The sequence below is a fragment of the Roseomonas haemaphysalidis genome (assembly GCF_017355405.1).
GTDB lineage: Bacteria > Pseudomonadota > Alphaproteobacteria > Acetobacterales > Acetobacteraceae > Pseudoroseomonas > Pseudoroseomonas haemaphysalidis.
The window spans coordinates 1,135,001-1,191,543 of sequence record NZ_CP061177.1; the positions used below are offsets into that span (position 1 = coordinate 1,135,001).

At 72.1% G+C, this 56,543-nt stretch carries 43 protein-coding genes, 1 tRNA gene and 2 rRNA genes (2 of these 46 running past the window's edge); 24 read left to right on the forward strand and 22 right to left on the reverse strand.

Going from position 1 to position 56,543, the window contains the following annotated elements:
- The 3 genes from IAI59_RS05205 to IAI59_RS05215 all read left to right on the forward strand — a co-directional run.
- Positions 1-2,515 (forward strand): 23S ribosomal RNA (locus IAI59_RS05205); it begins 221 nt to the left of the window's first position.
- 134 nt (positions 2,516-2,649) lie between these two features.
- Positions 2,650-2,764, forward strand: a 5S ribosomal RNA gene (rrf, locus tag IAI59_RS05210).
- Positions 2,765-2,818: 54 nt separating this feature from the next.
- Positions 2,819-2,892 (forward strand) — tRNA-Met (locus IAI59_RS05215).
- 48 nt (positions 2,893-2,940) lie between these two features.
- Here IAI59_RS05215 and IAI59_RS05220 read toward each other — a convergent pair.
- Positions 2,941-3,663 (reverse strand): gamma-glutamylcyclotransferase, encoded by a 723-nt coding sequence (locus IAI59_RS05220; protein ID WP_237181199.1) that lies wholly within the window; start codon positions 3,661-3,663, stop codon positions 2,941-2,943.
- Between the two features lie 105 nt (positions 3,664-3,768).
- On the opposite strand from IAI59_RS05220, the gene addA reads away from it, so the two are divergent.
- The gene (gene addA, locus IAI59_RS05225; RefSeq protein ID WP_207419211.1) at positions 3,769-7,215 is read left to right on the forward strand and encodes a double-strand break repair helicase AddA; all 3,447 of its coding nucleotides are present in this window, start codon (positions 3,769-3,771) and stop codon (positions 7,213-7,215) included.
- A 139-nt stretch (positions 7,216-7,354) separates the two neighbouring features.
- The gene (locus tag IAI59_RS05230) at positions 7,355-8,134 is read left to right on the forward strand and encodes an SH3 domain-containing protein (RefSeq protein ID WP_207419212.1); all 780 of its coding nucleotides are present in this window, start codon (positions 7,355-7,357) and stop codon (positions 8,132-8,134) included.
- A gap of 210 nt (positions 8,135-8,344) precedes the next feature.
- On the opposite strand, the gene IAI59_RS05235 is transcribed toward IAI59_RS05230, so the two are convergent.
- Together IAI59_RS05235 and aspS are read right to left on the reverse strand one after the other, a co-directional pair.
- A complete protein-coding gene (locus tag IAI59_RS05235) occupies positions 8,345-9,214 on the reverse strand; it encodes an EipB family protein (protein WP_207419213.1) in 870 nt (289 codons plus the stop codon).
- A gap of 36 nt (positions 9,215-9,250) precedes the next feature.
- Complete coding sequence (aspS, locus tag IAI59_RS05240) at positions 9,251-11,053, reverse strand: aspartate--tRNA ligase (protein WP_207419214.1); 1,803 nt, start codon at positions 11,051-11,053, stop codon at positions 9,251-9,253.
- Between the two features lie 153 nt (positions 11,054-11,206).
- Here aspS and rnd point away from each other — a divergent pair, with 153 nt between their 5' ends.
- Positions 11,207-12,391, forward strand: a complete 1,185-nt coding sequence (gene rnd / locus IAI59_RS05245; protein WP_207419215.1) for a ribonuclease D — start codon at positions 11,207-11,209, stop codon at positions 12,389-12,391.
- A gap of 279 nt (positions 12,392-12,670) precedes the next feature.
- Here rnd and IAI59_RS05250 read toward each other — a convergent pair whose 3' ends face one another.
- Positions 12,671-14,989, reverse strand: coding sequence for a xanthine dehydrogenase family protein molybdopterin-binding subunit (locus IAI59_RS05250; protein WP_207419324.1), 2,319 nt, complete (start codon positions 14,987-14,989; stop codon positions 12,671-12,673).
- Positions 14,990-15,097: 108 nt separating this feature from the next.
- Here IAI59_RS05250 and IAI59_RS05255 point away from each other — a divergent pair, with 108 nt between their 5' ends.
- The 5 genes from IAI59_RS05255 (at position 15,098) to IAI59_RS05275 (ending at position 20,099) form a co-directional block, all read left to right on the forward strand.
- Entirely contained in the window at positions 15,098-15,988 is an 891-nt protein-coding gene (locus IAI59_RS05255; RefSeq protein ID WP_207419216.1) for an SMP-30/gluconolactonase/LRE family protein, read from the forward strand.
- Between the two features lie 178 nt (positions 15,989-16,166).
- Positions 16,167-17,315 carry a DUF808 domain-containing protein gene (locus IAI59_RS05260; protein ID WP_207419217.1) on the forward strand — a complete coding sequence of 383 codons (1,149 nt, stop codon included), beginning with the start codon at positions 16,167-16,169 and terminating at the stop codon, positions 17,313-17,315.
- 103 nt (positions 17,316-17,418) lie between these two features.
- Positions 17,419-18,066, forward strand: a complete 648-nt coding sequence (locus IAI59_RS05265; protein ID WP_207419218.1) for a DedA family protein — start codon at positions 17,419-17,421, stop codon at positions 18,064-18,066.
- 35 nt (positions 18,067-18,101) lie between these two features.
- Positions 18,102-19,661: a TerC family protein gene (locus IAI59_RS05270; protein WP_207419219.1), complete on the forward strand. Its 1,560-nt coding sequence runs from the start codon at positions 18,102-18,104 to the stop codon at positions 19,659-19,661.
- Positions 19,662-20,099 carry a YqaA family protein gene (locus tag IAI59_RS05275; protein WP_207419220.1) on the forward strand — a complete coding sequence of 146 codons (438 nt, stop codon included), beginning with the start codon at positions 19,662-19,664 and terminating at the stop codon, positions 20,097-20,099.
- 270 nt (positions 20,100-20,369) lie between these two features.
- Here the strand turns inward: IAI59_RS05275 and IAI59_RS05280 are convergent, their stop codons facing one another.
- The 5 genes from IAI59_RS05280 to IAI59_RS05300 form a co-directional block, all read right to left on the reverse strand.
- Positions 20,370-21,875, reverse strand: coding sequence for a Ppx/GppA phosphatase family protein (locus IAI59_RS05280; protein ID WP_237180946.1), 1,506 nt, complete (start codon positions 21,873-21,875; stop codon positions 20,370-20,372).
- Between the two features lie 220 nt (positions 21,876-22,095).
- The gene (locus IAI59_RS05285; protein WP_237180947.1) at positions 22,096-24,333 is read right to left on the reverse strand and encodes an RNA degradosome polyphosphate kinase; all 2,238 of its coding nucleotides are present in this window, start codon (positions 24,331-24,333) and stop codon (positions 22,096-22,098) included.
- Positions 24,334-24,342: 9 nt separating this feature from the next.
- On the reverse strand, positions 24,343-25,098 hold the full coding sequence (locus IAI59_RS05290) for an HdaA/DnaA family protein (RefSeq protein WP_207419222.1): 756 nt from the start codon (positions 25,096-25,098) through the stop codon (positions 24,343-24,345).
- Positions 25,099-25,100: 2 nt separating this feature from the next.
- Positions 25,101-26,303: an AI-2E family transporter gene (locus IAI59_RS05295; RefSeq protein ID WP_237180948.1), complete on the reverse strand. Its 1,203-nt coding sequence runs from the start codon at positions 26,301-26,303 to the stop codon at positions 25,101-25,103.
- A gap of 79 nt (positions 26,304-26,382) precedes the next feature.
- Entirely contained in the window at positions 26,383-27,132 is a 750-nt protein-coding gene (locus IAI59_RS05300) for a hypothetical protein (RefSeq protein ID WP_207419223.1), read from the reverse strand.
- A 137-nt stretch (positions 27,133-27,269) separates the two neighbouring features.
- On the opposite strand from IAI59_RS05300, the gene purM reads away from it, so the two are divergent.
- Together purM and purN are read left to right on the forward strand one after the other, a co-directional pair.
- The gene (gene purM / locus IAI59_RS05305; protein WP_207419224.1) at positions 27,270-28,340 is read left to right on the forward strand and encodes a phosphoribosylformylglycinamidine cyclo-ligase; all 1,071 of its coding nucleotides are present in this window, start codon (positions 27,270-27,272) and stop codon (positions 28,338-28,340) included.
- Complete coding sequence (gene purN, locus IAI59_RS05310; RefSeq protein WP_207419225.1) at positions 28,337-28,996, forward strand: phosphoribosylglycinamide formyltransferase; 660 nt, start codon at positions 28,337-28,339, stop codon at positions 28,994-28,996. Before purM ends, purN begins: the two co-directional genes overlap by 4 nt.
- On the opposite strand, the gene IAI59_RS05315 is transcribed toward purN, so the two are convergent.
- Together IAI59_RS05315 and trxA are read right to left on the reverse strand one after the other, a co-directional pair.
- Entirely contained in the window at positions 28,993-30,153 is a 1,161-nt protein-coding gene (locus IAI59_RS05315; RefSeq protein ID WP_207419226.1) for a PQQ-dependent sugar dehydrogenase, read from the reverse strand. The genes purN and IAI59_RS05315 overlap by 4 nt on opposite strands.
- Positions 30,154-30,162: 9 nt before the next feature.
- Complete coding sequence (gene trxA / locus IAI59_RS05320) at positions 30,163-30,495, reverse strand: thioredoxin TrxA (RefSeq protein ID WP_207419227.1); 333 nt, start codon at positions 30,493-30,495, stop codon at positions 30,163-30,165.
- A 234-nt stretch (positions 30,496-30,729) separates the two neighbouring features.
- Between trxA and rpe the strand changes: the two genes are divergently transcribed.
- From rpe to IAI59_RS05340, 4 genes are all read left to right on the forward strand, one after another.
- On the forward strand, positions 30,730-31,404 hold the full coding sequence (gene rpe, locus IAI59_RS05325; RefSeq protein ID WP_237181200.1) for a ribulose-phosphate 3-epimerase: 675 nt from the start codon (positions 30,730-30,732) through the stop codon (positions 31,402-31,404).
- A complete protein-coding gene (locus IAI59_RS05330; RefSeq protein WP_207419229.1) occupies positions 31,404-33,050 on the forward strand; it encodes a heparinase II/III family protein in 1,647 nt (548 codons plus the stop codon). The genes rpe and IAI59_RS05330 overlap by 1 nt, the downstream gene beginning before the upstream one ends.
- A 171-nt stretch (positions 33,051-33,221) precedes the next feature.
- A complete protein-coding gene (locus IAI59_RS05335) occupies positions 33,222-34,331 on the forward strand; it encodes a glycosyltransferase family 4 protein (protein ID WP_207419230.1) in 1,110 nt (369 codons plus the stop codon).
- A gap of 140 nt (positions 34,332-34,471) precedes the next feature.
- Entirely contained in the window at positions 34,472-34,867 is a 396-nt protein-coding gene (locus IAI59_RS05340) for a pore-forming ESAT-6 family protein (RefSeq protein ID WP_207419231.1), read from the forward strand.
- 52 nt (positions 34,868-34,919) lie between these two features.
- Here the strand turns inward: IAI59_RS05340 and IAI59_RS05345 are convergent, their stop codons facing one another.
- Positions 34,920-35,951, reverse strand: coding sequence for an AI-2E family transporter (locus IAI59_RS05345; protein ID WP_207419232.1), 1,032 nt, complete (start codon positions 35,949-35,951; stop codon positions 34,920-34,922).
- Between the two features lie 188 nt (positions 35,952-36,139).
- Between IAI59_RS05345 and ndk the strand changes: the two genes are divergently transcribed.
- Positions 36,140-36,559 carry a nucleoside-diphosphate kinase gene (ndk, locus tag IAI59_RS05350; protein ID WP_207419233.1) on the forward strand — a complete coding sequence of 140 codons (420 nt, stop codon included), beginning with the start codon at positions 36,140-36,142 and terminating at the stop codon, positions 36,557-36,559.
- An 88-nt stretch (positions 36,560-36,647) separates the two neighbouring features.
- On the opposite strand, the gene IAI59_RS05355 is transcribed toward ndk, so the two are convergent.
- The 5 genes from IAI59_RS05355 to IAI59_RS05375 form a co-directional block, all read right to left on the reverse strand.
- A complete protein-coding gene (locus IAI59_RS05355) occupies positions 36,648-36,806 on the reverse strand; it encodes a preprotein translocase subunit SecE (protein ID WP_207419234.1) in 159 nt (52 codons plus the stop codon).
- A gap of 79 nt (positions 36,807-36,885) precedes the next feature.
- Entirely contained in the window at positions 36,886-37,845 is a 960-nt protein-coding gene (locus IAI59_RS05360) for a Bug family tripartite tricarboxylate transporter substrate binding protein (RefSeq protein ID WP_207419235.1), read from the reverse strand.
- Positions 37,846-38,098: 253 nt separating this feature from the next.
- Positions 38,099-38,743, reverse strand: coding sequence for an MrcB family domain-containing protein (locus IAI59_RS05365; RefSeq protein ID WP_207419236.1), 645 nt, complete (start codon positions 38,741-38,743; stop codon positions 38,099-38,101).
- Positions 38,740-39,447 (reverse strand): RraA family protein, encoded by a 708-nt coding sequence (locus IAI59_RS05370; RefSeq protein ID WP_207419237.1) that lies wholly within the window; start codon positions 39,445-39,447, stop codon positions 38,740-38,742. Before IAI59_RS05370 ends, IAI59_RS05365 begins: the two co-directional genes overlap by 4 nt.
- Positions 39,448-39,707: 260 nt before the next feature.
- Positions 39,708-40,136 carry a hypothetical protein gene (locus IAI59_RS05375; RefSeq protein WP_207419238.1) on the reverse strand — a complete coding sequence of 143 codons (429 nt, stop codon included), beginning with the start codon at positions 40,134-40,136 and terminating at the stop codon, positions 39,708-39,710.
- Between the two features lie 200 nt (positions 40,137-40,336).
- On the opposite strand from IAI59_RS05375, the gene lepA reads away from it, so the two are divergent.
- The 4 genes from lepA (at position 40,337) to IAI59_RS05395 (ending at position 47,227) form a co-directional block, all read left to right on the forward strand.
- Entirely contained in the window at positions 40,337-42,142 is a 1,806-nt protein-coding gene (gene lepA, locus IAI59_RS05380; protein WP_207419239.1) for a translation elongation factor 4, read from the forward strand.
- Positions 42,143-42,332: 190 nt separating this feature from the next.
- Complete coding sequence (locus IAI59_RS05385) at positions 42,333-43,319, forward strand: tripartite tricarboxylate transporter substrate-binding protein (RefSeq protein ID WP_207419240.1); 987 nt, start codon at positions 42,333-42,335, stop codon at positions 43,317-43,319.
- 169 nt (positions 43,320-43,488) lie between these two features.
- Positions 43,489-46,848, forward strand: a complete 3,360-nt coding sequence (locus tag IAI59_RS05390; RefSeq protein WP_207419241.1) for a PAS domain-containing protein — start codon at positions 43,489-43,491, stop codon at positions 46,846-46,848.
- 25 nt (positions 46,849-46,873) lie between these two features.
- Positions 46,874-47,227 carry a response regulator gene (locus IAI59_RS05395; RefSeq protein WP_207419242.1) on the forward strand — a complete coding sequence of 118 codons (354 nt, stop codon included), beginning with the start codon at positions 46,874-46,876 and terminating at the stop codon, positions 47,225-47,227.
- 132 nt (positions 47,228-47,359) lie between these two features.
- Here IAI59_RS05395 and xdhB read toward each other — a convergent pair whose 3' ends face one another.
- The 4 genes from xdhB to IAI59_RS05410 form a co-directional block, all read right to left on the reverse strand.
- Complete coding sequence (xdhB, locus tag IAI59_RS05400; RefSeq protein ID WP_207419243.1) at positions 47,360-49,684, reverse strand: xanthine dehydrogenase molybdopterin binding subunit; 2,325 nt, start codon at positions 49,682-49,684, stop codon at positions 47,360-47,362.
- Entirely contained in the window at positions 49,681-51,072 is a 1,392-nt protein-coding gene (locus tag IAI59_RS05405; protein WP_207419244.1) for a xanthine dehydrogenase small subunit, read from the reverse strand. Before IAI59_RS05405 ends, xdhB begins: the two co-directional genes overlap by 4 nt.
- A gap of 43 nt (positions 51,073-51,115) precedes the next feature.
- Positions 51,116-51,238, reverse strand: a complete 123-nt coding sequence (locus IAI59_RS23315; protein ID WP_272874678.1) for a hypothetical protein — start codon at positions 51,236-51,238, stop codon at positions 51,116-51,118.
- A gap of 268 nt (positions 51,239-51,506) precedes the next feature.
- Positions 51,507-52,412 (reverse strand): polysaccharide deacetylase family protein, encoded by a 906-nt coding sequence (locus IAI59_RS05410; RefSeq protein ID WP_207419245.1) that lies wholly within the window; start codon positions 52,410-52,412, stop codon positions 51,507-51,509.
- A gap of 82 nt (positions 52,413-52,494) precedes the next feature.
- On the opposite strand from IAI59_RS05410, the gene cydD reads away from it, so the two are divergent.
- Both cydD and cydC read left to right on the forward strand, forming a co-directional pair.
- Positions 52,495-54,177 (forward strand): thiol reductant ABC exporter subunit CydD, encoded by a 1,683-nt coding sequence (gene cydD, locus IAI59_RS05415; RefSeq protein ID WP_207419246.1) that lies wholly within the window; start codon positions 52,495-52,497, stop codon positions 54,175-54,177.
- Between the two features lie 4 nt (positions 54,178-54,181).
- The gene (gene cydC, locus IAI59_RS05420) at positions 54,182-55,837 is read left to right on the forward strand and encodes a thiol reductant ABC exporter subunit CydC (protein ID WP_207419247.1); all 1,656 of its coding nucleotides are present in this window, start codon (positions 54,182-54,184) and stop codon (positions 55,835-55,837) included.
- 238 nt (positions 55,838-56,075) lie between these two features.
- Here cydC and IAI59_RS05425 read toward each other — a convergent pair whose 3' ends face one another.
- Positions 56,076-56,543, reverse strand: partial view of an MOSC domain-containing protein gene (locus IAI59_RS05425; RefSeq protein WP_207419248.1) — the 3' portion only. Its footprint extends 21 nt past the window's final position; only the last 468 of its 489 coding nucleotides appear in the window; the start codon falls outside the window, past its right edge; it ends in the stop codon at positions 56,076-56,078.

Sequence of the window (56,543 nt, forward strand, 5' to 3'; positions counted from 1 at the left end):
CAGAGATTCCGCGAGTAGTGGCGAGCGAAAGCGGAGTAGGCCAGTGGCCTGCATCAGTTAAGCCAAAGAACCTGGAAAGGTTTGCCAGAGTGGGTGATAGCCCCGTAGGCGTATGGCTGGTGTAGGTCCTTGAGTAGGGCGGGGCACGTGAAACCCTGTCTGAACGTAGGGGGACCACCCTCTAAGCCTAAATACTCCTTGGCGACCGATAGTGCACAAGTACCGTGAGGGAAAGGTGAAAAGCACCCCGACAAGGGGAGTGAAAGAGACCTGAAACCGAGCGCCTACAAGCAGTCGGAGCCCGCAAGGGTGACGGCGTACCTTTTGTATAATGGGTCCGCGAGTTTCTGTTTGCAGCAAGCTTAAGCCGTTAGGTGTAGGCGCAGCGAAAGCGAGTCCGAACAGGGCGCTGAGTTGCTGGCAGAAGACCCGAAACCGAGTGATCTAGCCATGGCCAGGCTGAAGGTGGGGTAACACCTACTGGAGGGCCGAACCCACGCCTGTTGAAAAAGTCGGGGATGAGCTGTGGCTAGGGGTGAAAGGCCAATCAAACTCGGAAATAGCTGGTTCTCCGCGAAATCTATTGAGGTAGATCGTCGTTCGATTACCGCCGGAGGTAGAGCACCGGAAGGGCTAGGGGGACCCAAAGTCCTACCAAACCCTACCGAACTCCGAATGCCGGCGAGTACAGGGCGGCAGACAGACAGTGGGTGCTAAGGTCCATTGTCGAGAGGGAAACAGCCCAGACCACCAGCTAAGGCCCCCAATTCGTGGCTAAGTGGGAAAGCATGTGAGACGGCCAAAACAACCAGGAGGTTGGCTTAGAAGCAGCCATCCTTTAAAGAAAGCGTAATAGCTCACTGGTCTAATAGCTGTTTTGCGGCGAAAATGTAACGGGGCTCAAGCCACGAGCCGAAGCTGTGGGTGCATCGTAAGATGCGCGGTAGCGGAGCGTTCCGTAAGCCTGCGAAGGGATATCCGTGAGGGGTCCTGGAGGTATCGGAAGTGCGAATGCGGACATGAGTAGCGACAAAGAGGGTGAGAACCCCTCTCGCCGAAAGTCCAAGGGTTCCTGCGCAAGGCCAATCCGCGCAGGGTGAGCCGGTCCCTAAGGCGAGGGCGACAGCCGTAGCCGATGGAAATCAGGTGAATATTCCTGAGCCCGCTAGAAGTGACGACCGTGAACCGTTGTTCCTCCTTATCGGATTGGAGGGGCTGCCGGATCGGTCCAGGAAATAGCTCTAGCATATGGTCCGTACCCGAAACCGACACAGGTGGACTGGTTGAGTATACCGAGGCGCTTGAGAGAACCATGCTGAAGGAACTAGGCAAATTACTCGCGTAACTTCGGGATAAGCGAGACCCCTTTGCGGGCAACCGTGATGGGGTGGCACAGACCAGGGGGTGGCGACTGTTTAGTAAAAACACAGGGCTCTGCGAAATCGAGAGATGACGTATAGGGTCTGACGCCTGCCCGGTGCCGGAAGGTTAAGGGGAGATGTGCAAGCATCGAACCGAAGCCCCGGTAAACGGCGGCCGTAACTATAACGGTCCTAAGGTAGCGAAATTCCTTGTCGGGTAAGTTCCGACCTGCACGAATGGCGTAACGACCTCCCCACTGTCTCCAGCATGGGCTCAGCGAAATTGAATTCCCCGTGAAGATGCGGGGTACCCGTGGTCAGACGGAAAGACCCTATGAACCTTTACTGCAACTTCGCAGTGGTGCCAGGACAGAGCTGTGTAGGATAGGTGGGAGCCATTGAACCCCGGGCGCTAGCTTGGGCGGAGGCAACCTTGAAATACCACCCTGAGCTTTTCTGGCATCTAACCGAACCCCGTTATCCGGGGTCGGGACCCTGCGTGGTGGGCAGTTTGACTGGGGCGGTCGCCTCCCAAATGGTAACGGAGGCGCGCGATGGTGGGCTCAAGCCGGTCGGACATCGGCTGTTGAGTGCAAAGGCATAAGCCCGCCTGACTGTGAGCGCGACAGCGCGAACAGAGACGAAAGTCGGCCTTAGTGATCCGGTGGTCCCGCGTGGAAGGGCCATCGCTCAACGGATAAAAGGTACTCTAGGGATAACAGGCTGATCTCCCCCAAGAGTCCACATCGACGGGGAGGTTTGGCACCTCGATGTCGGCTCATCGCATCCCGGGGCTGGAGCAGGTCCCAAGGGTTCGGCTGTTCGCCGATTAAAGCGGTACGTGAGCTGGGTTTAGAACGTCGTGAGACAGTTCGGTCCCTATCTGCCATGGGTGTAGGAGATTTGCGAGGATCTGTCCCTAGTACGAGAGGACCGGGATGGACGTACCTCTGGTGTACCAGTTGTGCCGCCAGGCGCATCGCTGGGTAGCTAAGTGCGGAACGGATAACCGCTGAAGGCATCTAAGCGGGAAACCAGCCTCTAAACGAGATCTCCCTAAGGGCCGTGATAGACCATCACGTCGATAGGCCGCAGGTGGAAGTCTGGTAACAGACGCAGCCGAGCGGTCCTAATAGCCCGATCGATCTCAACTCTATCAACGCGGTCCATCTCACGATGAACACCGCACGCAGCATCCATCCGCGACACACTCACAACACTTCCACCCGATATCACCATCCTCATCACCTCACATCTGTGCACCATCAACTTCGATCCGGCTCGGTGGCCCGGTGGCCATCGCGAGGCTGCCACACCCGATCCCATCCCGAACTCGGCCGTGAAACGCCTCAGCGCCCATGGTACTGTGTCTCAAGGCACGGGAGAGTAGGTCGCCGCCGGGCCACCCAGCCGGATCGTACCGTTGATCACCGCACAGATCCCAACACATACACCCACGCGGGGTGGAGCAGCCCGGTAGCTCGTCAGGCTCATAACCTGAAGGTCACAGGTTCAAATCCTGTCCCCGCATCCCTTTCAGAACGGCCCTTCGCTTCATCGCGAAGGGCCGTTCTGCGTTTCACCCCGCCTTCTGCGCAGCCGCGACCCGCAATGCCAGATGATCCAGAAACGGGTCCTGGATGCCCAGGCGGCGCAGCCCAGCATGGGTTTCGAACAGGTATTGCGCGGCACTCCCCAGCTGGCCCTGCGCCGTGGCCAGACGCTGCACCACGGCATCCTCCGGCAGGTCGGCGTATTGCGGTCCCGCGCGATTCACCGTGAAGGCGATGCCGTGGCCGTAGGCCTGGCCTTCGGCGTCCAGAAGCGGCAACCAGCGCGGGATATAGGCGCCGGTCAGCATTTCCCGCCGCCAGATCAACGATAATTCCTCCGCCAGCACCTCCTCGGCGATGCGGAAGGCGACCCCCTCGCAGGCGCCGCCAGCATCCAGCGCCAGCACCAGCCCGGGCTGCTCCGGCGTGCCGCGGCCGACAGGCGTGGACAGGCAGAAGGCACGCTGCCAGCCCTCCACCCGGGCCACGCGGCTTTCGGCATAATGGATGGTCGGGTTCCAGATCAGCGAGCCATAGCCGAACAGCCAGACTGGCCCTTCCGGCCGTAGGTGCAGGGTTTCGGCCAGCGAGGCCTCGCGCTGCTCGGCCGTCAGCAGCTGCGGCCCGAAGGCATCGCCCACCATCTTGTCCAGCGAGTTATCCAGCAGCCTCTCGCGCGTCAGCGCATGGGGCAGCACCGGGCCCTCGGCCTCGACACGGTCTTCGGCGGGGATGGGGTCGGGGGTCACTGTCTGCTCCTCGGCGCGAAGCGGGTGCAATGCGGCAGCCGTGCTTCCGTGTCCACCGCAAGGGCGCTGGACCCGGCGTCCCGGACCCGCGATCATAGGCGCATCATGTCCGCCAACCTGCTGTCCCCCCGCGCTGAAGCCGAGGCCGCGCAGCGCCGCGCCTCCGACCCCGGGGCCTCGGCCTGGGTGGGGGCCTCCGCCGGCTCCGGCAAGACCAAGGTGCTGACCGACCGGGTGCTGCGCCTCTTGCTGCGGCCCGGCACCCGGCCCGGCCGCATCCTGTGCCTGACCTTCACCAAGGCCGCCGCGGCCGAGATGAGCACCCGCCTGGCCCGCCGCCTGGGCGAATGGGCCGTGGCCCCGGACGCGCCACTGGCAGAAAGCCTGCAGGCCCTGACCGGCCAGACGCCGGACGCCGCCGCCCTGTCCCGCGCCCGGGCGCTGTTCGCCGAGGTGCTGGACCAGCCCGGCGGCATGCGCATCGCCACCATCCACGCCTTTTGCCAGTCGGTTTTGCGCTCCTTCCCCCTGGAAGCCGGGCTGCCGCCGCAGTTCACCCTGATCGAGGACACCGATGCCAGCGCCATGCTGGCCGAGGCACGGGAAGCCGTCCTGTCCTCCGGCCGGCTGCCGGAGGCGGCGGTGGAGGCAATGGCCGGGCTCGGCAGCCCGGATGACTTCGCGCAGACGGTCGCGGCTCTGGTGAAGCACCGCGACCGGCTGGCGCAGGCGATCGCGGAAGCCGGCGGCGTGGCGGGGTGCGATGCCGTGCTGCGCCGCCGCCTGGGCCTGCCCGCCACGGGCGACGAGGCCGGCGCGGTGGCCGAGGCGGTGCGGGTGCCGCCCGCGCTGGACCGCGCGGCCGCCCTGCTGGCCACCAGCGGCAACGACAACGACCGCCGCCGCGGCGCCGCGCTGAAGGCCTGGCTGGCTTTGCCAGCGGAGGCCCGCCCCGCGCGCTGGGAGGAATGGACCCGCCTGTTCCTGACCGCCGACGGCAAGCCCTATGCCGATCGCAGCCTGGCCACCAAGGGCGGGCTGAAGGATGCCTTTCCCGAGGCGATCGGCATTCTGCGCGCGGAGGCCGAGCGGGTCTTCGCGCTGGAGGAAAGCCGCCGCGCCTGGAAGCTGCATGCCGCGACGCTGGCGCTGCTGGCGCTGGCCCAGCCGGTGCTGGCCGCCTATGCCCAGCGCAAGGCGCGCGCGGGTGCGGTGGACTTCGATGACCTGATCACCGCCGCCGAGCGGCTGCTCACCGATCCGGGCAGCGCCTGGGTGTTGTACAAGCTGGATGGCGGCCTGGACCACCTGCTGCTGGACGAGGCGCAGGACAGCAACAAGGCGCAGTGGGAGATCGCCTCCAAGCTCGCCGCCGAGTTCTTCGCGGGCGAGGGCACGCGGGCCGAGCCCACGGCCCGCTCCATCTTCGCGGTGGGTGACGAGAAGCAGTCGATCTACGGCTTCCAGGGCGCGGACGCCGCCGGCTTCGCGCAATGGCAGGGGCACTTCGCCAAGCTGGTGCCGGACGCCGGCGCGCGGTTCGAGGCCGTGCCGCTGCAGGTCTCCTTCCGTTCCACCGCCCCCGTGCTGGCGCTGGTCGATGCCGTCTTCGCCGAGGGGCCCGCGCGGCGTGGCGTGGTGGCGGAAGGCGCCACCCTGACCCACCGCGCCGACCGGGTGGGGGAAGCTGGCCTGGTGGAGATCTGGCCGCCGCTGGCCGACCCCCCGCGCGACAGCGCGACGCCCTGGGAAGTGCCGGAGGAGCCGGTCGACCAGTCCAACGCCGCCGCCCTGCTGGCCGACAGCGTCGCCGCCCGCATCGCCGACATGATCGCCCATGACCGCCTGCCGTCGCAGGGCGACCGGCCGATCCGTCCCGGCGACATCCTGGTGCTGCTGCGCCGTCGCACCGCCTTTTCCGACCTCCTGGTGGCGGCGCTGAAGAAGCGCGAGGTGCCGGTGGGCGGCGTGGACCGGCTGAGGCTGATCGACCAGATCGCGGTGCAGGACGTGCTGGCGCTGTGCGACGTGCTGCTGTTGCCGGAAGACGACCTGCAGCTCGCCGCCGTGCTGAAAAGCCCGCTGGTCGGGCTGTCGGAGGAGGAGCTGTTCGCGATCGCCCACGGCCGCGTGCAGCCGCTGTGGTGGCGCGTGCTGCAGGAGCGCGGCAAGGACAGCCTGCTGGGCCGCGCCGCCGACTGGATGGCGGAGCTGGCCGACCAGGCCGACCTGCACACGCCGCACACGCTGCTGGCCGAGATCCTGGGCATCCATGGCGGCCGCGCCCGGCTGCTGGCGCGCCTTGGCCCCGACGCCGCCGACCCGCTGGACGAGGTGCTGAACGCCGCTCTGACCTACGAGTCGCGCCATCCCCCCAGCCTGCAGGGCTTTCTGCAATGGCTGCGGCGCGGCGGCGCGCTGGTGAAGCGCGAGGCGGAAAGCGGCGCGGACGCGGTGCGGCTGCTGACCGCCCATGGCGCCAAGGGATTGCAGGCGCCGGTGGTCATCATCCCCGACCTCGGCAACGGCCAGGGGCGGGAAACCCTGCGCTGGCATGAATCCTCGCCGCCGCTGCCCTTCTGGGCGCCGCGGCGCGAGATGCACGCCCCCGCCTGGGCCGAGCTGGCCGAGGCTGAAACTCTGGCGCGCGAGGCGGAAGAAAACCGCCTGCTCTACGTCGCCCTGACCCGCGCCGAGGACCGGCTGCTGTTGTGCACCCCCGGCGCGCCCAAGGAGGGCGGCTGGTACGCCCTGGCCGCCGCCGGCGCCGCCCGGATGGCCGGCCTGGAGGAGCAGCCCTTCCGCCCGCAGGACTTCGGCGCCCCGGCCGCCGCCGTGTTCAGCGGCCCGCTGCTGCGGCTGGCCAGCGCGCAGACCGCCGCGCCCCGCGCCGCGCCGCGCCATGCCGGGGCCGCCGCCCTGGCGCCGCTGCCGGCTTGGGCCACGGCGCCGGCATTGAGCGAAAGCGCCGCCCCCATCTGGTCGCCTTCCGCCCTGCCGGGCGAGGAGGACACCCCCGCCGCCGCGCCGCACGGCGCCGCCGACCCGGCGGGCCGCCGCTTCCGCCGCGGCAAGATGATCCACGCCATGATGCAGCACCTGCCGGACTACGCGGAAGCCGACCGCCCCGCCGCCGCCCGTGCCTTTCTGGCCCGCCCCGGCCATGCCCTGTCGCGCGAGGAGCAGGCGGCGACGCTGGAGGAGGTGCTGGGGCTGATCCAGCACCCCGCGCTGCTGGCCGCCTTCGGCCCTGGCTCCATGGCCGAGGCGCCGCTGGCCGGCACGGTGGGACACCTGCGCTTGGCCGGGCAGGTGGACCGGCTGGCCGTGCTGCCGGACCGCGTGATGGTGCTGGACTACAAGACCAACCGCCCGCCGCCGGACACGCTGGAAGGCGTGCAGCCGCTCTACATCCGCCAGATGGCGGCCTATCGCGCGCTGCTGCGGCAGATCTGGCCGGACCGCCCGGTGGAATGCTGGCTGGTCTGGACCTGGACCGCGCAGGCCATGCGGCTGCCCGATGGCCTGCTGGACCGGCACACGGCGGAATAAGGCCATCCGCCGCCGCCCCGCCGCCCGGTCATGCCAGCCGCGCGGCGCTGTGATCGTCCGATCCTGTAACTATCGCCCGCATAGGCGGTTGGACCGCCAGCCTGGCAACGATGCCCGGCACCGTGCAGGGAGGCGTTCCATGATGTTCAAGCCGATGATCCGGTTCGCCCCCATGGCGGTGCTGGGCCTGCTGGCGGCCGCGCCGTTGCTGGCCGGCTGCGACGATGCCGCCGCCGGCAAGGCCGAGGCCGCGCAGGCCGACCTGGCGGCGCGGACGGCGGAAGCGCGCAAGGCTGTCGAGGACCGGTTGCGCAACGACCTGCGCGGCGCGCTGGCGTTTCGCGATGTCACCGGCCACACCCAGGCCGTGGCCGACACCATGGCGATCTGTGGCCAGCTGACGCTCAACGGCGGCCCCGCCACGCCCTTCGTGGCGCTGGTGTCGCGGCAGGCGGACGGTGCCATGGCGGTGGAGCCGCACGTGGCCATCGACGACGTGTCCGCCACCCGCGTGTTCGTGGAAACCCAGAGCCGTTGCGTGGCCGATGCCGCGGCGATGCCCGCCCAACGCCGCGGCGCCCCGCCGCCGCTGCCCGTCATTCCGGCGCGCCTGAACACCATCACCCCCGATGCGCCCCCGGCTGTGAAGCGCATGGAAGCGGAGGCCGCTCAGGCCCAGCAGAACTTTGGCGGCGTGACGCTGCGGCAGAACGGCAACATGCGCGAAAATCCCCATGGCGGCGGCGCGGTGATCCGCGTGCTGGCGCGGGGCACCGCCATGCGCGTCTTCGCCGAGGCGCCGGGCGGTTGGCTGCAGGTTGGCCAGCAACAGGCCGAAGGCTGGGTGCACAACAGCATGGTGATCCGGGGCGTGGCCCCGGCGGATGACGCGCAAAGGCTCGCGACCGCGTCGCGCTGACGGTCGGCGCCGCCTTCGGGCCTTATTGACCGGGCCGCGCCATATGTCCTGATGGTCCGCGGTGGCGAAACGGGCGCACCGGACCGTTGCCGGGACAGCGCCTGTTCCTCGCAGGGCACCGAGATCTCTGCCTTCGGAAGCGGAACACCTGCTGTCGCCCGGGCGGTCAGGCCACCCGGGCATTGATGCTGGCTGGAGCGGTGTCGCCGTTCAGCAGTCGTGCGGCAGCGGCGCCAGTTCTTCCACCTTGCCGTCCAGGGTGAAGTCGCCGAAGTCCATCTTCATCTCATCCGCCACGCCGTTGGCGAAGTAGCGCAGCCCGACCTCGTATTCCGGCGTGCCGGCCCCGGCGGCGGCGGCACCCCGGTCGAAAAAGGCGATGCGCATGCGGGCGCTGGGCTGCGCCAGCAGCGGAAAGCGCGCCTGGCCCGGGGCCGGGGTCCAGTTCTGCAGCAGGGTGGTGCTGTCCTGCGCGCCGTCGGCGCTGGTGCCGTCGAACAGCGGCGTCACCAGCATCTTCTCGCCGGCACGGGCCATGGCCAGGGTGCGGATGGTGTGCGCCATGGGCAGGATGGTGCCGGGCGGCAGGGTGACCTGCTGCGCCTCGGGCTGCTCGTAGGTCGCGGTGCCACCCTTGTCGCCGTTCAGCGTCGCCTCGCCGGAGATGCGCTGGGTCACGGCACCCTGGGCGGATTGCGTCAGGGTGAAGCGCAGGCGCTGGCCGTCCTTGCTTTCCCAGGTGGAATAGTCGGACGACGTTTCCACCGTGTCGCCGGCACGGTCCAGGATGCGCAGGCTCAGCCGCTGGCGGGTGGTCCAGCCGTCGCAGGCGTCGCGCACCTCGAACAGCATGGCGCCGGAGGCGGAGCTGACCTGGCCGTCCGGCCGCGCGCGGTCCAGCGTCAGGCGATAGGCGGCGCGGTGCGGGGCCATGGCGGCGGCACCCTCGGCCGCCGGAGGCGTGGCCTGGGGGGCGGGGGCATTTCCCTGGCTATTCCCCTGGGCCCCGGCCGGGGCGGCGAGCCCCAGCACCAGCGTGGCCGCCACGGCGGTGGAACCCAGCACATCGCGCAGCCGCATGGCCCTTCGCTCCTTCAGTCCGGTCATCCCCGTCAGTTAGGGAGCCTTGGGGGTGGGCGCACCCTTGGCGGGCGGCAAATCGAGCTTGATGGAGAGTTCTTTAAGCCGGGCGGTGTCCACCGGGGCGGGCGCCAGCATCATCAGGTCCTGGCCCTGCTGGTTCAGCGGGAACAGGATGACCTCGCGGATGTTGGGCTCGTCGGCCAGCAGCATCACCATGCGGTCGATGCCCGGCGCCGAGCCGCCGTGCGGCGGCGCGCCGTAGCGGAAGGCGGCCAGCATGCCGCCGAAGCGCTCCTCGACCGTCTGCTCGGTGTAGCCGGCGATCTCAAAGGCGCGGATCATGATGTCCGGGCGGTGGTTGCGGATGGCGCCCGAGGACAGCTCGATGCCGTTGCACACGATGTCGTACTGGAAGGCCTTGATCTCCAGCGGGTCCATGGTGTTCAGCGCTTCCAGCCCGCCCTGCGGCATGCTGAAGGGGTTGTGGCTGAAGTCGACCTGCTTGGTTTCCTCGTTCATCTCGTACATCGGGAAGTCGACGATCCAGCAGAAGCGGAACTCGCCCTGCTCGATCAGCCCCAGCTCCTCGCCGAGCTTGGTGCGGACCTTGCCGGCGAATTTTGGCGTCTCGTCCGGCTTGCCGGCCGCGAAGAACACGGCGTCGCCGGGGTTCAGCCCGCAGGCCGCGCGGATGGCCTCCACGCGCTCGGCTTCCAGGTTCTTGGCGATCGGGCCGCGGGCAGCCTCGGCCGCGAACTGGATGTAGCCCAGGCCCCCGGCGCCCTCGGCGCGCGCCCACTCGTTCAGCTTGTCGAAGAAGCCGCGCGGCTTGTCCGCCGCGCCCGGCGCGGGAATGGCACGCACGATGCCGCCGCCGGCGACCACCTTGGCAAACAGCCCGAAGCCCGAGTCGCGGAAGCTCTCCGTGACGTCGGTGATCTTGATCGGGTTGCGCAGGTCCGGCTTGTCCGAGCCGTAGTCCAGCATCGCCGTGTCGTAGGGGATGCGGGGGAAGGGCGCGGGCGTCACCTTCCGCCCACCGCCGAATTCGTTGAAGATGCCCTCCATCACCGGCTCGATGGCGGCGAAGACGTCTTCCTGGGTGACGAAGCTCATCTCGAAGTCGAGCTGGTAGAACTCGCCCGGAGAGCGGTCGGCACGGCTCGCCTCGTCGCGGAAGCAGGGGGCGATCTGGAAGTAGCGGTCGAAGCCCGCCACCATGGCCAGCTGCTTGAACTGCTGCGGCGCCTGCGGCAGCGCGTAGAAGGAGCCCGGGTGGTTGCGGCTCGGCACCAGGAAGTCGCGCGCGCCTTCCGGCGAGGACGCCGTCAGGATCGGCGTCTGGAACTCGGTGAAGCCCTGCTCGATCATGCGGCGGCGGATGGAGGCGATGACGCCCGCGCGCAGCATGATGTTGCGGTGCTGCTTTTCGCGCCGCAGGTCGAGGAAGCGGTAGCGCAGGCGCAGCTCCTCGGGGAACTCCTGCTCGCCGGCCACCTGGATGGGCAGCACGTCGGCGTGGCTTTGCACCTCCAGCGCCTGCACCCGCAGCTCGATGGCGCCCGTCGGCAGCTTGTCGTTCACCGTGCCGCCTTCGCGCGCCACGACCTCGCCGGTGACGGTGATGACGCTTTCGGCGCGCAGCTGATCCGCCTGCTCGAACACCGCGGAGCCGGAGGGGATGACGCATTGCGTCAGCCCGTAGTGGTCGCGCAGGTCGATGAACAGCAGCCCGCCGTGGTCGCGCTTGCGGTGCACCCAGCCGGAAAGGCGGGCGGTCTGGCCCGCGTCACTGGCGCGCAGCGCGCCGCAGGTATGGGTCCGGTAGGCGTGCATCGTCACATAAATCCCAGGGCCGCGGAAAACGGGCGAACAAGGAGGGCGGGGGGGCGATGAAGTCAAGGCTGGTCTGCCCCGTGCCCCGACTTAGCCGGTCCCCCTCCCCCCCGAGTTTGCGTCCGGCGCAGGCTTCGCTAGAACAGAGGGAGAATGAGCCGACGCACGCAGGCCCAGGACGCCGCCCCTGTCCTGATCTCCACCACCGAGGCGCTGTCCGCGCTCTGCGCGCGGTTGCGCCAGGAACCCTTCGTCACCGTCGACACCGAGTTCATGCGGGAACGGACCTATTGGCCCGAGCTCTGCGTGGTGCAGCTCGGCGGGGCCGAGGATGTGGCGGTGATCGACGCCATGGCCGAGGGCCTGGACCTCGCCCCGCTGGGCGAGCTGCTGGCCGATCCCAAGGTGATCAAGGTGTTCCACGCCGCGCGGCAGGACGTGGAGATCTGCATCCTGCGCTTTGGCGCGCCGCCGCGCCCGCTGTTCGACACGCAGGTGGCCGCCATGGTGGCCGGCTTCGGCGACCAGGCCAGCTACGACAGCTTGGTGCGCGGCCTGGCCGGGGCTTCCATCGACAAGGCGCACCGGTTCTCCGACTGGGCGGCGCGGCCGTTGTCCGCGGCCCAGGTGGCTTATGCGGCGGCCGACGTCACGCATCTGCGCCGCGTCTACGTCGCGCTGCTGGAGCGGCTGACCCAGGACAGCCGCCTGTCCTGGGTGGCCGAGGAGATGGCGGAGCTGTGCGACCCCGCCACCTACCGCCAGGACCCCGAGACGGCGTGGGAGCGGCTGAAGCCGCGCAGCACCAACCGCCGCTTTCTGGCCGCCATCCGCGCCGCCGCCGCCTGGCGGGAGCGCGAGGCGCAGCGCGTCAACATCCCCCGCCAGCGGCTGGTGCGCGACGAGACGCTGCTGGAGATCGCCGCCACCCAGCCCACCAACGCCAACGACCTGTCCCGCGCCCGGGGCATCAGCAAGGGCTTCGCGGACGGCAAGACCGGCGCCGGGCTGCTGGCCGCGCTGGCCGCCGCCAAGGCGCTGCCGGAGTCCGAGCTGCCTGAGCCGCCGCGCGAGCCCCGGCAGGGCCCGCCGGCTTCCCCCGCGCTGGTGGCGCTGCTCAAGGTGCTGCTGGCCGCCAAGGCGGAGGAGCACGACGTGGCGCCCAAGCTGATCGCGTCGTCCGACGAGCTGGAACGCCTGGCCGCCGAGGCGGAGCCGGAAGTGCCCGCGCTGCACGGCTGGCGGCGGCTGGTGTTCGGCCAGGCGGCCATGGCGTTGAAGACCGGCAAGCTGGCGCTGGGCGTGGACGGGCGCAAGGTGAAGCTGATCCAGGGGTGACAGGCGGGCGCCAAAGGGGCTCCGCCCTTTCGGGACTTCCCCGCCGGGGTGGCTGAGCCACCCTGGAACCCCGGCATCGGAAGAGATTTTGGCACCTGCCATGGCGGTCGTGAGCCGCAGGCGGGTGATGTTCAAAAGAAACCACGCGCGCTGAACTCTCAGCCGCCGGGGGTTATCGACCCCCGGCGCGCCACGCGGCCACGGCCGTGCATGGCGGGGTCCGGGGTGGCACCGCCACCCCGGCGGGGGTCCAGGGGGCAGCGCCCCCTGGCCAGGGCTTCAGGCCGCCCGCAGCGCCTTCCACACCACTTCCGGCGTCGCCGGCATGTCGATATGCGTTACGCCGTCGTCGGCCAGGGCGTCCACCAGGGCGTTGATCATCGCGGGCGGCGAGCCGACGGCGCCGGCCTCGCCCGCGCCCTTGACCCCCAGCGGGTTGGTTTCGCAGGGGATCTCCACCAGTTCCACCTCGATGTCCGGGATGTCGGCGGCGCGCGGCAGGGCGTAGTCGTTGAGGCTGGCCGAGATCAACTGGCCGGTTTCGGGGTCGTAGGCGGTGCGCTCCATCACCGCCTGGCCGATGCCCTGCACCACGCCGCCATGCACCTGGCCGCGCACGATCATCGGGTTCAGTGCGTGGCCCACGTCGTCCACCACGATGTAGCGGGCGATGGTGACGTGGCCGGTCTCGGGGTCCACCTCCACCTCGGCGATGTGGCAGCCGTTCGGGTAGGTGCCGTGTGGCACCTGCGCCACCTCGGCCGCGTCCAGCGTCGTGGCGCTCTCGCCCTTCGCGGCGCGGGCGCGCTGCGTGGCCGCGAGTTCCATGATGCCGATGCCGCGGTCGGTGCCGGCGATGGCGAAGCGCCCCGCCTCGAACTCGATGTCGGCGCTGCTGGCCTCCAGCACCTCGCCGGCCGCCTGCTTGCCCTTCTCGATCACCGTGGTGGCGGTGGCGAGCAGCGCGGTGCCCTCGGAATACAGGCTGCGCGCGCCGCCGGTGCCGCCGCCGACCGGGATGTCGTCCGAGTCGCCCTGCAGCACGCGGATCTTGTCGATCGGCACGCCCAGCTGGTGGCTGGTGATCATGGCATAGGCCGTCTCGTGGCCCTGGCCGGAAGACTGGGTGCCGACCAGCACGTCCACGAAGCCGTCGTCCTTGAAGCGGAACTCGGCGCGCTCGCTGGGGTCGCCGCCGGTGGCTTCCAGGTAATAGGCCATGCCGATGCCGCGGCGCTTGCCGCGGGAAGCCGACTCGGCCTTGCGGGCGGCGAAGCCGGCCCAGTCGGACTTCTCCAGCGCCTTGTCCAGCACCTGCACGAAGTCGCCCGAGTCGTAGTTCTGGCCGACCGGCGTGCGGTGCGGCATGGCGCTCATCGGCACCATGTTGCGCCGACGCAGCTCGATGCGGTCGATCCCCGTTTCGCGCGCCGCGGCGTCGATCAGCCGCTCCACCAGGTAGTTGCTCTCAGGCCGGCCGGCGCCGCGATAGGCGTCCACCGGCACGGTGTTGGTCAGGATGCCCAGCACGTTGGCGTAGATCGCCTGGAAGCCGTAGACGCTGGCCAGCACCTTGGTGCCCGCGCCGCTGGGGATGAAGGGCGCGAAGGTGGAAAGATACCCGCCCATGTCGGCGCGGTTCAGCGTGCGCAGCGCCAGGAACTTGCCGTCCTTGTCCAGCGCCAGCTCGCCCACCGTCAGGTTGGCGCGGCCCTGGGTGTCGGACTGGAAGGCCTCCATCCGCTCGGCCGCCCACTTCACCGGCCGGCCCAGCTTGCGCGCGGCCCAGCAGCACAGCGCGTATTCGGCGTAAAGAAACAGCTTCATGCCGAAGCCGCCGCCGACATCGGGCGTGACCACGCGGAACTTTTCCGGCGGCAGGTGGAACACCGACTTGGCGAGCAGGTCCTTGACCACCCAGGAGCCCTGGGTGCCGGCATGCAGGGTGAACTTCTGCGCGGCCGCGTCGTACTCGGCCAGCGCCGCCCGGCCTTCCATACTGTTCACGACGATGCGGTTGTTCACCACCGTCAGCTTGGTGACGTGCGCGGCGCCGGCGAACAGCGCGTCCGTCTGCTCCTTGTCGCCGGCCGACCAGTCGAAGCAGGTGTTGTTGGGCGCTTCCGGCCAAAGCTGCGGCTGGCCCGGCTGGTGCGCGGTGGCCAGCTCGTTGACGCTGGGCAGCACCTCGTAATCCACCATCACCGCCTCGGCCGCGTCGCGCGCCGCCTGCACGGTGTCGGCGACGATAAAGGCCACCGGGTCGCCCACGTGGCGCACGGTGCCGACGGCCAGGCCGTAGCGCGGCGTGTTGGCGCGCGGGCTGCCGTCGCGGTTCTTGAGCGGGATGGCGCAGGGCAGCTCGCCCAGCCCCTCGTCCATCCAGTCCTGGCCGGTCAGCACCGCGTGCACGCCGGGCAGGGCGCGCGCGTCGGCGGTGTCGATCGTGCTGATGCGCGCATGCGCGTGCGGGCTGCGCAGCAGGATGCCGTGCAGTTGCCCGGGTACGGAGATGTCGTCCGTGTAGCGCCCGGCGCCTTTGAGCAACCGGGGGTCCTCCACACGCCGCATGGGCTGGCTGAGGCCGAACTTCGCCATGGTCACGTTCCCCACATTCTTCTCTGCCGCCATCATCGGCTCACCGGGTGGCAAAAGGGAAGGGGGTCCGCTTGCGGCGCGCCCGGCGGCGGGGCAGCTTCCGCCGCCATGTGGTTTCCCCAGCCCCGCGCCCTCACCCCCCGCCTGCTGTCCCGCCTGCCGGACCGGCTTCGCAACCCCCGCCGCACCCCCTGGGCGGATGCCAACAAGGGGGGGCAGGAGATCGACAGCTTCCTGGAAGCACCCTGCTTCGACAGCGCCGGCAACCTGCACGTGGTGGACATCCCCTTTGGCCGCATCTTCCGCGTCGGCCCCACCCAGTGGCCGGTGGTCGCGGAATACGAGGGCTGGCCCAACGGGTTGGCCACCGGCACCGCCGACAGCCTGCTGGTGGCCGACCACCGCCACGGGCTGCTGAGCCTGGACCCCGCCAGCGGCGCCATCGCCCCGTTGCTGGAAACCGTGAACGGCGAGGGCTTCCGCGGCCTGAACGACGTTGCCACCGGCCCCGGCGGGCAGATCCTGGTGACCGACCAGGGCCAGACCGGGCTGCAGGACCCCACCGGCCGCGTGTGGCGCCTGTGGCCGGACGGGCGGGTGGACAGGCTGCTCGGCAACGGTCCCAGCCCCAACGGCATCGTGCTGAACCGCGCGGCCACGCATTGCTACGTGGCCATGACACGCTCCTGCGAGGTCTGGCGCTTCGCGCTGCGCCAGGATGCCTTGGTGGCCAAGGCCGGCGTGTTCTTTCGCACGCCCGCCGGCATCTCGGGGCCGGACGGCTTGGCGGTGGACGCGCACGACCGCCTGTTCGTCGCCAACCCCGGCCATGGCATGGTCTGGGGGGTTGACCCCTTCGGCGTGCCGGTGCTGGCGATCGACTGCCGCGACTTCGGCCACACGCCCACCAACCTGTGCCTGGCGCCGGACGGCACCACCCTGCTGATCACCGAAGCCGACAGTGCCAGCGTGCTGAGCGTGGAACTGCCGGGGGCGTAGGGAAAAGGCCGGGGGAGGGAATTCCCCCGGCCCCCGTCTTCCTGCCGCTTGCTTTCCCGCTCGCAGCCGTGGCGGACATGAAATTTCGTGGCCGGCCTGCAACGCTGCCGCTCATGGCGCTTTCCCGCTGGCGGATGACGGCCCTGTCATCTTGGCCGCCATCCGAAGGATAAACCCCGTGAGCGTTGGGCTGATCGCATTGCTGGACGACGTCGCCGCCCTGGCCAAGGTGGCGGCGGCCTCGCTGGATGACGTGGTGGCGCAGTCGGCGCGGGCCGGCACCAAGGCACTGGGCGTGGTGATCGACGATGCGGCGGTGACGCCACGCTACGTGGTGGGCTTCGCGGCGCAGCGGGAGCTGCCGATCGTCGGCCGCATCGCGCTCGGCTCGCTGAAGAACAAGCTGCTGTTCCTGCTGCCGGGCGCGCTGGCGCTGAGCTGGCTGGCGCCCTGGAGCATCACGCCGCTGCTGATGCTGGGCGGCGCCTTTCTTTGCTACGAGGGCGCCGAGAAGCTGCTGCACGCCCTCCGCCCCCACGCGGCCGAGGCGCACGAGGCCGCCACGGCCGCCGCGCCACAGGACCTGACGCTGCTGGAGGAGCAACGGGTCAGCGGCGCCATCAAGACCGACTTCATTCTGTCCGCCGAGATCATGGCGCTGACCCTGGCGGGCCTGGAAGGGCAGTCCACCCTGGCGCAGGCGGTGATCCTGGCGGTGGTGGGCATCGGCGTCACGCTGCTGGTCTACGGCGCGGTGGCGCTGATCGTGAAGGCGGACGACGTGGGCGTCGCCCTGGCGGTGAACGAGCGGCCGGCCTCCACCCTGCTGGGCCTGCGGGGGGGCGGCGGCACGGTGCGGCCGGAAGCCGCGGCGCCGGCGCCCCACGCCGCCACGCGCCGCGCCGCCGTGCCGGCCGCCATCCCGGTGGTGGCGCCGCCCGCCGCCGCGCCGGGCGGCGCCGACCGCGCGCTGGCGCCGGTGACCCGGGCGATCGGCCGCGGGCTGGTGGTGGGCATGCCGGTGTTCCTGAAGATCCTGGGCATCGTCGGCACCGCCGCCATGCTGTGGGTGGGCGGTGGCATCGTCCTGCACGGTCTGGAGGAATTCGGCGTCACCGCGCCGGGCCACGTGGTGCATGACATCGCGGCCGCCGCCGCCGGGTTTGTTCCGGCGGCCTCGGGCGCCGTGAACTGGGTGGTGACGGCGGCGCTGTCCGGCGTGCTGGGCGTGGTGGTGGGCGCGCTGGCCATCCCGGTCGCGCAATACGTGCTGGCCCCGGTCGCCCGGGCGGTGACGGGGCTGCTGCGCCGCCGCCGGGCGGCGTGACGCCGGGGCGGCACCGCGGCGCGCCCCCCGGGGGCGGATGACATTTCGTGCAGACGGGCAGCGCGCCCTGGCAAGCGGCCCGCCGACCTGTTACCGGATGTCCATGTTGCAAGACTGGACGACCTGGTTCGAGGCCTGGGTGCAGGCGAATGCCGCCTGGGCGGCGCCCGTGACCTTTGTGATCGCCTTTCTGGAATCCTTCCCCATCGTCAGCATCCTGGTGCCCTCCACGGCGCTGTTGCTGGGGCTTGGCGCGTTGATCGGCGCCGGGCTGGTGGAGCCCTGGCCGGTGCTGCTGGCCTGCATGATCGGCGGCGTGGGCGGCGATGCGGCGGGTTACTGGCTGGCGCGCTGGATCGGTCCCTACCGCGCCCGCTGCTGGCTGCCGCGCGCCTGCCGCCGCCCCTATGCCTGGTCGGTGGTGGTGTTCCGCCGCTGGGGCTGGTGGGCGGTGTTCGTCGGCCGCTTTCTCGGGCCCATGCGCGCGGTGACGCCGCTGGCCGCCGGCGTCACCGGCATGAGGAACGCCGCCTTCCAAAGCGCCAACATCCTGTCCGCCATCCTGTGGGCGCCGGTGGTGCTGATGCCCGGTTCCATCGGCGGCTGGCTGGCGCGCCAGATGGGCGAAAAGCCGGACCCCGTGATGATCGGCGCCGTGCTGGCCGCCGCCGTGCTGCTGTGGCTGGGCTGGCAACGGCTGCGCCCGGCGGTCTCGGCCGCCCTGCGCGCGCGGCTCAGCCGCCCGTCCTGACCCCGCACCCTTCTTCCGCACGGAGCCGTTAGACGATGGAATGGATCGCCGACCCCACCGCCTGGCTGGGGCTGGGGACGCTGATCGTGCTGGAGCTGGTGCTCGGCATCGACAACCTCATCTTCATCGCCATCCTGGCCGACAAGCTGCCGCCCGAGCAACGCAACAAGGCGCGCATCATCGGCCTGTCGCTGGCGCTGGTCATGCGCCTCGGCCTGCTGGCCGCCATCTCCTGGATCGTCGGCCTGACGGCGCCGCTGTTCAGCGTCGCCGGGCTCACCGTCACCGGGCGCGGGCTGATCCTGGTGCTGGGCGGGCTGTTCCTGCTGTTCAAGGCGACCATGGAGCTGCACGAGCGGCTGGAAGGTGGCCACGAGGCCAAGGAAGGGCCGCGCGTCTGGGCTTCCTTCTGGCAGGTGGTGGCGCAGATCGTGGTGCTGGACGCGGTGTTCTCGCTCGACAGCGTGATCACCGCCGTCGGCATGGTGCAGCACCTGTCCATCATGTACATCGCCGTGGTGCTCGCGATGATCGTGATGATCGCGGCGTCCCGCCCGCTGATGCGCTTCGTGTCCGCGCATCCGACGGTGGTGATCCTGTGCCTCGGCTTTCTGCTGATGATCGGCTTTTCGCTGATCGTCGAGGGCCTCGGCTTCCACTTCCCCAAGGGCTACCTCTACGCCGCCATCGGCTTTTCCATCGTCATCGAGGGCTTCAACCAGCTTGCCCGCCGTGGCCACGCCAAGCGCATGACCACCGGCGACCTGCGCGACCGCACGGCGCTGGCCGTGCTGCGCCTGCTTGGCGGCCCGCAGCGCGGCGACGCGGCGCCCGAGCCCGGCGCGCCCGAGCCGGAGCCGCCGGCCTTTGGCCCGCAGGAACGCTCCATGGTGCAGGGCGTGATGGCGCTGGGCGAGCGGCCGGTACGCTCCATCATGACGCCGCGCAACGAGGTGGTGTGGCTGGACATCGGCGGCACGCCCGAGGAACACCAGCGCAGCATGCTGGAAAGCGGCCATTCGCGCTTTCTGGTGTGCCGCGGGCGGATCGAGGAGATCGTCGGCGTGGCGCTGGCCAAGGACCTGCTGCGCGACCTGATCGAGCAGGGCGCCATCGACCCCGCGCGCTCCATCCGCCCGGCGCTGCTGGTGCATGACCGGCTGGACGTGCTGCGGCTCATGGAGCGGCTGCGCGGCAGCGCGGTGCAGATGGCCGTGGTGGTGGACGAATACGGCACGCTGGACGGCATCGCCACGCCCACCGACATCTTCGAGGCCATCGCCGGCGAGTTCCAGGAAGGCGAGGCCAGCCAGCCCCGCCTGGAACGCGAGGCCGACGGCGCCTGGCTGGTGGATGCCCACCTGGACCTGCACAGCCTGGACCAGCAGCTCGGCACCCGCCTGGCGGAAGACGCGGGCGACTATTCCACCGTGGCCGGGCTGATGATGGGACGGCTCGACCGCCTGCCCGCCTTGGGCGACGCGGTGCAGGTGAACAGCGAGCCGCCGCTGGTCTTCGAGGTCATCGCCATGCAGGGCTTCCGCCCCGAGCGCGTGCGCGTCCGCCCCGTGCCGCCGCCCGAGCCGCAAAGCTGAATGGGCGCGGCGCTGGCGGCCTATGGCGGGCTGGCGCTCGCCGCCTTTGTCGCCGCCACGCTGCTGCCGGCGCAGTCCGAGGCGCTGCTGGCCGGGCTGGTGATCGGCACCGACCACCCCGCCTGGGCGCTGGTGCTGGCGGCGGGCACCGGCAATGTCGCCGGCTCCCTGGTCAACTACGCACTGGGGCGCGGGCTGGAACGCCTGCGCGGCAAGCCTTGGTTCCCGGTGCCGGAAGCCGCCCTGGCCCGCGCGCAGCGCTGGTACGCCAAGGGCGGCCGCTGGACGCTGCTGCTGGCCTGGCTGCCGGTGGTGGGCGACCCGCTGACGGCGGTGGCGGGCGTGATGCGGGAACGGCTGGTGGTGTTCGTGCCGCTGGTCGCCATCGGCAAGTTCGGGCGCTACGCGGCGGTGGCCTGGGCGGCGGCGCAATACTGAGGGGACAGGCCAGGGGGCGCCGCCCCCTGGACCCCCGCTGGGGTGGCGGGGCCACCCCAGACCCCGCCGACAGAAAGCGATCGGGACTTTCTGGATTGGCACGGCGCCAGCCGTGGGCGGAGGATTCTTATAAAAAAATTAGCAGGAACATGATTCCCAGTCGCCGGGGGGGGGGTACCCCCGGCGCGCTGGTCCACCAAAAGCCGGAAATGCCGGGGTCCGGGGTGGCTCAGCCACCCCGGCGGGGTCAAGGGGCGGCGCCCCTGGCCTTCACCCCGGATCGACGATCCCTTCCAGCCCCAGCGTCGCCGCCAGCGCCTCCACCCGGCGCTGCACGCTGTCGCCGGCGAAGACGCCACCGCCCGCCAGGCGCAGGGTCAGCGTCGCGCCCGAAACGGAGAGCGAGGTACGGGACAGCAGGGTGGGGGTGCCGCCGGACAGGGTATAGGCCAGCCGCAGCACCGCCCCCAGCATCTCGGCCCGGCGCATGGCGGCCGAATCCAGCAGCATCCGGGCGCTGGCCAGCCAGGGCGCGTCGGCTTCCGGCTCGTAGCGCAGCGCCACGGCCAGGGCGAGAAAGGCGCGCTCATGGTGGTCCAGGCCGATGCCGGGCTGGCGCAGCACGCGCAGAAAGGACTGTTCGGCGCGGTAGTCGGGGTGGTCGTGGCTGCCGATGTCGGACAGCCAGCAGGCGGCCTCGCGCAGCGCGGTGGCGGCGGGGTTTTCCTGGCCCCACAGGGGGGCGGTCCAGTCCACCAGGGCCTGGGGCATGGCGGTGTCGCGGCCATAGCGCTCGGCCATCTCGCGGCCGGCGGCCAGCAGGGGGTCCTGCTCGCGCACCGCGGGGGGCAGCAGGCGGGCGTACCAGCCTTCGCGCAGGCCGTTGGCGCTGAACACCACGCGGCGCGCGCCGGTGGCGCGCAGCAGGCGGCGCAGCGCCACGGCCGCGAAGGGCAGGTCCTGAAGGCGCTTGGAAGGTGCGCCGGGAATGCGTTCCAGCGTGCGGCGGGTAGCGGCCATCACCAGCCCGCACAGGTCGCGCGCTTCTTCCCGCCGCAGCACGTAGTGGTGCACGATGGACAGCGGGTAGGCGGTCTGGGCGATGTGGATCTTGGCCAGGGCCCGCCAAGCGCCGCCGACCAAATAGAGGTCACGGTCCTTTCCGTTGGGCAACCAGGGCACGCCGGCCAGCTCGGCTTCCGCGATGCCGCGCGCCCGGGTCACGTCGCCGCCCGCGCGGTCGGACAGCCGGATGGCGCCCAGCGGCAGCGAGGTCATGCGCCCCGGCGCGCCCTGGTTCAGCTCCACCAGCTCCAGCGAGCCGCCGCCGAGGTCGCCCAGGATGCCGTCGGCGCTGGGAAAGCCCATCAGCACGCCCTCGGCCGACAGCCGCGCCTCCTGCTCGCCTTCCAGGATGGTGATGGGCACGCCGGGCATGGCATCGCGCAGCGCTTGCGCGAAGGCGGGGCCGTTGGAGGCGTCGCGCACGGCGGCGGTGGCCAGCACCTCGATCGGGTCGGCGCCCATGGCGCGCGCCACGGCGTGGTAGCGCGCCATGACGGTGACGGCCTGGGGCAGCGCTTCCTCGTTCAGCCGGCCGGTGGTTTGCAGCCCGCGCCCCAGGCCGAGCACCGCCTTTTCGTTGAAGATGGCCAGCGGATTGCGCCCGCGCCCTTCGAACACCACCAGCCGCACCGAGTTGGAGCCGAGATCGACCACGCCGCAGCGCGGGATCGGGCCGGGAGGGGGCGGAGTGGCGGCGTCCGGCAGGGTCAAGCGCGAAATCCTTGCAACGTGAGAAGCGGCGGCGGCACGCATGAAGCATGCGGCCGCCGGCAGGGCCAGACCAGGGCTTGGCCTTGCGGGTAACGGGCAAGGCCGGGGAAAGAATTCCCCGGACCGCATCTTTTTTCTGATTCCCATCCGGGGCCGGCCGTGGCGCCGGAAAGAAGCTGGGCGGTCGGGGGGATTCCTGTCCCCGACCGTTTGCCCGCCTTCAGTCCTGCGCCACCCGGTCCTGCCGCCGCCGCGCCGGCCCCCGGCGGGGCGCGCGGTGCAGCGCGCTGCCGCGCCCGGACAGCGAGGGGTTGGTCATGAAGTAGTCATGCGCCGAGATCGGCGTGTCCCCCGCCTTCAGCCGGCGCCAGGAGCCGTCGGCGCGCAGCTGCCAGGACTGCGCGGTGTCCTTGAGGTTGACCACCATGATCTGGTCCAGAATCTGCGCGTGCACGGTGGGGTTCTCCACCGGCACCAGCGTTTCTACGCGCCAGTCCATGTTGCGCGCCATCCAGTCGGCGGAGCTGATGTAGACCCGGGCGCGGCGGGACGGCAGGCGGTGGCCGTTGCCGAAGACCAGGATGCGGCTGTGTTCCAGAAAGCGGCCGATGATGGTCTTGACCCGGATGTTCTCCGACAGCCCGGGCACCCCCGGCCGCAGGCAGCAGATGCCGCGGATGATGCACTCCACCTTCACGCCCGCGGCGCTGGCGCGGTACAGCGCGTCGATCAGCGCCTCGTCCACCAGCGAGTTCATCTTCAGCCAGATGCCGGCCGGCTTGCCTTCGGCGGCGAAGGCGATCTCCTGCTCGATCATCGCCATCAGCGAGGCACGGATGGTCAGCGGCGCGAAGGCGAGGCCTTCCATGGTTTCCGGCCGGGCATAGCCGGTCATGTAGTTGAACAGCTTCTGCGCGTCCCGCGTCAGCGCCGGGTCGGTCGTGAAGAAGCTGATGTCGGTGTACACGCGCGCCGTGATGGGGTGGTAGTTGCCCGTGCCGAAATGCGCGTAGGAGCGCAGCCCCTGGCCTTCGCGCCGCACCACCAGCGACATCTTGGCGTGGGTCTTCAGGTCCACGAAGCCATAGACCACCTGCACGCCGGCCGCTTCCAGCTCACGCGACAGCGCGATGTTGCGCTCTTCGTCGAAGCGGGCCTTCAGCTCCACCATGGCGGTGACGGACTTGCCCATGTCGGCCGCCTCGATCAGCGCGCGGGTGATCGGGCTGTCGCGGGAGGTGCGGTACAGCGTCTGCTTGATGGCCACCACGCTGGGGTCGCGCGCCGCCTGGCGCAGGAACTGCACCACCACGTCGAAGGATTCATAGGGGTGGTGGACCACGATGTCCTTGGCGCGGATGGCGGCGAAGCAGTCGCCGCCGAAATCCAGGATGCGCTCGGGGAAGCGTGGCGTGTAGGGCGTGAACAAGAGGTCCGGCCGGTCGTCGACGATGAGCTGCCGCAGGTCGGCCATGCCCAAAAGGCCATCGACCATGAACAGCTCGGCGCGCGGCGCGTCCAGCTCCTCGGCCACGAAGTCCACCAGGTCGGCGGTCATGCGGGCATCCACGGCGAGCTGGATGGCGCGGCCGCGCCGGCGGCGCTTCAGCGCGGTCTCGTAGGAGCGGACGAGGTCCTCGGCTTCTTCCTCGAACTCCACGCCGGTGTCGCGGATGATGCGGAACAGGCCCTGCTCGGCATTGATGTAGCCGGGGAACAGCCGGTGCAGGAACAGGCTGATCAGGTCTTCCAGCAGCACAAAGCGGATCGGCCCCGTGCCGACGGTGAAGCCGGGGCTGCCGGGCTGCGCCGTGTCCTCGGCCGCCGGCAGGCGGATAAAGCGCTCGATCTGCGGCGGCACGGGCAGCAGGGCGCGCATGGTGCCGCCATCCTCCTCGCGCACCAGCTTCAGCACCATGCACAGCGCCAGGTTGGCGATGAACGGGAAGGGGTGCGCCGGGTCCACCGCCAGCGGCGTCAGCACGGGAAACACCCGCTCCAGGAACCACACCTCCAGCCAGCGGCGGTCGGCTTCCGACAGCTCCTCCACGGCGGCGACGCTGACGCCGGCCTCGCGCAGGTCGCCGCGCAGCTGCCGCCAGGCGGCGTGCTGCTCCTCGATCAGGGCGGCGGCGCGGGCATGGATGGCCACCAGCTGCTGCCCCGGCGTCAGCCCGTCCGGCGAGGAGGGCGCGATGCCCGCGCGCTCCTGCCCCACCAGCCCCGCGACGCGCACGGAATAGAACTCGTCCAGGTTGGAGGCCGAGATGGCGACAAAGCGCAGCCGCTCCAGCAGCGGGTGCTTGGGGTTTTCCGCCTCCTCCAGCACGCGGGCGTTGAAGTCCAGCCAGGACAGCTCGCGGTTGATGAAGCGGGCGGGGCTGTCGGGGGCGATGCCAGGCTCGCGCGGGGCGGCGGCTTCGGCGGTGTCGGTGGGCAGGCTGGGTGCGGCGTCCATCCGCCCAGCCTACAGCAAGGCGGGCAGCGGGGGGGAGGGTGCCAGGCCCGCCCCGGACGAAACATCATGGATCGTTAACGCTTCGCCCTCGGCCAGCAGGGCGTCGCCCGGCGGGCCGAAGCCCGGCCAGTCGGCCAGCGCCGCCCGCGCCAGGGGGCGGGTCACGGCGCCGCCGGCGGCCAGCGCCGCGCGGTCCAGCCGTGCCGCCGCCTCGGCGATCGCCGCCGCCTCGCGCGGCAGGCGGGCCAGCAGCCAGTCGCGCACCGCTTCCGGCACCAGGAGCTGGCGTTCCGCGAAGTCGCGCGCCAGCAGCGTGGCCAGCAGCGGGTCGGAGGGTTCCGCGATGCCCACGGCGGCGGTGGCGCGCAGCCGGCTGGCAAGGTCGGGCAGCAGCACCGGCCAGCGGGCGGGGGGCGCGCGGCCGACCAGCAGCAGCGGCAGGCCGGCGCTGGCGCAGGCGTTGATCAGGTGAAACAGCGCCGCCTCGTCCATCACGCCGTCGGCGTCGTCCAGCGCGGTGGGCGCGGGCTCGGGCACGCCCAGCAGCGCCGGGCCGTGCAGCACCCGCCAGCCCCGCGCGCCCGCCGCCTGGCGCAGCAGGTGCGACTTGCCCACGCCCGCCGGGCCGAACAGCGCCAGCCGGTGGGCGGGCCAGGATTCCACGCGGCCGAGCCAGGCCATCGCCTCGGCATTGGAGGCATCCGGCAGGACCTCGCCGGCGAAGCTTTGCGGCAGGTCCAGCGGCAGGGCGAGCTGGCGTGGCACCGTCAGAGCCCGGTGCGGGGCGGGTCGAGGTAGAGCGGGCTTTCCAGGTAGCGGCGCAGCCAGTAGCGGGCCAGCACGCCGATCACGGCGGCCATGGGCACCGCCAGCAGCACGCCCAGGAACCCGAAGGCGACGCCGCCCGCGAACAGCGCGAAGATCACCCACACCGCGTGCAGCTCCACCCGGTCGCCCAGCAGGCGGGGGTAGATGATGTAGCCTTCCACGATCTGCCCGGTGACGAACACGGCGGCGACCATGCCGACGCCTTCCCAGGTGCCGAACTGCCCCAGCGCCAGGAGCAGCGCCGTGCCGAGCCCGGTCATGGAGCCGACATAGGGGATGAAGGACAGCACGCCCGAGGCGATGCCCAGGATCAGCCCCAGCTCCAGCCCCACCGCCGACAGGCCAATGGCGTAGTAGACGCACAGCAGCGCGCAGCACAGCAACTGCCCGCGCAGCCAGGCGGACAGCACCCGGTCCGTGTCGTGCGCCAGTTGCCGCAGCGTGCCGGCGTAGCGGCGCGGCAGCCAGCTTTCCACCCGCCGCAGGATGCGCGGCCAGTCGCGCAACAGGTAGAAGCCCACCACCGGCGTCACCACCACCAGCGTGAACACCGACAGCAGCGCGTAGCCGCCGCCGATCAGCCGCGTCGCGGCGGTGCCCAGAAAGGCCAGGATGGCGCCCACCTGGCTGACGGCCAGGTCGCGCAGCCGCGTGTCCATGACCTCGGGGCCGAGCCGTTCCTCCAGCGCCGCCAGCCCGTCCTGCACGGCGGTGCCGATGCTGGCCACGTAGCTGGGCAGCCGGGCCAGCAGGGTGCCCACCTGGGCAATCAGCAGCGGGTACAGCAGCAGCACCACCAGCAGCGCCGCCGCCATCATGCCGCCCAGCAGCAGCAGGGCGGCCAGCCCGCGCGGCATGCCCATGCGGGTCAGCCGCGTGGCCACCGGGTCCAGGAAATAGGCGATGCAGCCGGCCAGCACGAAGGGGGTCAGGATGGCCGAGAACAGCCACAGCAGCAGCAGCGTGGTCGCCGCCAGCCCCAGCACCAGCCCGATGCGCTGCCCCCGCGTGGCCGTGCGCGGCCCGGGCGACAGCGGCCCGGGTGCCAGCGGCGGCAGGCGCGGCTCGCCCCGCGCGGCGCGCGGCGGGGGGGCGGCGGTGCCGGGCCTCAAGGCCGGTGGCGGGGCGGTTTCGGACGGCATGCGGTGCAACATAGCCTTTTCCGCGTCGTGGCCGAAACCTTCGCCGTGGCGGCGGAAGGGAATGTCCCCCCCCCGCCGGTCAGACGCGCCCGGCCAGCCCCAGCAGCCACGGCGCGTTGGCCGCGGCCACCGGCGTGGCCACGCCCGGGGTGCCGCCAAAGCGCACCGGGGCCGCCAGCCCGCCGCCGCTGGCGGGGGCGATGCCGCCGGTCTGCTGCAAAACGATGCCCTCGCTGGCCAGCACCTGCGCTGCCTCGGCCGGCGCGCCGCGCAGGCCGAGGCGCAGGCGCGCGCCGTCCACCGCGATGGCCAGGATGTCCACGGATGCGACGGCCGGGCTGCTCAGCAGGCGGCGCCGCAGGTCCAGCCATTCGGCCAGCCCGCCGAACTGCGTCACGCTTTCCACAAAGGCGCTGGCCGGGTTGAAGGCCCCGCCGTTGGTGCGCGCGGCGAGGCCGGGCGGCACGATGGGCGGCGCGGCGTCGTTGACCGGGCCGGATGGCGCGGCGCCGGCCTGGGCGGTGCCCGCCGTGCCCGCGCTGATGCCGGCGAAGCTGGCCACCCGGCGCGGGTTGAAGTTGACCGTGAGCCGCCCGGTGTAGCCGCTGCGGGTGGAGCGTTCCTGCTCCACGATGATGCTGTCCACCATGCTCTCGATCTGGGAGTCGGAGGCACTGCGGCTGAAGCCCAGCTCGCTCGCCATCTTGCCGTAGGCCTGGCGCTGGGCGGCGGTGAGCGCCTGGGTGCGGGCCACCACGGCGTTCTCCGCCGTGGTTTCCACCGTCACGCCGCGCTGGGTGAATCCGCTGTCCTGCGCCCCGGCTGCCATGGGCAGTCCGAGCAGCCCTGTGATGACAGCAGTTGCGGCCAGCCGCCGAAAATGTTGCATTCCGCCCCCTTGGAAGACCTGGCCAGGACGGGGCGGTTGCCCCCTGGGTCTTTGCGCATAGCTTATCGGGCCCCTGCATGACCAGTCTGACCTATCGCGACGCCGGCGTGGACATCGAAACGGGGGATGCCCTGGTGGATGCCATCAAGCCGCTGGCCAAGGCCACCCACCGCCCCGGCGTGATGGGCGGCCTCGGCGGCTTCGGCGCGTTGTTCGACCTCAAGGCGGCGGGCTACACCGACCCGGTGCTGGTGTCGGCCACCGATGGCGTCGGCACCAAGCTGCGGCTGGCGATCGACACCGGGCTGCACGACAAGGTGGGCATCGATCTGGTGGCCATGTGCGTCAACGACCTGGTGGTGCAGGGCGCCGAGCCGCTGTTCTTTCTGGATTACTTCGCCACCGGCAAGCTGGAGCTGGCGCAGGCGCGCGCCGTGATCTCCGGCATCGCCGAGGGCTGCCGCCTGGCCGGCTCCGCCCTGGTGGGCGGCGAAACGGCCGAGATGCCGGGCATGTATGCCAAGGACGACTACGACCTCGCCGGCTTCTCGGTGGGCGCCGCCGAGCGCGACCGGCTCTTGCCGCGGGACGACGTGCGGCCGGGCGACGTGCTGCTGGGCCTCGCCTCCTCCGGCGTGCATTCCAACGGCTTCTCGCTGGTGCGCCGCATCCTGGCGGCGACCAACCAGGGGCACGACACCCCCGCGCCCTTCGCCACCGGGCTGAGCCTCGGCCACGCGCTGCTGGAGCCCACGCGGATCTACGTGAAGTCCGTGCTGGCGCTGCACAAGGCGCGCATCCTCAAGGCCGCCGCGCACATCACGGGCGGCGGCATCGTCGGCAACCTGCCGCGCGTGCTGCCCCAGGGCACCGTCGGCGTGGTGGACGCGGCGAGCTGGCACCCCGCCCCCGTCTTCGGCTGGCTGGCCCAGGCCGGCGGCGTGAAGCCGGACGAGATGCTGCGCGTGTTCAACTGCGGCATCGGCATGATCCTGGTGGTGGCGCCGGACGAGGTGGAAACCGCCATCGCCCTGCTGACCGGCGAAGGCGAGGAGGTCAGCCGCATCGGCCACATCGCCGCCGGCACCGAGGGCGCCGAGCCGGTGGTGGACGTGCAGAACCTGTCCCCCCGCTGGCCGGTGGCATGAGCCTGCCGCGCCGCCGCTGCGCGGTCCTGATCTCGGGCCGCGGCAGCAACATGGCGGCGCTGCTGGCCGCCGCCGCCAACCCGGCCTACCCGGCGGAGATCGTGCTGGTGCTGGCCAACAAGGCGGGCGCCGGCGGGCTGGCCCGCGCTGCCGAGGCCGGCATCCCCACCGCCATCGTGGAAAGCCGCCCCTTCGGCCGCGACCGCGCGGCGTTCGAGGCGGCGATGGAGGCGGAGCTCGCCCAGCACGGCGTGGAGCTGATCGCGCTGGCCGGCTTCATGCGGGTGCTGACGGAAGGCTTCGTGTCCCGCTGGGCCGGGCGGATGGTCAACATCCACCCCTCCCTGCTGCCGTCCTTTCCCGGCGTGGACACCCATGCCCGCGCGCTGGCCGCCGGCGTGCGGCTGCATGGCTGCACCGTGCATCTGGTGACGCCCGGCGTGGACGAGGGGCCGATCATCGCCCAGGCCGCCGTGCCCGTGCTGGCGGGGGATGACGAGCACAGCCTCGGCGCCCGCGTGCTGGAGCAGGAACACGCGCTCTACCCCGCCGCCCTGGCGCTGGTGGCACAGGGGCGGGTGCGGGTGGAGGGGGCGCGGGCGGTGGTCGCGGACCAGCCGGGGCCGGACGCGGCGGCGCTGCGCAACCCGGCCTAGCGGGCGGCCGCCGGCTCCAGCCGCAGCACGCGCCCGCGCGTTTCGTCGGTCAGCAGGTAGATCAGGCCGTCCGGCCCCTGCAGCACGTGGCGGAAGCGCAGCTCGCCCCACAGCAGCCGCTCCTCGCCGGTGATGCGGTCGCCCTCCGTGGACAGGCGGACCAAGCCGGGGGTGTTCAGGCTGGCCATGAACAGGCTGCCCTTCCAGGCGGGAAAGGCGTCGCCGTCATAGAAGTTGATGCCGGACGGGCTGACCGCCGGCTCCCAGTGCCGCAGCGGCTCCTCCATGTCGGGGCGGGAAGCGCCTTCGCCGATGCGGCTGCCGTCGTAGTCGGTGCCGTGCGTCACCACCGGCCAGCCGTAGTTCAGGCCGGGCTTCAGCAGATTCACCTCGTCGCCGCCGCGGGCGCCGAACTCGGCTTCCCACATCGCCCCGGTCCAGGGGTTGCGGGCCAGCCCCTGCGGGTTGCGGTGGCCGAAGGTGAAGATTTCCGGCCGCACCCCGGCGCGGCCCAGGAACGGGTTGCCCGCCGCCGGGCGCCCGTCGCGCTCCAACCGCAGCACCTTGCCGGCCAGATCGTCCAGCCGCTGCGCGCGGGGCTTGTCCTGCCGCTCGCCGGTGGACAGAAACAGCTTGCCGTCCGTGTCAAAGGCGATGCGGCAGCCATAGTGGTTGCGGCTGCCGCCGCGGTCCACCGGCAGGGCATCCAGGATGGGCTGCGCGAAGTCCAGCCGGGAAGCGTCCTCGGCCAGCCGGGCGCGCACCAGCCGGGTGGCGGTGCCCCGCGCGGGGGCGGCCAGCAGCACGGCCTGGCACAGGTAGAGCTCGCGCGTCGTGGCGAAGTCCGGTGCCGGCTGCACGTCCAGCAGCCCGCCCTGGCCGGCGGCCAGCACCTCCGGCACGTTGCCCAGCGGCGCCGACACCGTGCCGTCCCGCGCCACGAGGCGCAGGCGGCCCGGGCGCTCGGTCACCAGCAGGCGGCCATCGGGCAGAAAGGCGGCGCCCCAGGGCCGTTCCAGCCCGCCGGCGAAGGTGGACACGCGGAACGGCACGCTGGCCTGGCGCACCACCTCGCCCGTGCCGGCGACGCGCTGCGCCTGCGCCAGCGGGGCGCAGGCGGCCAGTGCCACCATGGCGAGCAGGGCGGCACGGCGCATGCGGCGCTGCTACTTCGCCAGCGCGCTGGCGATCCAGTCCTTGAGCTGGCTCTTGGGCAGCGCGCCGACCTTGGTCTCGACCGGCTTGCCGTCCTTGAACAGGATCATGGTCGGGATGCCGCGCACGGCGTAGTCGTTCGGCGTCACCGGGTTCTCGTCGATGTTCACCTTGGCGATGGTCAGTTGACCCTCGTAGTCCTTGGCGATCTCGTCGAGAATCGGCGCCACCATGCGGCAGGGGCCGCACCATTCGGCCCAGAAATCCACCAGCACGGGGCCGGTGGCCTGCAGCACGTCGGTCTTGAAGCTGTCGTCGCTGACGGGCTTGGTCAGGTCGCTCATGTGTTGTGTCCCTTGTTCTCGGGGCCGGGCCGGCCCGGCTTGCTCAGGGAACAGAGTCGTGTCGCGGCCCCCCCGGGTCAAGCGGTGGGGGCGCGGGATGGCCACCGGCCGCCGGCGCCCCGCCGGATGCGCGGCCCGGATGCGGCGTGCCGGCGGGCATTCCGCCCCGCCGGAAGCCTTAAACACGGCCGGGGCTGCTTGTTCGGCACACGCACGGCGGGCATAAACCCCGGCGTGACACGTCCTCCGCTCATCACCCCATCGCTCCTGGCCGCCGATTTCGCGCGGCTGGGCCAGGAAGTGGCCGCCATCGAGGCCGCCGGCGCCGACTGGCTGCACCTCGACATCATGGACGGTCATTTCGTTCCCAACATCTCCTTCGGCCCCGCGGTCGTGAAGGCGCTGCGGCCGCATGCGCGCCTGCCCTTCGACGTGCACCTGATGATCGCCCCGGCCGATGCCTATCTGGCGGCCTTCGCCGAGGCGGGGGCGGACTGGATCTCGCTGCACCCCGAGGCCGGGCCGCACCTGCACCGCTCGCTGCAAACCATCCGGGCGCTGGGCAAGAAGGCGGGCGTGGTGCTGAACCCCGGCACCCCTGCGGCGGCCGTGGCCCCGGTGCTGGACCTGGTGGACCTGGTGCTGGTGATGACCGTGAACCCCGGCTTTGGCGGCCAGTCCTTTCTGCGCTCGCAGCTGCCCAAGATCGCCGAGCTGCGCCGCATGATCGATGGCTCGGGCCGCGACATCCGCCTGCAGATCGACGGCGGCGTGACCGCCGAAACCGCGCCGCTTTGCCTTGCCGCCGGCGCCGACACGCTGGTGGCCGGCACCGCCGTGTTCGGCAAGCCCGATTATGCCGCCGCCATCGCCGCCCTGCGCGGCCCCCATGCCGAGGTGTCCGCCTGATGTCCGACTGGCTGCGCGGCGCGCGCAAGGTTGTCGCCGGGCTGAAGCCGGTGAAGGCGCCCGACGCGCCGGCCCGCGCCTTTCGCGACCTGTGGCCGGGCGATGCCGCGCGCGGCCAGCGGCTGCTGCGCGGCGAGTTCGAAAGCCAGGGCACCGTGCGGCCGCTGCTGCTGTCGCAGGAAGGCGGCCAGGGCTGGACGGCCGCCGCCGGCGCCCCCGCGTGGCGCGGCGCCGCGCATGCCTTCGCCTGGCTGCGCGACCTGCGCGCGCTGGGCACCGACGGCGCCCGGCTGCGCGCCCGCGACCTGACGGCCGACTGGCTGGCCCATGGCGGGCATGAGCCGATGGCCGCCGTGCCCGCCGTGGTCGGCGCCCGCGTCTCCGCCTGGCTGGGCCACTGGGACTTCCTGGCCGCGACGGCCGAGGACGGCTTCCGCCGCGCCATCATGGTGCGCCTGGCGCAGGACGCGCGCGTGCTGGTGGCCGGCCTGCCGGACGAGGCCGCGCACCGCGGCGCGCTGGCGGCGCTGAAGGGTGGCCTCGCCGCCGCCGTGGCGCTGGCCGAGGATACCTGGATCGCCCGCTGCCTCCGGCTGCTGCCGGCCGAGATCGACCGCCAGATCCTGCCGGACGGCGCGCATGTGGAGCGCAGCCCGGCCCAGCTGCTGCTGGCCGTGCAGGACCTGATCGAGATCCGCAACCTGATCCACGGCGCCGGGCTGGAAGCGCCGCCGCACCTGGCGCTGGCGCTGGACCGCGCCGCCCCGGCGCTGCGGCTGTTCCGCCACGGCGACGGCGGCCTCGCGCTGTTCAACGGCACGCGCGACGAGAGCGCCGCGCTGGTGGACCTGGTGCTGACCCAGGGGCAGGCGCGTGGCCGCGCGCCGCTGATCCTGGGCGAGGCCGGGTTCCAGCGGCTGCAGGCCGGCCGCACCCTGGTGATCGCCGATTGCGGCGCGCCGCCGGACGCGCAGCGCGGCCCCAGCGCCGGCCCCGCGGGCCTGCCGCGCCACGCCGACCGCTTCCACCACGCCGGCACCCTGGCCTTCGAGCTGTCGGTCGGGCGGGACCGGATGATCGTCAATTGCGGCGCGGCGCCGGCGGCGCACTCGGAATGGCGCGACGCGCTGCGTTCCACCGCCGCGCATTCCACGCTGACGCTGGCCGACACCAACAGCGCTGAGCTGCGCGACGACGGCCTGGGCCGCCGCCCGGACAACGTGGAAGCCGAGCGGCAGGAAGCCAACGGCGCGCAATGGCTGGACAGCAGCCACGACGGCTACAAGCGCGGCTTCGGGGTGATCCATCGCCGCCGCCTGTACCTGTCCGACTCGGGCGACGACCTGCGCGGCGAGGACGCGCTGGAAGGCGCGGAGATCCCCGCCTACGTCATCCGCTTTCATCTGCATCCCAGCGTGTCCGCCACGCTGCAGCCGGACGAGAACGCGGTGCTGCTGCGCCTGCCGTCGGGCGCGGGCTGGCGGCTGCGCGCCAGCCGCGCGCAGGTGGCGCTGGAGGAAAGCGTCTACGTGGCCGGCGAGCCGCGCAGCACCCAGCAGGTGGTGCTGAGCGTCGAGGCCGGCACGGCTTCCGTGCAGTGGGGCCTGGGGCGGGTCAACGTGCCGGGGCCGGCGGGCGACGACTGAGGCGAGGGGAAGGGGCGGGGGGAAGGATCTCCCCGGCCCCCACCTTCTCTGGCCGTTTCCTTGCCTGGCGCCACCGCGCCACTCCGCCCCACCCCGGACTCGCAAAAAGAAAAGAAGGGGTCCGGGGAATCCCTTCCCCGGCCTTTTCCCCGCCCGAAGGCACGCCCCGCGATGAAGATCGCCGAAGTCTGCAACGTCGATTTCTCCATGCGCCACTTCGTGCTGCCGGTGATGCGCGCCGCCCGCGCGCGGGGCCACGAGGTGGTGGGCTTCTGCGCCGAGGGGCCGATGCTGGAGATCCCGCGCGCCGAGGGCTTCCGCGTGGTGCCCGTGCCCTTCGCGCGCAGCCTGAACCCGCTGGCGCAGGCGCGCGCGCTGCAGGCGCTGACGGCGATGTTCCGCGCCGAGAAGTTCGACCTGGTACACGGCCACATGCCGATCTCGGGCCTTCTGGCGCGGGCGGCGGCGCGGCGGGCGGGGGTGCCGAAGGTGGCCTACACGGGCCACGGATTCCTGTTCAACCAGCCGGGGCCGCTGTGGCGGCGTGGGCTGTCGCTGGGGCTGGAATGGCTGGGCGGCCGCGCCACGGACGTGTTCATGACGGTGAGCGAGGAGGAAGCGGCGGATGCCCGGCGCCTTGGCATCGCGCGCAACGCGGTGGGCATCGGCAACGGGCGCCAGCCGGCGCGCTTCCTGCCGGACCCGGCGGCGCGCGCCGCCGTGCGGGCGGAGCTGGGTGCGGCGGAGGGCGACTGCGTGGTGGTGATCGTCAGCCGCATCGTGCGCCACAAGGGCCACCTGGAGCTGCTGAAGGCCATGCAGCAGGTGCCCAACGCCACGCTGTGGGTGGTGGGCAACCGCCTGGATTCCGACCACGGCCCCGACCTGGAGCCCGCCTTCGCGGAGGCCGCGCGGGTGCTGGGCCCGCGCCTGAAGCGGCTTGGCTACCGCGACGACATCCCGCGCGTGCTGGCGGCCAGCGACGTGTTCTGCCTGCCCAGCCACTTCGAGGGCCTGCCGATGTCGGTGATCGAGGCCATGCTGACCGGCCTGCCGGTGGTGGCCACCGACATTCGCGGCCCGCGCGAGCAGGTGCGGCCCGGCGTCACCGGCCTCCTGGTGCCGCCGCTGACGGTGGAGCCGCTGGCCCGGGCCATCGCCACCCTGGCGGACGATCCGGCACTGCGCGCCCGCATGGGCGCCGCCGGGCGGGACTACGCACTGGCGCATTTCGACGAAAGCAAGGTGATCGGCCGGACACTGGACCTGATGGGGCTGTGAGCGCCACGCCCCGGGCGGGCATGGCACATCGGGATGTGATCGCCCCGGTTGCTAGGCAGCCTGAGATACGACGCCTAATGGAATGAGGTCTGGCCGGCGGAGCCTCCGCCGGCGGGCCAAACGTCCAAGGATCGTGCCCGATGTTCTTTCGCAAGCTCATGGCCGGGGCGGCGCTGTCCGCCGCCCTGCTGTCCGGCCCCGCTTTCGCGCAGCAGCCCACGCCTGAGCAGATCGAGATGATCTACACCATGACCCGCAACCAGCAGGGCATCTTCGAATACTGCCAGGGCAAGGGGATGGTGAACCCGGAGGCCGTGGCGCTGCAGCGCCGCATGGTCACGCTGATGCCGGCGCCCGCCAGCACCGCCGCGGGCGATGCGGCCTATGCGCGCGGCCAGGCGGGCACCATGGTGGCAGGGCCGCAGACCATCGTGCTGGCGGAAGCTGCCAAGACCCAGGGCGTGACCGAGCAGGCGCTGTGCAGCAGCATGGCGGAAGCGGTCAAAAAAGCCGCGGCGTCGCTGCCGCCGGGCTGACGCCGCGCGGGTGGCCGGGGCGGGGGGTGTCCCCGCCGCCGGCGCGCCAGGATCACCGCGGCGCCAGGATCACCGGCGCCTCGGCGGGCGGCTCCTGGTCCAGGTAGTCCTCGACATACAGGCGGCGGGTCAGCATCAGCGCCAGGGCGGCCAGCGGCGTGGCCAGCGCCAGCCCCATCAGCCCGAACAACGTGCCCATCGCCACCTGCGACACGATGGTGATCGACGGCGGCAGGTCCACGCTGCGCTGCTGCACGTAGGGCGTGACCAGGTAGCTCTCGACCGACTGGATGGCGATGAAAAGCCCGACCACGGACAGCGCGCCGGTCAGCCCCGATTCCAGCCCCAGCAGCACCGCCGGCACCGCCGAGATCACCGGGCCGATGGTGGGGATAAAGGTCAGCGTCGCCGCGATCACGCCCAGCAGCGGCGCCAGCGGCACGCCGAGTGCCCACAGGCCGAGCCAGGTGAGGGTGCCGACCACGGTCATGGAGATCAGCTGCGCCCCCAGCCAGCCGCGCAGCGTTTCGCCCGCTTCCCGGCAGATGCGGTGCGCCTTGGGGCGCAGCGACGGGGTCAGCAGGTGCTCGATGCCGCGGCGGTGCAGCCCCGGGTCCACCGCGAAGTAGATGCCCAGGAAGATCAGCAGCACCGCGTTGCCCAGCGCGCCGAAGGTGGAGCCCAGCGCCGTGACGGCGGTGCGGCCGCCGCCGCTGGGCAGCTGCAGGTTCTCGGGCTTGAGCTGCTCCAGCACCTGCTGGCCCCAGGAATAGGATTCCAGCCGGCTGGTCAGCTGCTGCGTCATGCGCGGCACCTGCTGCCACAGCTGGCTGGCCTGGTCGGCCAGCGGCGCCGCCGCCAGCATGCCGAAGCCCGCCACCGCCCCCACTACCAGCAGCGCGAACAGCAGCACCCGCGCGGTGCCGCCCAGCCCAAAGCGCTTGAAGACAAGGTCCCCGCCGCCGCGCAGAAACACCGCCAGTAGCACGCCGGCGAAGATCAGCAGCAGCACGCTGGGCACCAGCCACAGCGTGAGCAGCAGCACGGCCACGAAAACGAGGAGGGAGATCGACCTGCGCCGCATGGGGCGGACATCCTTCGGGAAGGGAGCTGGAACGCCGGGCGCCTGGCGTGCCGGTGTAAGGCCCGGACAAGGCCGCCGGTTGCCAAGCCTGCGCTGTTGTCACGGCCCTGCCCCTTGCGCGCGGCGGCAACCCCGCCTATCCGGCGCGCGGAACCACCTTATCCGTTGCACACGAAGGACGTCTTTCCATGGCCGAGCGCACCCTCTCCATCATCAAGCCCGACGCGACCCGCCGCAACCTGACCGGCAAGATCAACGCGAAGTTCGAGGAGCAGGGCCTGCGCATCGTGGCGCAGAAGCGCATCAAGCTGTCCAACGAGAAGGCCGGCGAGTTCTACGCCGAGCACAAGGCGCGCCCCTTCTACAACGACCTGGTGTCCTTTATGACCTCCGGCCCGGTGGTCGTGCAGGTGCTGGAAGGCGAGAACGCCATCGCCCGCAACCGCGAGATCATGGGCGCCACCAACCCGGCCAACGCCGCCGAGGGCACCATCCGCAAGGAATTCGCCGAAAGCATCGAGGCGAACTCCGTGCACGGCTCGGACGGCACCGAGGCCGCCGCGCGCGAGGTGTCCTTCTTCTTCACGGACGCCGAGATCGTCGGCTGAGCCGGCCGGGCGGGCCGCGGCCCGCCCAAACGGAAAAGGGCGGCCCCCCGCGAGGAGGGCCGCCCTTTTTCATGGCCGCGCGCCGGTGTCAGCCGAAGCAGGAATGCAGGAACAGCAGCAGCACGATCACGGCGCCGATGCCCCAGGTGGTGGCCTTGGTGAACATGGACCATCCCTGGGCGCGATCGCCCACGATGTCCTCTGCCTTGACTTCCACGAAGTCGATGTCGTGCTTCACCTCGGCCATGGACGTCCCTTCGCTGTGCACCGTCTGGCCCGAGGTTTAGGCAGCGCCGCGACGCGCGGCAAGGGGGAAGCGTGCCGGCTCAGCCTTCCATCGTCACGCCGGTCAGCCGGATCATCTCCCGCCAGCGCTCCACCTCGGCCCGTTGAAAGGCGGCGAAGGCGGCGGGCGGCAGCGGGTCGGGCGTGAAGCCGGCGCCGGCCAGCCGGGCCGCCACCTCCGGATCGCGCAACCCGCCCAGCATGGCCTCCGCGATGCGCTCCACCACCGGCGCGGGCGTGCCGGCGGGCGCGAACAGCCCGAACCACGCATCGACGGTCAGGTACGGCGCCCCCGCCTCGATTGCCGTGGGAATCTCCGGGAAGTCGGGCAGCCGCGCGGGCGCGCCGATTTCCAGCGCGCGCAGCCGGTTGTCCCGCACCAGCGGCGCCACGGAGGGAAAGGTGGCCACGTAGAAATCGACGATGCCGGCCACCGTGTCCGTCGCCGCAGGCGCGGCACCGCGATACGGCACGTGCGTGGCGTCCAGCTTTTCCGTGCGCGCCAGCGTTTCCGAGATCACGTGGCTGGCCGATCCGGCCTGGGAGGAGGCATAGGTCAGCCGCCCGCTCCGCCCGCGCGCGATCAGCTCCGCCAGCGTCCTGGATGGCGAGGACACCGGCACCACCAGCGCGTGGTGCACCGTGGCCAGCTTGGTGATCGGCACGAAGCTGTCGATGACGTTGTAGGGCAGGGCCGGAACCATGGCCTGGTTGCTGGCATGCGTCTGGTTGTGCCCCAGCACGATGGTGTTGCCGTCCGGTGCCGCGCGCGCCGCCGCCTCGGTGCCGATGATGCCGCCGGCGCCGGCGCGGTTGTCCACGATCACCGGCCGGCCCAGCGTGGCCTGTGCCCGGTCGCCCAGCGCGCGGGCCAGGATGTCGGTGGGCCCACCCGGCGGCGCCGGCACCACCAGCCGCAGCGGCACCGTTTGCGCGCGCGCCAGGCGCGGCATGGCGAGGGGAAGAAGGGCGGTGGCGGCCAGCACGGCGCGGCGGTTCATGGCGGTTCGGCTCCCATGGCGTTGCGGGTGTTCGTGCGCGGGGGGGCGCGGCGTGGTCAAGGGAGCAGAAGGCCGGGGAAAGGAATTCCCCCAGCCCCCGATCTTCTTTTTGTCCGTTTCCCGGGAATGGCGTGCCCAGCCATGCGGCCTGTTTGAAAAGCACGATTCAGGGCACCGCCACGCTCCCACGGCCCGCCCGCTCCAGACTGGCAAAAAGAAGATGGGGGCCTGGGGGAATTCCTTCCCTCAGCCTTCACTCCGCTGCCGCCCCCGCATCCTCCGCCGCGTGCAGCACCCGCAGATGCCCCGCGAAGCGCACCGCATCCGCCACCAGCGCGTCATCCCCCGGCACCGCCCCGCGCGCGTAGTGCAGCGCCAGCACGGAAGCCTGCTCGTAGGAAGCGCCGAGGGCGGACCCGCCGAGCACCAGCGCCTCCGCCCGCCGGGGCTCGCGCACCGCCGCCAGGGCGGCGCGGCCCCAGGCGCGGTGGGCGGCCATCTGCTCGGGCGGGCGGGGGCGGAAGCCGCCGGGGCCCCAGGTGGTGGAGCCGTGGGCGAGGGACAGGTACACGCCCCCGCCATCGGCGCGGAACAGATAAACGGCGTACCAGCCGTCCCGCGCCTTGGGCGAGCGGGCGCGGGAAAAGAACCGCACCCAGGGCGTCGCGGTCTTGGAGCCGAGGCCGTCGCGCCCCTCGATCCGCAGGTCCTCGCCATAGGGGCCCATGGCGGCGGCCAGCGCCGCGTGGTGCGCCAGCAGGGCCTGCGGGATGGCCTGGCGGATGAAGCGGCCGCGGCGCTGCATGGCGGGGGTGTTGGCGGAGGAATATTCCGGCTGCAGGGCCATCACGGTCTCGATGGCGTCCTGCAGCCGGCCAGGCAGGGGGGCTGCCGTCAATGGATCTCCTTGGCCTGGGCCAGGGCCTGCTTCAGCTTCTCCACCGAGAAGCCGTCCGAGGCGCAAAGGTCCAGCACCACCTTTTCCCGCCGGGTGCACAGGTCGATCGCCGCCGGCAGCTTGGCCACCGCGTGGTGCGGGATCACCACGGCGCCGTGCCGGTCGGCATGCACCACCTCGTCATGCCGGCAGCCCATGCCGAGCACCGAGATATCCTGGTTGAAGGCCACCAGGTGCACAAAGGCGTGGCTCGGGTTGACCATGCCGCCGATGATCTGGAACCCCTCCGCTAGCATATCGAGATCACGGAAGGAGCCATTGGTGACGCAACCTTGCGCGCCGAGCGACTGGTGCACGGCGCTGTGCACCTCGCCCCACCAGGCGCCGGTGCCGGGGGTGTCGTCCAGGTCCTGCAGCACCACGACCGTCGGCATGGCGGCATCCGCCACGTAGTCGTACCAGCCGGTGCGGACCGCGTGATCCATCTCCGCCAGCCGGCCGGAAGGGGCGGCGGCGCGCAGCGTGCCGGTGCGCGCCAGCCCGCAGATCGGCTTCAGCGTCACGTCGGCGGCGACCATCGGGCGCACCGTGAAGCCGTGGCCGCGCCGCTCGGGCACGACCAGCTCCAGCGCGTTGCAGATGGTGGGGGTGTCCCAGGCGCGCAGCGCTTCCAGGTCGGCGGCGGTGAAGGGGTAGTCGGGCATGCGGGCGTCCTCCTCGCGCCGGTTGCTCCGGCGTCAGGCGGAAGGATCGCAAGGGGGCGGCGGGGGGTCAAATCGCGCGGGCGGAAGAGAAAGGCCGGGGGAAGGAATTCCCCCGGACCCCCATCTTTCTTCTGCCTGTCTTGCGGTGCAACGGGTGGGGCGGTTCCGCCACATGGGCGACCTCGTTGCAGCCGGCATCGGAAAAAGACAGAAAAAAGAAGGGGTTTCAGGGGAATTCATTCCCCTGACCTGTTCTGGCCTCAGCGGCCGAGCCGTCGGCGTTCTTCCTCGATCCGCTGCCGCTCCCGGTCCACTTCCCGGCGCTGCGCCTCCAGCTCGCGCTGCTGGCGGTCCAGGTCGCGGGCGCGGCGGTCGCGGTCGTCGATGCCGCGGCCACGCTCGTCACGGCGCCGGCGGTCTTCCTCGGCGCGGCGGCGGTCCTCGTCGAGGCGGCGGCGGTCGCCGTCGCCGGCGCGCCGGCGCTCGTCTTCCCAGCGGCGGCGGTCCTCGTCCTGGCGCCGCCGGGCCTCGTCCTCGGCGCGGCGGCGCTCGTCGTCCTGGCGCTGGTTCTGGCCGGTGACGTTGCCGAGCACGCCCTCGATCAGCTGTTGCGCCGTCTGCGCCTGGGCGGCGCCGGCGCCGGCGACGGCGAGGCCGGCGAGCAGCGGCAGGAAATGGCGGCGGCGCATGAGAGTTCTCCCGGGAGGTTGCGTTGTGTGCCTGGGGAATGACGCGCCAGGCCGCCGCGGGGTTGCCCTTGCCTTTGTATGACCCCAGCTGTGGCGGCGCCGCGCGGCCACGCTTTGATTCCGCGCGCGCTTGCCGTATCTGGTGCGGCAGACTGCGGTGGATGCTGCCGCGCGCCCCATTCGCCTCCGCCGGGACATTCATGACCGACACGCCGCTTTCCCGTATCCGCAACTTCTCCATCATCGCCCATATCGACCACGGCAAGTCGACGCTGGCCGACCGGTTGATCCAGGCCACCGGCTCCGTCGCGCTGCGCGACATGAAGGAGCAGATGCTCGACAGCATGGAGCTGGAGCAGGAGCGCGGCATCACCATCAAGGCGGCGTCCGTCCGGCTGGACTACAAGGCCAAGGATGGCAACGACTACGTCCTGAACCTGATGGACACGCCGGGCCACGTGGACTTCGCCTACGAGGTGTCCCGCTCGCTCGCCGCCTGCGAGGGCTCGCTGCTGGTGGTCGACGCCTCCCAGGGCGTGGAAGCGCAGACGCTGGCCAACGTCTACCAAGCGATCGACGCCAACCACGAGATCGTCCCCGTCCTCAACAAGATCGACCTGCCGGCGGCCGAGCCGGAGCGGGTGAAGCAGCAGATCGAGGACGTGATCGGCCTCGATGCCTCGGACGCCGTGGAGATCTCGGCCAAGTCCGGGCTGAACATCGAGGGCGTGCTGGAGGCGATCGTGACCCGCCTGCCGGCGCCGACCGGCGACCCCAACGCGCCGCTCAAGGCGCTGCTGGTCGACAGCTGGTACGACCCCTACCTCGGCGTCATCATCCTGATCCGGGTCAAGGACGGCACCATCCGCAAGGGGCAGAAGATCCGCTTCATGGCGGAAGGCACCACCCAGACGGTGGACAGCGTCGGCGTGTTCCGCCCCAAGATGGTGCCGGTGGACTACCTGGGCCCGGGCGAGATGGGCTACCTCAACGCCGCCATCAAGACGGTGGCCGAGACCAATGTCGGCGACACCATCACCGATGACCGCAACCCGGCGCCGGAGCCGCTGGCGGGCTTCAAGCCGAGCATCCCCGTGGTGTGGTGCGGCCTGTACCCGGTGGACGCCGACGACTTCGAGAAGCTGCGCGACAGCCTTGGCAAGCTGCGGCTGAACGACAGCTCCTTTCACTTCGAGGCGGAAAGCTCCGCCGCGCTGGGCTTCGGCTTCCGCTGCGGCTTTCTGGGCCTCTTGCACCTGGAGATCATCCAGGAGCGCCTGTCGCGCGAGTTCGACCTGGACCTGATCGCGACCGCGCCGTCGGTTGTCTACAAGCTGGAGCTGAACAAGGGGGAGGAGGTCGCCCTCCACAACCCGGCCGACATGCCCGAGCCGACCCTGATCAAGTCGATCCAGGAGCCCTGGATCAAGGCGACGATCATGGTGCCGGACGAGCACCTGGGCTCCATCCTGACGCTGTGCACCGAGCGCCGCGGCCAGCAGGTGGAGCTGACCTATGTCGGCAACCGCGCCATGGCCGTCTACCGCCTGCCGCTGAACGAGGTGGTGTTCGACTTCTACGACCGGCTGAAGTCGGTGTCGCGCGGCTACGCTTCCTTCGACTACCAGATGGACGGCTACGCCGAGGGCGACCTGGTGAAGATTTCAATCATGGTCAATGGCGAGCCGGTGGATGCGCTGTCCTTTCTGGCGCACCGCTCGCAGGCGGACCGGCGCGGGCGATCGATCTGCGAGAAGCTGAAGGAGCTGATCCCCCGCCAGTTGTTCAAGATCCCGATCCAGGCGGCGATCGGCGGCAAGGTGATCGCGCGCGAAACGATCAGCGCCATGTCCAAGGACGTCACCGCCAAGTGCTACGGCGGCGACATCAGCCGCAAGCGCAAGCTGCTGGACAAGCAGAAGGAAGGCAAGAAGCGCATGCGGCAGTTCGGCAAGGTCGAGATCCCGCAGTCGGCCTTCATCGCCGCCCTGAAGATGGACAGCTAGCCTCGCTGCCGGGGGCGGCCTGTAGGCGGGCCTTTCTTTGTCGTGGCGGTGCCGCTGGCAGCCACCGCCGCGCTGGCAGCCCGCGCGGCCCTGACCGCGCGGTAATGCCGCCGTAATCTTTGCTGTTGACGAAGCGTCACCCGGAACGGTCTCATGGTCGCAACAAAATCGACCCCGGGAGAATCGCCTGATGCTTCGTCGCAGCCTTGCCGCGGCTTTCCTGCTGCCTGCCCTGCTGGCCTTCGGCGTCGCACCGGCCGGGGCGCAGGCGCCTTATCCCAACCGCCCCATCACCGTCGTCGTGCCCTTCGCCGCCGGCGGCCCGACCGACACCGTGACCCGGCTGGTGGCCGAGGCGATGGGCCGCGACCTCAACACCTCCGTGGTGGTGGAGAACGTGGGCGGCGCCGGCGGCACGCTGGGCGCGGCGCGCGTCGCCCAGGCGCGGCCGGACGGCTACACGCTGCTGCTGCACCACATCGGCATGGGCACCACCCCCAGTCTGTACCGCCGCCTGTCCTACGACGCGGTGGGCGGCTTCGCGCCCGTCGGGCTGGTGACGGAGGTGCCGATGACCATCATCGCCCGCAAGGACATCCCGGCCGGCAACCTGGCCGAGCTGGTGGCGCTGGTGCGCCAGCAGCGCGAAAAGCTGAACTACGCCAATGCCGGCATCGGCGCCGCCAGCCACCTGTGCGGCCTGTTGTTCCAGAAGGCGGCCGACGCGCCGATGACCACCGTGCCGTATCGCGGCACCGGCCCCGCCATGACCGACCTGATCGGCGGCACGGTGGACGTGATGTGCGACCAGACCACCAATACCACGGAGCAGATCCGCGCCGGCGCCGTGAAGGTCTTCGCCGTCACCACGCCGCAGCGCCTGCCGTCGCTGCCCGACGTGCCGACCACGGCGGAGGCCGGGTTGCCGGGCATGGAGGTGACCATCTGGCACGCGCTCTACGCGCCCAAGGGCACGCCGGAGGCGATCGTCAACCGCCTGTCCGCCGCGTTGCAGGCGGCGCTGCGCGACCAGCGGCTGGCCGCGCGCTTCGCCGACCTCGGCACCGCGCCGGTGGCGCAGGAACGCGCCACGCCGGCCGCGGCCCAGGCCTTCTGGCAGGCCGACATCGCCAAGTGGCGCCCGGTGATCGAGGCGGCGGGGCAATACGCCGACTGAGGCCGGCGCCCGGACCGGCCCCGCAATGGCCGGGCTCGCGGCCTATGCCTTGCCAGCAGGGGTCCTCCTGCTCTGATATGCTGCTGACGGCCCGCGCATCCGCGGCGGGCCGCACAGCAAGGGGCTGACACTGCGTGGCGCACCGACGGCTCCCCCGGGACGGCCGGTCATGACGGACCGCCCGGACCTGGGCCTGCAGCCGGCCACGCCGGCCGCGCCCCCGCCGCCCGCGCCACGCTCCAAGCGGCGGCCGACCGTGCGGCGGCAGCTCATGCTGCTGGCGCTGACGGCGTTGCTGCCCTTGTGGATGCTGGCCGGCTACACCGCCTGGCGCGCCGCCGACGCGCGGCGCGAAAGCGTGGTCAGCGACAGCCGCGACGCCGCCCGCAACCTGGCCTTCGTGCTGGAACGCGAGCTGGTGGGGCTGCGCGGCGCGCTGACCGCGCTGGGGTCCTCGCCGGCGCTGCGGGCGGGCGACTACGCCACCTTCCATGCGCAGGCCATGGCGCTGCAAAGCGTCGACGGCAGCCGCATCCGGCTGATGAGCACCACCGGGCAGGTGCTGGTGGATACCAGCGTGCCCTACGGCCAGCCGCCGGCGGAAAGCGACGGCCCGCCACCGACCGATGGCCTGGGGCCGGAAGGGCTGGACAGCTCGCAGCAGGTGGCGCTGACGCTGGAAGTGCCGCGCGGGCCGGACCAGCCGCCGGTGTTTCTCAGCATCGGCACCGATCCGCTGCGGCTTTGGCTCGGCTCGCTGCGCCGCGCCGCCCTGCCGCCCGGCTGGATCGCGCTGATTGCCGACGCGGAAGGCCACGTCATCGCGCGCGAGCCCAATGACGGCGCGCCGCTTGGCCAGCAGCTGCCGGCGCAGGGTGCCACCCGGCAGGCGCTGGCCAGCGGCCAGGTGTTCGGCGTGTCGCCCGGCCGCTCGCGCGACGGGGTGGCGCTGCGCACCGCGTGGCACCGCGTCGGCGCCTCGCCCTGGCTGGTGCTGGTCGGGCTGCCGGCGGCGGTGACCGATGGCGTGGTGGCGCAGGCGCTGCTGCCGGTGCTGTTGCTCGGCGGCGTGCTGCTGCTGCTGTTCACCGCGGGTTTGACGCTGTGGGCGGACCGCCGCATCGCAGCACCGCTGCGCCGCATCGGCCGGCTGGCCGCCGCCTTTGGGCGCGGCGAGCCGCTGCCCACGCTCAGCCATTCCCGCCTGCGCGAGATCAGCACGGTGGCCGAGGCGCTGTCGGCCGCCGCCACGGCGCGCGAGGCGCTGGAAGCCGAGCGCTTGGCGCTGACCGCGCGGCTGCGCATGGTGCTGGAAAGCACCACTGACGGCGTGCTGGTGCTGGGGCCGGACTGGCGCATCCTGTATCTCAACGGCCGCGCCCGCACCCAGCTTGGCGGCCAGCAGGACGCGGTGGGGCGGGTGCTGCCGGAAGCCTTTCCCGGCTGGGCGCAGGGCGCCTTCGCGCAATCCTGGTTCCGCGCGCTGGCGGAAGGCACGCCGCAGCGCGTCACCGCCTTTCACCCGGCGCTGGGCCGCTGGCTGTCGGCCGATGCCTATCCCTCGGCCGAGGGGCTGACCGTGTTCTTTCGCGACGTCAGCGCCGAGCGCGCGGCCGAGGCGGCGCTGCGCGAAAACGAGGCGCTGCTCAAGGCGGTGCTGGACAACGTGCCGGTGGGCTTGGTGGTGGCCGAGGGGCCGGTGGGCCGCATGATCCTGTCCAACCGCCGCACGGAGGAGATCCTGCGCGGCCCGCCGCTGCTGTCGGCCGACGTGCAGGCCTATGTGGACGACTGGGAATGCTTCCATCCCGACGGCCGCCGCATGACGGCCGAGGAGAACCCGCTGGCCAAGGCGCTGCACAACGGGCTGTCCGCCTCGGCCGAGTTCCGCATCCGCCGGCGCGACGACACGCTGGGCTGGATCCGCGTGTCCGGCGCGCCGGTGCGCGACGCGGAAGGGCGGGTCAGCGGCGCCGTGGCCGCGGTGGTGGACATCGATGCCGAGCACCGCGCGGCGGAGCGCCTGCGGGACAGCGAGCAGCGCTTCCGCACGCTGGCGGAAACCATCCCGCAGGTGGTGTGGTCGGCGCAGCCGGACGGCTCGGTGGATTACGTCAACCCGCGGCTGCAGGACTTCACGGGCCTGGCCGCGCCGGTGGCGGTGCGTACTCTGAAGCGGCTGGTGCATCCGGACGACCAGATGCGCGTGGAGCGCGCCTGGCGCCGGGCGCTGCACGGCGGCGGCACCTTCGCGGCGGAGCTGCGGCTGCGCCGGGCCGATGGCGGCTGGCGCTGGTGCGTGGCGCGCGCCCTGCCGGTGCGCGGCGCCGCCCCCGCGGTGGAGGATGGCACCACGGCCCCCGGCCGCGCCGCCGGCGGCCCCGTGCTGCGCTGGATCGGCACCGTGACCGACGTGAGCGACATGGTGGAAACGCGCGAGGCGCTGGCCCGCCAGGTGGCGGCGCATGCCGCCTCGCGCGAGGCGGCGGTGCAGGCGGCGGCGGCGCTGGCGGCCTCGGAAAGCCGCTTCCGCCGCTTCGCGGAAGCCAGCCCCGACGTGATGTGGATGACCGACAGCGACGGCAACCGCGTGGAGTTCATCAGCCCGGCCTTTGAGCGCATCTGGGGCGTGCCGCAGGAAGCGATCATGACCAACCCCATGCTGTGGCTGGAAGCCATCCATTCCGCCGACCAGCCGCGCGTCAAGATGGCCTGGCAGGAAGCGCAGCAGGGCGGCGCGTTTGACGTGGAATACCGGGTGCTGCGGCCGGATGGCGGGCAGCGCTGGATCCGCGACATCGGCTTTCCCATCCTCGACACCCAGGGCGGCCCCGGGCGGCGCGGCGGGCTGGCGCGCGACATCACGGACGCCAAGGCGGCCGAGGCGCGGCAGGTGCTGCTGCTGGGCGAGCTGAACCATCGCGTCAAGAACACCCTGGCCACCGTGCATTCCCTGGCGTTGCAGACGGCGCGCACGGCGGGCGGCGACTCCGAGGTGTTGCGCCGCTTTCTGGCGGACTTCCAGGCGCGGCTGCTGGCGCTGTCGCGCGGCCACGACCTGCTGACCGCGCGCACCTGGCGCGGCGCCACGCTGGAAGAAGCGGCGCGCGCGGCGCTCGCCCCCTGGCAGGCCCCGCCAGGCCAGCCGCAGGAAGAAGGCCGGCTGAAGCTCGGCGGCCCGCCCGCCTGGCTAGCGCCCAAGCAGGCGCTGGGCCTGGCGCTGGCGCTGCACGAATTGGCCACCAACGCCGCCAAGCATGGCGCGTTGAGTCGTCCTGAGGGCCGCATCAACGTGACGTGGCAGGATGTGCCGGACGACATGGTGGAACTGCGCTGGCAGGAGTATGGCGGGCCACCGGTGCGGGCGCCGCAGCGCCGCGGCTTCGGCAGCCGGTTGCTGGAGCGCGGTCTGCCGGCGGAGCTGGGGGCCGGGTCGTCGGTGGCCATGGACTATGCGGAACGTGGTTTCGAGGCCACCATCCGCTTTCGCCCGGTGAATGGGCCGAGATCTGAGGAGGAGCGGGCATGATGCGACAGGTGGGCCGGATGCCGGCATGATCCTGACCGGGCGATGCATTCTGGTGGTGGAAGACGAATCCCTGATCGCCATGCTGGTGGAGGATGCGCTGACCGATGCCGGGGCCGAGGTGCTGGGCCCCGCCGCCACGGTGGAGGAGGCGCTGGCGCTGTTCGAATCCCGCCGGCCGGAGGCGGCCGTGCTGGACATCAACCTGGCCGGGCAGGTGTCCACCCCGGTGGCGGACCTGCTGGCCGAGTCGGGCGTCCCCTTCGTGGTGGCGACCGGCTATGGCGCGGCCGGGCTGTCGGAGCGGCATCGCGGGGTGACGGTGCTGGCCAAGCCTTACGATCCGCGCGAGCTGGTGGAAGCCCTGGCGCGCATCTGCTGACATGCCCGCGCCGGGGGGGGCGTCGCCCTCCGGGGCGCGCATCACGCCGGAATGGCCAGACCACCCCGGGTCCCGGCAACCGCCGGGGCAGGCTTCCCGCCCGCTTGCCCCGAGGGGCAGGGGCGGGGTGGCTCAGCCGCCCCGGCGGTGGGCGGTGCCCGGCCCTGTGGCGTGCCAGGCCTGCAGCACCCGCTCTGGCGTTGCCGGCAGGTCTAGCCGCGCCGCGCCCGTGGCGTCGCGCAGCGCGTTCCACACGGCGGTGGCCAGCATCAGCGGCGGCTCGCCCACCGCCTTGGAGCGGAAGATGGTGTCCGCCCGCGCCGGGGCACCGGCCAGCAGCCGGGTGTTCATCACCGGCGGCACGTCGCGCGAGCCGGGGATCTTGTAGGTGGAGGGGCCGAGGGTGCGCAGCCGCCCGGCGGCGTCCCACCACAGCTCCTCGCAGGTCAGCCAGCCCAGGCCCTGCACGAAGGCGCCCTCGATCTGGCCGAGGTCGATGGCGGGGTTCAGGCTGCGGCCGCAGTCCTGCACCAGGTCGGCGCGCAAAACGCGGTGCTCGCCGGTCAGGGTATCGACCAGCACTTCCGCGACCGAGGCGCCGTAGGAGAAGTAGAAGAAGGGGTGGCCGCGCATCGCCACCGGGTCCCAGCTCAGGTCGGGCGTCTTGTAGAAGCCGGTGGCGGACAGGCTGATGCGCTGCGCCCAGCAGTGGTGCGCCAGCTCGCCAAAGCCCATGCGGTGGTTGCCGGCGGAAACCTCGCCACCCGCGAAGGCGATGTCACCCTCCGCCACGCCCCACAACGCGGCGGCGGCGGCGGCCATGCGGGCGCGGATGCTGCCCGCCGCCGCATGCGCCGCCCAGCCGTTCAGGTCCGAGCCGGTGGAGGCGGCGGTGGGGGAGGTATTGGGCACCTCGTCCGTGCTGGTGGCGGTGATGCGGATGCGCTCCACCCCCACGCCGAAGACATCCGCCACCACCTGCGCGACCTTGATGAACAGCCCCTGGCCCATCTCGGTGCCGCCGTGGTTCAGGCGGATGGAGCCGTCGGTGTAGACGCTGACCAGCGCGCCCGCCTGGTTCATCGCGACAATGCCGAAGGAAATGCCGAAGGCCAGCACAAAGGAGCCGAGGCCGCGCCGCAGCGTCGGGTGGCTGGCGTTGAAGGCGGCGATCTCCGCCCGCCGCGCGTCCCATTCGGACAAGGTCTTCGCCTCGGCCCAGACACGGCGGATCAGGTCGCCTTCCAGGTGCTGGCCATAGGGCGTCTCGCTGCCGTTCGGCCCGCCGGCGAGGTTGTGCTCGCGCAGGTCTTCCACGGAACGGCCGGTGGCGCGGCTGGCGGCGTGCAGCACGTCCTCCATCAGAAGCACGCCCTGCGGGCCGCCGAAGCCGCGAAAGGCGGTGTGGCTGACCGTGTTGGTCTTGCAGGCGAGGCCCGTGACGCGCACGGCCGGCACGTCCACCGCGTTCAACGCGTGGGTGACGGCGCGCATCAGCACGCCGCCCGAAAGGTCCAGCGTGCTGCCGCCATCGGCGGCCAGCGTGGCGTCCAGCGCCAGCAGGCGGCCGGCGGCGTCGCAGCCGGCGCGCCAGCGGAACAGAAAGGGATGGCGCTTGCCGGTGGCCGTCATGTCGGCCTTGCGGGCGAGCCGCAGCTTGACCGGCCGGCCGGTGGCGGCGGCGGCCAGCGCGGCGGCGGCGCCCACCCAGCTGGCATTGCTTTCCTTGCCGCCGAAGCCGCCGCCCATGCGCCGGCAGGTGACGGAGATACGGCTGTAGTCGCGCCCCAGGATGCGGGCGGCGATGTGCTGCACCTCCGTCGGGTGCTGGGTGGAGGACAGCACGGCCATGTCGCCGTCCTCGCCCGGGGTGGCGATGGCGATCTGCCCTTCCAGGTAGAAGTGCTCCTGCCCGCCGCAGCGGAACTCGCCGTGCAGCGCGATGGGCGCGGCGTCCAGCGCCGCCTGCCAGTCGCCGCGCTGCATCACCATGGGCGGGAGCAGCAGGCTGTTGGCTTCCAGCGCCTCGGCCACGTCCAGCACCGGCGGCAGCGGCTCGATGACGGGCGCGATGGCGGCGGCGGCGGCGATGGCCTCGTCCCGCGTCCGCGCCACCACCATGGCCAGCGGCTGGCCCCAGTGCTCCACCAGCCCGTCCGCGAACAGGCTTTCCCGCGCGCGGCCGCTGGGCGAGATGTCGTTGCGGCCGGGAATGTCGCGCGGCCCCAGCACGGCGGCCACGCCCGGCATGGCGCGGGCGGGGGCGAGGTCCAGCGGCGCCAGCACGCCATGCGCCTGTGGCGACAGCACCAGCACCGCGTGCAGCAGGCCGGGCGGCTCGGCAAGGTCGTCGGCGAAGCGGGCCTCGCCGGTGGCGTGCTTCAGGGCGCTGTCCTGGCGCAGCGCCGCGCCCATGCCGGTGTGGGAGGAGGGGGGGCGGGACAGGGGCGCGTTCATGGTGCGTGCACCTCCAGGGCCAGTTCGGGCCGGGCGGCGCGCCAGTACAGCCGCCGCAGCAGCCCCTGCGCGCCGGCCATGCGATAGGCGGCACTGCCGCGCCAGTCGGACAGCGGCGTGAAGTCCGTCGCCAGGGCCTCGGCCGCGCGGCGGAAGCTGGCCTCCTCCAGCGGCGCGCCGCGCAAGGCCGCCTCGGCCGCCGGCGCCCGGGCCGGGGTCGCCGCCATGCCGCCGAAGGCCAGCCGCGCTTCGGCGATCCGCCCGTCCTGCACCCGCAGCAGCAGGGCGGTGGAAACGGTGGAGATGTCCTGGTCATGCCGCTTGGACAGCTTGTCGCAAGCCAACCATGCGCCCGGCGGCGGGCGCGGCAGGTCGATGCGGGTGATCACCTCGTCCGGCCGCAGCAGCGTCTGACGGTAGCCGGTGAAAAACGCGCTGGCCGCCACCCGGCGCTCGCCCCGCGCGGCGGAGGCCAGCACGATCTCCGCCTCCAGCGCCAGCAGCGGCGGCAGCGCGTCGCCGATCGGGGATGCGGTGCCGAGGTTGCCGCCCAGCGTGCCCATGCCGCGGATCTGCCGCGAGCCGAGCCGCCGCAGCAGCCCGGCCAGCGGCGCGAAGCCGCCGTCCAGCGCCGGCAGCAGCCGGCCGTAGGTGACGGCGGCGCCGATCCGCAGCCCCGCCGCATCCGCTTGCAGCCTTTGAAGCTCCGGCACGGCGCCGAGGCTCAGGATCGCCGCCGGCCGCTCCCGGTGTTCGGACACCCGCAGGCCGAGGTCGGTGCCGCCGGCCAGCAGCCAGGCCGCGGGGTGCGCCGCGCGCAGCGCCAGCAGCTCCGCCAGGCTGCCCGGCGCCAGGAAGTCCTGCCCGGGCGCCGCGAAATGCCCCGCCGCCGGCAGCGGCGGGGGCGGCGCCACGCCGTCATCCGCCATGTGCGCGAAGGCATCGACGATCGGCCGGTAGCCGGTGCAGCGGCACAGGTTGCCGGCCAGCGCGTCATGCACGTCGCCGCCTTCGCGCGCATGCGCCCAGGCGGACATGACGATGCCCGGCGTGCAGAAGCCGCATTGCGTGGCATCGCCCTCCGCCATCGCCTGCTGCACCGGGTGGGCGCCGCCATCGGCCCCGCGCAGCCCTTCCACCGTGCGGATGGCGCGGCCCTGCATCTGCCCCAGCAGCGCCAGGCAGCTGTTCAGCGGCACGCGGCGGCCGTCCGGCTCCTCCAGCACCACGGTGCAGGCGCCGCAGTCGCCTTCCGCGCAGCCTTCCTTGGTGCCGCACAGCCCTGCCTCCGGGCCGCGCAGCCATTCCAGCAGGGTTTGCCCCGGCCAGGTGCCGGGCGGCAGCTGGCATGGGGCGCCATTGAGCGTGAAGGCGATGCGGTCGGTCATGCCGCCCAGCCAAGCAAATCCCGCGCCGGGCCGGAAGGGTGGTTCAGCGGGTGCTGACGCCGCCGGCGGTGGCGCCATAGAAGCCGCCGATGCGCGCGGTGGGGCCGTCGCCACGCCCGGCGCAGGCGGCGAGGGCGAGGAGGGACAGGGCGAGGATCAGGCGCATGATGGGGATGGGTCCTTGATGGTGTCGCGAGGCCAGAAAGGGCGCCGCCCTTTCCGGACCTTTCCCGCCGGGGTGACAGTGTCACCCCGGACCCCGCCATGAGAAAGCGTTTTGGCGCCCGGTGACGCTGGATCATCAAAGCCCGCTCGCGCTGCGCCGTCAGCCCCGAGGGTCCCCGACCCTCGGGGTGGCACGCGGAACAGATGCGGGGCCTGGGGGCTCAGCCCCCCAGCGGGGTCCAGGGGCAGCGCCCCTGGCCTTCACCTCCTCAGGGCACCATCCCCTCCGGCAGCGTGTCCACGTGATCCAGGATTTCCCCCGCCGTCGTCACCCACACCTCGTCCCGCGGTGCCGCGGCGATCACGGCCAGCGCGCGGCGCAGTGCCCGCAGGCGGTAGGGCTGGCCGATCAGGTAGGGGTGCAGCGCGATGCCCATCACCTGCGGCTGCCCATCCCGCGCCACCTGCCGGCGCCGTTCGGCGAAGTCGTCCAGGATCATCTCCGCGAACTGCGCCGCGCCGTCCTTGCGCGCGACGATGGCGGGGATGTCGTTGACCTCCTGCGGGTAGGGGATGGCCAGCAGCGGCCCGGCGCGGGTTCGCAGCCAGATCGGCTGGTCGTCGGCGCACCAGTTCAGGGTGTAGCGGAAGCCGGCTTCGCGCAGCAGGTCGGGAGTGGAAAAGCTTTCGGCGATCCAGGGGGACAGCCAGCCGCGCGGGGCCGCGCCCTCGGCCCCCGCGATGGCGGCGGCCGATTCGGCGATCAGCGCGCGCTCGGCGGCCTCGTCCATCGCGCTTTGCCGCTCGCTGTTGGTCCGGCCATGACCGGCGATCTCGTCGCCGCGGGCGCGGTGGGCGGCGACCAGCTCGGGCGCGTAGCCATACATCGCGCTGTTCAGCAGCACGGTGGCGGGCAGCGCCAGCTCGTCCAGCATCTGCAGCACGCGCCAGGCGCCGACGCGGTTGCCGTAGTCGCGCCAGGCGTAGTTCAGCACGTCCGGCTGCGGGTGGCCGGCGCTGGCGCCGGGGGCCAGCTCGGCGCCGAGGCCTTCGCCAAAGGCGAAATGCTCCAGGTTGAGGCCGAGATACACCGCCAGCCGGGCGCCGCCGGGCCAGCGGTAAGGCGGGCGGGCGGGCCAGGGATGGTAGCCGTATCGGCCGTGGTCGGGCGGCATCGGAAAGGTTCCTTGCGGGGATGGCCGAGAATCCATGCACGGAGAATACCCGAGCGCGCCGTTCTGCTCTAAACACCGCTGCATGTCCCTGCCCCCGAAGGCCGAACGCGCCCGGGTGCGCGCCCTGCTGTCGTCCGCCGCCCGAGAAAGCCGCGCCCGACTGTCGCGCCCGGTCCTGCTCGGCATCGCGTCGATCGCCTGCGGCATCGCCCAGGCCTGGTTCATCGCCCGGCTGCTGGCCGCACTCCTCGGCTATGCCGAGGCCGGCTGGCCGGAGCTCGCCGCCGCCGCCTCGCTGGCGCTGCTGTCCACCGCGCTGGTGGTGGCGCAGGAGCGCGCGCAGGCCGCCGCCGGCGCCGCCGCGCGCGGCCTGCTGCGCGACCGGGCGTTTGCCGCCCTCCTGGCCCTGGGCCCGGCGGACGAGCGCCCGGCCGGCGAGCGCGCCAGCTTGGTGGTGGACCGGATCGAGGCGCTGGACGGCTATTTTTCCCGCTGGCTGCCGGCCGCCATCCTGGCCATGGCCGGGCCGCTGCTGATCGCGCTGGCCGTCGCCGCGCTGGATGTCTGGAGCGGCGTGATCCTGCTGGCCGCCGGGCTGCTGGTGCCGGTGGGCATGGCGGTCACGGGCATCGGCGCCGCGCTGGCCTCGCGCCAGCAGTTCGACGCGCTGCAGGCGCTGTCCGGCCGCTTTCTGGACCGCATGCGCGGCCTGCCCCAGCTGGTGCTGTTCCGCCGCGAGGACGCCGAGGCCGAGGCGCTGGGCACCGCGGCCACCGAGCTGCGCCGCCGCACCATGCGCGTGCTGCGCGTGGCCTTCCTGTCCGGGCTGTGCCTGGAAGGCATCGCCGCTGCCGTGCTGGGCTGCCTGGCGTGGCGGCACGGCCACCTGCTGGTGGGCGGGCACCCCGAGCCGGTGGCGGCCATCTTCTCGCTGATCATGGTGCCGGGCTTCTTCGCGCCGCTGCGCGCCTTCTCGGCCGCCTATCACGAGCGCATGTCAGCCAACGGCGCCGCCGCCGCGCTGGCGCCGCTGCTGGAAGCCGTGCCCGAGGACCCCGGCCTGCGGCTGGAGGAAGTGCCCCCCACGCTGGTCGTCACCTTTGACGGCGTGGGCCTGACCTATGACGCTTCGCGCGGCCCGGCGCTGGTCGACATCTCGTTTCGCGTGATGCCGGGCGAGGCGCTGGTGCTGGCGGGCCCTTCCGGCTCCGGCAAGTCCTCCGTGCTGCGGCTGCTGATGGGCTTCCGCCGCGCCGATGCCGGGCGCATCTCCTTCAACGGGCGCGACGCCACCACGCTGGCGCCGGCCGAGCTGCGCCGCCTGTCCGCCTATGTGGGGCAGAAGGCGCACCTGTTCCGCGCCACCATCCGCGACAACATCCTGATGGCGCGGCCGGACGCCACCGAGGCGCAGGTCGCCGCCGCCGCCAAGGCCGCGCGCGTGCTCGATTTCGCCGACCACCTGCCGCAGGGGCTGGACACGCTGGTGGGCGAGGGCGGCTTCGGCCTGTCCGGCGGCCAGGCGCAGCGCGTGGCCGTGGCCCGCGCCTTTCTGCGCGACGCGCCGCTGGTGCTGCTGGACGAGCCCACCGCGCATCTCGACCCCGGCACGGAGGCCGAGGTGCTGGACAGCCTGCGCCGCCTGTGCGCCGGGCGCACCGCCATCATCGCCACGCATTCGCCGGCGCTGCGCGCCCGCTTCGCGCGGGTGATGGAGCTGGAGCACGGCCGCGCCGTGCCCGCCAGCCGGCTGGCGGGGGAGTAGCGGCATGCGGCGTGACCTCGCGCGCGTTCTGCTGTTGTGGCGCAGCCGCTGGGGCTGGCTGATCGCCGGCGCGCTCGTCGCCATGGCCGCGGCGCTGGCGGGCGTGGCGCTGCTGGCCTTCGCCGGGCGCGGCGTGTCCGAGGGGCTGCGCACCGGCGTGCTGGCCGGCGCCGCCGCCGGCTCCCTGGTGCTGCTGCGCCCGCTGATCTTTCTGCGGCCGGGCGGCAAGTACGTGGAACGGCTCCTCACCCACGCCGCCACCTTTCGCGCCCTGGCCGATACCCGCATCTGGTTTTTCCGCCGGCTGGCCGAGCGGCTGCCCGGTGGCCTCGGCCTGAAACGGGCCGGCGACCTGCTGGGCCGCCTGGTGTCGGACGTCGAGGCGCTGGACGGACTTTACCTGCGCGCCCTGGTGCCGGCCTGCGCCGCGCTGGCCGTGGTGCTGGCCACCGCCGCCATTCTGGGCGTCATGGCGCCGGCGCTGGCCGCCATCGTCGCCCTGCCGCTGGCGGTCGCGCTGCTGCTGCCGCCGCTGCTGGCCCCGGGCGCCGCCCAGGCCGCCGAGCGCGTGGCCGAGGCGCAGTCCGGCCTGCGCGCCGCCGCCGTGGACCCCCTGCTGGGCCTGGAAGACACGCTGGCCGCCAATGCCGAGCCGCGTGCCCGGACCCGCCTGTCCACCGCCGCCGAGGCACTGGTGGCCGCGCAGCAGCGCCTCGCCCGCCGCTCCGCCTGGGGCGGCGCCGCCGGCAGCGTGCTGGCGCAGGTGGCGCTGCTCGGCGCCCTGGCCTATGGGCTGGCCGGCGGCCCCGCCGCGGTGGGCGCCGCCGTGGTCGGGCTGTTCCTGGCACTGGCCGCCAGCGAGTCGCTGGCGGCCCTGCCCCGCGCCGGCATTGCGCTGGCCGCCGCCGGCGCCGGCGCCCGCCGGCTGTTCGAGGCCGCCGACACCGCGCCCCCCGTTGCCGCCCCCGCCGTGCCCGCGCCCGCCCCCGCCGGGCACGCGCTCAAGGTGCAGGGCCTGCGCTTCAGCTGGGCGCCCGACCGCGAGCCGGTGTTCGAGGGCCTGGACCTGGACCTGCCGGAAGGCGGCCGCATCGCGCTGCTCGGTGCCTCCGGCGCCGGCAAGTCCACCCTGGCCGCGCTGCTGCTGAAGCTGGCCGCCCCGGCCGAGGGCCGCATCCTGCTGGGCGGCACCGATATCGCCGCGCTGCCGCACGACGTGGTGCGCGAGCGCATCGCCTGCCTGACCCAGGACGCACGGCTGTTCGACGACAGCATCGCCGCCAACCTGCGCCTCGCCGCGCCCGATGCCAGCGACGACGCGCTGTGGCGCGCGCTGGACCGCGCCGGCGTGGGTGAGGTGGTGCGCGCCCTGCCGGATGGCCTCGACACCCGCTGCGGCGAGAACGGCGCCCGTTTTTCCGGCGGCCAGGGGCGGCGGCTGGCGCTGGCCCGCGCGCTGCTGTCCCCCGCGCGCATCCTGATCCTGGACGAGCCGGCGGCCGGGCTCGACCCTTCCGCCGAGCGCGCCTTCCTGGAAACGCTGGACAGCGCGACGGAAGGCCGCAGCGTGATCCTGATCGCGCACCGGCTGCTGGGGGTGGAACGGCCGACCCGCATCCTGCGGCTGATCGGCGGGCGGGCGATCCACGCCATGGGCTGAAGGGGCGGGCCAGGGGGCGCCGCCCCCTGGACCCCAACATTTGTTTTTTGTCTTACCCCGAGGGCCGATGACCCCCCGGGGACCGCGTGCCCAGCGCGGCTGGCCTTTATTCATAAAATCAGCAGGCGCCTCGCCCCGTCCTGAAGGCCCCGGATGTCCTTCAGATGCCGGGGTCCGGGGTGGCTCAGCCACCCCGGCGGGGTTTCAGGGGCAGCGCCCCTGGCGGCGCAACACCGCGTCACAGCCGCGCCAGCTCGTCTCCCAGCGCCACCACGCCGCCCTGCAGCACCCGCGCCGTGATGCCGCCATGCCCGCGCACGGCGTTGTATCCGCCGGTGCCGAACTCTTCTTCCATGCGCGAGCAGGGGTGGCATTCCCCTGTCATCTCCAGCACCGCCGCCCCCAGCCGGAAGCGGTGGCCCTTCAGCGCCAGCAGGTTCAGGCCGCCCACCACCACGTTGCGGCGCAGCCGGGCCGGGTCCAGGCCGTCCAGCCCGAGATAGGCGGCGATGGCCGGCAGGTGCTCGGCCTGGATCAGCGTCAGGTGCCGGGTGCCGCTGCGGCCGTCGTAGCGGTCGCCCAGCGCGCCCTGGGCGGGGTCCAGCGCCACGGACATCACGGGCTGCACCGGCGCGCGGCGGGCCGGGCGCAGGCCGATCCAGCGCACCGTGCCCGGCCGCAACGGGGCGTCCAGCAGCCGCGCCAG

Bases quoted from the DNA above. Each gene is read 5' to 3' on its own strand.
- addA (WP_207419211.1), top strand. From the start codon at position 3,769: ATGTCCGCCAACCTGCTGTCCCCCCGCGCTGAAGCCGAGGCCGCGCAG.
- IAI59_RS05230 (WP_207419212.1), top strand. From the start codon at position 7,355: ATGATGTTCAAGCCGATGATCCGGTTCGCCCCCATGGCGGTGCTGGGC.
- IAI59_RS05235 (WP_207419213.1), bottom strand. From the start codon at position 9,214: ATGCGGCTGCGCGATGTGCTGGGTTCCACCGCCGTGGCGGCCACGCTG.
- aspS (WP_207419214.1), bottom strand. From the start codon at position 11,053: ATGCACGCCTACCGGACCCATACCTGCGGCGCGCTGCGCGCCAGTGAC.
- rnd (WP_207419215.1), top strand. From the start codon at position 11,207: ATGAGCCGACGCACGCAGGCCCAGGACGCCGCCCCTGTCCTGATCTCC.
- IAI59_RS05250 (WP_207419324.1), bottom strand. From the start codon at position 14,989: ATGGCGAAGTTCGGCCTCAGCCAGCCCATGCGGCGTGTGGAGGACCCC.
- IAI59_RS05255 (WP_207419216.1), top strand. From the start codon at position 15,098: ATGTGGTTTCCCCAGCCCCGCGCCCTCACCCCCCGCCTGCTGTCCCGC.
- IAI59_RS05265 (WP_207419218.1), top strand. From the start codon at position 17,419: ATGTTGCAAGACTGGACGACCTGGTTCGAGGCCTGGGTGCAGGCGAAT.
- IAI59_RS05270 (WP_207419219.1), top strand. From the start codon at position 18,102: ATGGAATGGATCGCCGACCCCACCGCCTGGCTGGGGCTGGGGACGCTG.
- IAI59_RS05275 (WP_207419220.1), top strand. From the start codon at position 19,662: ATGGGCGCGGCGCTGGCGGCCTATGGCGGGCTGGCGCTCGCCGCCTTT.
- IAI59_RS05285 (WP_237180947.1), bottom strand. From the start codon at position 24,333: ATGGACGCCGCACCCAGCCTGCCCACCGACACCGCCGAAGCCGCCGCC.
- IAI59_RS05295 (WP_237180948.1), bottom strand. From the start codon at position 26,303: ATGCCGTCCGAAACCGCCCCGCCACCGGCCTTGAGGCCCGGCACCGCC.
- IAI59_RS05300 (WP_207419223.1), bottom strand. From the start codon at position 27,132: ATGGCAGCCGGGGCGCAGGACAGCGGATTCACCCAGCGCGGCGTGACG.
- purM (WP_207419224.1), top strand. From the start codon at position 27,270: ATGACCAGTCTGACCTATCGCGACGCCGGCGTGGACATCGAAACGGGG.
- purN (WP_207419225.1), top strand. From the start codon at position 28,337: ATGAGCCTGCCGCGCCGCCGCTGCGCGGTCCTGATCTCGGGCCGCGGC.
- IAI59_RS05315 (WP_207419226.1), bottom strand. From the start codon at position 30,153: ATGCGCCGTGCCGCCCTGCTCGCCATGGTGGCACTGGCCGCCTGCGCC.
- trxA (WP_207419227.1), bottom strand. From the start codon at position 30,495: ATGAGCGACCTGACCAAGCCCGTCAGCGACGACAGCTTCAAGACCGAC.
- IAI59_RS05330 (WP_207419229.1), top strand. From the start codon at position 31,404: ATGTCCGACTGGCTGCGCGGCGCGCGCAAGGTTGTCGCCGGGCTGAAG.
- IAI59_RS05335 (WP_207419230.1), top strand. From the start codon at position 33,222: ATGAAGATCGCCGAAGTCTGCAACGTCGATTTCTCCATGCGCCACTTC.
- IAI59_RS05340 (WP_207419231.1), top strand. From the start codon at position 34,472: ATGTTCTTTCGCAAGCTCATGGCCGGGGCGGCGCTGTCCGCCGCCCTG.
- IAI59_RS05345 (WP_207419232.1), bottom strand. From the start codon at position 35,951: ATGCGGCGCAGGTCGATCTCCCTCCTCGTTTTCGTGGCCGTGCTGCTG.
- ndk (WP_207419233.1), top strand. From the start codon at position 36,140: ATGGCCGAGCGCACCCTCTCCATCATCAAGCCCGACGCGACCCGCCGC.
- IAI59_RS05355 (WP_207419234.1), bottom strand. From the start codon at position 36,806: ATGGCCGAGGTGAAGCACGACATCGACTTCGTGGAAGTCAAGGCAGAG.
- IAI59_RS05360 (WP_207419235.1), bottom strand. From the start codon at position 37,845: ATGAACCGCCGCGCCGTGCTGGCCGCCACCGCCCTTCTTCCCCTCGCC.
- IAI59_RS05370 (WP_207419237.1), bottom strand. From the start codon at position 39,447: ATGCCCGACTACCCCTTCACCGCCGCCGACCTGGAAGCGCTGCGCGCC.
- IAI59_RS05375 (WP_207419238.1), bottom strand. From the start codon at position 40,136: ATGCGCCGCCGCCATTTCCTGCCGCTGCTCGCCGGCCTCGCCGTCGCC.
- lepA (WP_207419239.1), top strand. From the start codon at position 40,337: ATGACCGACACGCCGCTTTCCCGTATCCGCAACTTCTCCATCATCGCC.
- IAI59_RS05385 (WP_207419240.1), top strand. From the start codon at position 42,333: ATGCTTCGTCGCAGCCTTGCCGCGGCTTTCCTGCTGCCTGCCCTGCTG.
- IAI59_RS05390 (WP_207419241.1), top strand. From the start codon at position 43,489: ATGACGGACCGCCCGGACCTGGGCCTGCAGCCGGCCACGCCGGCCGCG.
- IAI59_RS05395 (WP_207419242.1), top strand. From the start codon at position 46,874: ATGATCCTGACCGGGCGATGCATTCTGGTGGTGGAAGACGAATCCCTG.
- xdhB (WP_207419243.1), bottom strand. From the start codon at position 49,684: ATGAACGCGCCCCTGTCCCGCCCCCCCTCCTCCCACACCGGCATGGGC.
- IAI59_RS05405 (WP_207419244.1), bottom strand. From the start codon at position 51,072: ATGACCGACCGCATCGCCTTCACGCTCAATGGCGCCCCATGCCAGCTG.
- IAI59_RS23315 (WP_272874678.1), bottom strand. From the start codon at position 51,238: ATGCGCCTGATCCTCGCCCTGTCCCTCCTCGCCCTCGCCGCCTGCGCC.
- IAI59_RS05410 (WP_207419245.1), bottom strand. From the start codon at position 52,412: ATGCCGCCCGACCACGGCCGATACGGCTACCATCCCTGGCCCGCCCGC.
- cydD (WP_207419246.1), top strand. From the start codon at position 52,495: ATGTCCCTGCCCCCGAAGGCCGAACGCGCCCGGGTGCGCGCCCTGCTG.
- cydC (WP_207419247.1), top strand. From the start codon at position 54,182: ATGCGGCGTGACCTCGCGCGCGTTCTGCTGTTGTGGCGCAGCCGCTGG.